The organism is Streptomyces sp. ISL-36 (genome assembly GCF_018614205.1).
In the GTDB taxonomy this organism is placed as follows: domain Bacteria; phylum Actinomycetota; class Actinomycetes; order Streptomycetales; family Streptomycetaceae; genus Streptomyces.
Genome location: NZ_JAGGOS010000014.1, coordinates 56950 through 108615 on the forward strand (window position 1 = coordinate 56950; position 51666 = coordinate 108615).

At 71.2% G+C, this 51666-nt stretch carries 31 protein-coding genes and 1 pseudogene (1 of these 32 only partly in view); 16 read left to right on the plus strand and 16 right to left on the minus strand.

Annotation, left to right across the window (positions count from 1 at the left end; translation table 11 throughout):
• Nucleotides 1-807, minus strand: the start of a protein-coding gene (locus tag J7E93_RS03285) for a DNRLRE domain-containing protein (RefSeq protein WP_251065970.1). Its footprint begins 2616 nt before the window's first position; only the first 807 of its 3423 coding nucleotides appear in the window; its start codon is at nt 805-807; its stop codon lies off the left edge, out of view.
• A gap of 574 nt (nt 808-1381) precedes the next feature.
• Here J7E93_RS03285 and J7E93_RS03290 point away from each other — a divergent pair.
• Entirely contained in the window at nt 1382-8083 is a 6702-nt protein-coding gene (locus J7E93_RS03290; RefSeq protein WP_251065971.1) for an RHS repeat domain-containing protein, read from the plus strand.
• 102 nt (nt 8084-8185) lie between these two features.
• Nucleotides 8186-9124, plus strand: coding sequence for a hypothetical protein (locus tag J7E93_RS03295; RefSeq protein WP_215065699.1), 939 nt, complete (start codon nt 8186-8188; stop codon nt 9122-9124).
• Between the two features lie 154 nt (nt 9125-9278).
• On the opposite strand, the gene J7E93_RS03300 is transcribed toward J7E93_RS03295, so the two are convergent.
• The 3 genes from J7E93_RS03300 to J7E93_RS03310 form a co-directional block, all read right to left on the minus strand.
• Nucleotides 9279-13625: a trypsin-like peptidase domain-containing protein gene (locus J7E93_RS03300; RefSeq protein WP_215065700.1), complete on the minus strand. Its 4347-nt coding sequence runs from the start codon at nt 13623-13625 to the stop codon at nt 9279-9281.
• A gap of 30 nt (nt 13626-13655) precedes the next feature.
• Entirely contained in the window at nt 13656-14030 is a 375-nt protein-coding gene (locus J7E93_RS03305; protein WP_215065701.1) for a CU044_2847 family protein, read from the minus strand.
• Nucleotides 14031-14565: 535 nt separating this feature from the next.
• Complete coding sequence (locus tag J7E93_RS03310) at nt 14566-15774, minus strand: PP2C family protein-serine/threonine phosphatase (protein WP_215065724.1); 1209 nt, start codon at nt 15772-15774, stop codon at nt 14566-14568.
• An 803-nt stretch (nt 15775-16577) separates the two neighbouring features.
• Between J7E93_RS03310 and J7E93_RS36690 the strand changes: the two genes are divergently transcribed.
• Both J7E93_RS36690 and J7E93_RS03320 read left to right on the plus strand, forming a co-directional pair.
• The gene (locus J7E93_RS36690; protein WP_251065972.1) at nt 16578-19331 is read left to right on the plus strand and encodes a S8 family serine peptidase; all 2754 of its coding nucleotides are present in this window, start codon (nt 16578-16580) and stop codon (nt 19329-19331) included.
• Between the two features lie 399 nt (nt 19332-19730).
• Nucleotides 19731-20396: a hypothetical protein gene (locus J7E93_RS03320; protein ID WP_308367669.1), complete on the plus strand. Its 666-nt coding sequence runs from the start codon at nt 19731-19733 to the stop codon at nt 20394-20396.
• A 45-nt stretch (nt 20397-20441) separates the two neighbouring features.
• Here the strand turns inward: J7E93_RS03320 and J7E93_RS03325 are convergent, their stop codons facing one another.
• A complete protein-coding gene (locus J7E93_RS03325; protein ID WP_251065974.1) occupies nt 20442-20864 on the minus strand; it encodes a hypothetical protein in 423 nt (140 codons plus the stop codon).
• Nucleotides 20865-20892: 28 nt separating this feature from the next.
• A complete protein-coding gene (locus tag J7E93_RS03330; protein WP_215065702.1) occupies nt 20893-21504 on the minus strand; it encodes a TetR/AcrR family transcriptional regulator in 612 nt (203 codons plus the stop codon).
• Between the two features lie 87 nt (nt 21505-21591).
• Between J7E93_RS03330 and J7E93_RS03335 the strand changes: the two genes are divergently transcribed.
• Complete coding sequence (locus J7E93_RS03335; protein WP_215065703.1) at nt 21592-22074, plus strand: SRPBCC family protein; 483 nt, start codon at nt 21592-21594, stop codon at nt 22072-22074.
• Nucleotides 22075-22113: 39 nt separating this feature from the next.
• Nucleotides 22114-22842: a hypothetical protein gene (locus J7E93_RS03340; RefSeq protein WP_215065704.1), complete on the plus strand. Its 729-nt coding sequence runs from the start codon at nt 22114-22116 to the stop codon at nt 22840-22842.
• A gap of 83 nt (nt 22843-22925) precedes the next feature.
• On the opposite strand, the gene J7E93_RS03345 is transcribed toward J7E93_RS03340, so the two are convergent.
• From J7E93_RS03345 to J7E93_RS03355, 3 genes are all read right to left on the minus strand, one after another.
• Entirely contained in the window at nt 22926-24359 is a 1434-nt protein-coding gene (locus J7E93_RS03345; protein ID WP_215065705.1) for a glycoside hydrolase family 43 protein, read from the minus strand.
• Between the two features lie 35 nt (nt 24360-24394).
• On the minus strand, nt 24395-25468 hold the full coding sequence (locus J7E93_RS03350) for a family 43 glycosylhydrolase (protein ID WP_215065706.1): 1074 nt from the start codon (nt 25466-25468) through the stop codon (nt 24395-24397).
• Between the two features lie 88 nt (nt 25469-25556).
• On the minus strand, nt 25557-28187 hold the full coding sequence (locus J7E93_RS03355; protein ID WP_215065707.1) for an alpha-L-arabinofuranosidase C-terminal domain-containing protein: 2631 nt from the start codon (nt 28185-28187) through the stop codon (nt 25557-25559).
• A 222-nt stretch (nt 28188-28409) separates the two neighbouring features.
• On the opposite strand from J7E93_RS03355, the gene J7E93_RS03360 reads away from it, so the two are divergent.
• The 3 genes and pseudogenes from J7E93_RS03360 to J7E93_RS37950 all read left to right on the plus strand — a co-directional run bounded on the left by J7E93_RS03360 (nt 28410) and on the right by J7E93_RS37950 (nt 30895).
• A complete protein-coding gene (locus J7E93_RS03360; RefSeq protein WP_215065708.1) occupies nt 28410-29519 on the plus strand; it encodes an aldose epimerase family protein in 1110 nt (369 codons plus the stop codon).
• Between the two features lie 158 nt (nt 29520-29677).
• A pseudogene (locus J7E93_RS37945) lies at nt 29678-30043 on the plus strand (cellulose binding domain-containing protein); the annotation flags it as partial.
• Nucleotides 30038-30895: a hypothetical protein gene (locus J7E93_RS37950; RefSeq protein WP_374105353.1), complete on the plus strand. Its 858-nt coding sequence runs from the start codon at nt 30038-30040 to the stop codon at nt 30893-30895. The pseudogene J7E93_RS37945 and the gene J7E93_RS37950, both read left to right, overlap by 6 nt.
• A gap of 79 nt (nt 30896-30974) precedes the next feature.
• On the opposite strand, the gene J7E93_RS03370 is transcribed toward J7E93_RS37950, so the two are convergent.
• Both J7E93_RS03370 and J7E93_RS03375 read right to left on the minus strand, forming a co-directional pair.
• Nucleotides 30975-32189 carry an aromatic amino acid transaminase gene (locus J7E93_RS03370; protein ID WP_215065709.1) on the minus strand — a complete coding sequence of 405 codons (1215 nt, stop codon included), beginning with the start codon at nt 32187-32189 and terminating at the stop codon, nt 30975-30977.
• On the minus strand, nt 32182-33165 hold the full coding sequence (locus tag J7E93_RS03375; protein WP_308367673.1) for a DMT family transporter: 984 nt from the start codon (nt 33163-33165) through the stop codon (nt 32182-32184). The genes J7E93_RS03370 and J7E93_RS03375 overlap by 8 nt, the downstream gene beginning before the upstream one ends.
• A gap of 147 nt (nt 33166-33312) precedes the next feature.
• Between J7E93_RS03375 and J7E93_RS03380 the strand changes: the two genes are divergently transcribed.
• From J7E93_RS03380 to J7E93_RS03390, 3 genes are all read left to right on the plus strand, one after another.
• Nucleotides 33313-33801, plus strand: a complete 489-nt coding sequence (locus J7E93_RS03380; protein WP_215065710.1) for an Lrp/AsnC family transcriptional regulator — start codon at nt 33313-33315, stop codon at nt 33799-33801.
• A gap of 135 nt (nt 33802-33936) precedes the next feature.
• Nucleotides 33937-34863, plus strand: coding sequence for a MurR/RpiR family transcriptional regulator (locus tag J7E93_RS03385; protein ID WP_215065711.1), 927 nt, complete (start codon nt 33937-33939; stop codon nt 34861-34863).
• 363 nt (nt 34864-35226) lie between these two features.
• Nucleotides 35227-36273, plus strand: coding sequence for a substrate-binding domain-containing protein (locus J7E93_RS03390; RefSeq protein WP_215065712.1), 1047 nt, complete (start codon nt 35227-35229; stop codon nt 36271-36273).
• Here the strand turns inward: J7E93_RS03390 and J7E93_RS03395 are convergent.
• From J7E93_RS03395 to J7E93_RS03405, 3 genes are read right to left on the minus strand one after another with little or no spacing between them, the layout of a single operon-like run.
• Nucleotides 36257-36967, minus strand: a complete 711-nt coding sequence (locus J7E93_RS03395) for a sulfite exporter TauE/SafE family protein (protein ID WP_215065713.1) — start codon at nt 36965-36967, stop codon at nt 36257-36259. The two genes, J7E93_RS03390 and J7E93_RS03395, sit on opposite strands and share 17 nt — an antisense overlap.
• Nucleotides 36964-38373: an amidohydrolase family protein gene (locus J7E93_RS03400; protein WP_215065714.1), complete on the minus strand. Its 1410-nt coding sequence runs from the start codon at nt 38371-38373 to the stop codon at nt 36964-36966. The genes J7E93_RS03395 and J7E93_RS03400 overlap by 4 nt, the downstream gene beginning before the upstream one ends.
• Entirely contained in the window at nt 38370-39698 is a 1329-nt protein-coding gene (locus J7E93_RS03405) for a uracil-xanthine permease family protein (RefSeq protein ID WP_215065728.1), read from the minus strand. The genes J7E93_RS03400 and J7E93_RS03405 overlap by 4 nt, the downstream gene beginning before the upstream one ends.
• 683 nt (nt 39699-40381) lie before the next feature.
• Between J7E93_RS03405 and J7E93_RS03410 the strand changes: the two genes are divergently transcribed.
• The 4 genes from J7E93_RS03410 to J7E93_RS03425 all read left to right on the plus strand — a co-directional run bounded on the left by J7E93_RS03410 (nt 40382) and on the right by J7E93_RS03425 (nt 44500).
• Nucleotides 40382-41806, plus strand: coding sequence for a nucleobase:cation symporter-2 family protein (locus tag J7E93_RS03410; protein ID WP_215065715.1), 1425 nt, complete (start codon nt 40382-40384; stop codon nt 41804-41806).
• Between the two features lie 62 nt (nt 41807-41868).
• Nucleotides 41869-42573, plus strand: coding sequence for a DNA-binding transcriptional regulator (locus J7E93_RS03415; protein ID WP_215065716.1), 705 nt, complete (start codon nt 41869-41871; stop codon nt 42571-42573).
• A 64-nt stretch (nt 42574-42637) separates the two neighbouring features.
• Complete coding sequence (locus tag J7E93_RS03420; protein WP_215065717.1) at nt 42638-43198, plus strand: FABP family protein; 561 nt, start codon at nt 42638-42640, stop codon at nt 43196-43198.
• A 120-nt stretch (nt 43199-43318) separates the two neighbouring features.
• Nucleotides 43319-44500 carry a cytochrome P450 gene (locus J7E93_RS03425; protein ID WP_215065718.1) on the plus strand — a complete coding sequence of 394 codons (1182 nt, stop codon included), beginning with the start codon at nt 43319-43321 and terminating at the stop codon, nt 44498-44500.
• A 64-nt stretch (nt 44501-44564) separates the two neighbouring features.
• Here the strand turns inward: J7E93_RS03425 and J7E93_RS03430 are convergent, their stop codons facing one another.
• On the minus strand, nt 44565-47846 hold the full coding sequence (locus J7E93_RS03430) for a type I polyketide synthase (RefSeq protein ID WP_215065719.1): 3282 nt from the start codon (nt 47844-47846) through the stop codon (nt 44565-44567).
• 37 nt (nt 47847-47883) lie between these two features.
• Nucleotides 47884-51666, minus strand: a 3783-nt coding sequence (locus J7E93_RS03435) for an SDR family NAD(P)-dependent oxidoreductase (RefSeq protein WP_215065720.1), incomplete at its 5' end; no start/stop codon positions are given.

Below are 51666 nucleotides of genomic sequence, written 5' to 3' on the forward strand. Positions count from 1 at the left end.
GACCGCCGGCTGCCCCGTGCTGTCCCACATGAGCGGCGAGGGGGAGAGCGCGACCTCGTCGCCGTTCTTGTTCTCGGCGGACACGATGTCGGAGAGCGGGTCGACGCGGAACAGCAGGGTCGGCGACGTCAGACCGTAGGTGAGCTGGGCGACGCGCGGGTCCGCCGCGGCCTGGCGGTTCTTGACCACCAGCAGCTGGGCGAACCCGCCGTCGTCGGCGGTCAGCACCAGGTCAGCGCCCGGAAGGATCTCCGGGTAGAGGATGCGTGAACCGTCGACGATCGGGGTGGGGATCGGTCCGGGCCAGGTCAGTTGCACGATGCCTTCGCCGACGTCGAGGGAGGCCAGCGGGCTGGATGTCTCCTCCACCCGCGTGGGCGCGCCCCGCACGAGAGAGACGCGCTCGACCACACGGGAGGCCCGGTCGTCGTGGCTCGCGGTGTGGGCGGTTCCCGCAGAGAACACCATGTGGGTGTTGGTGGCGGCTGGTTCCCAGCCCGCGGTGGTCCGGCGCAGGGTGGTGTCGATCGGCTTCCATACGCCGTCGACCTTCGCCCGGATCGGCGAGACGTACTGGTGTCGCTCCAGTAGACGGTCGGGGCGGGCGAACGTACTGGAACTCGGGGTGCGCAGCTCGGTGATCTCGACCGGCTTGCCGGTCCTGGCGGCCCGGCTCATCGCCACGGCCGCCGTGACCTCTTCGACCGCGGGCCGCGGCCGAGGTGCGTGGCCGCTGTCGTCACCACCGCCGAGACCGGCCCAGGTGATGCCGGTCGCTGCGATGGCGGTGGCCGCGGCCGCGGCCATGGTGCGACGCCCAGGTCGACGGCGCCAGATGCCCTTCATTCGGGACTGCTCCCCTTCCCCCCTCGTACCGGGCGCACAGTCGCGCCGGTGCACTGCGGCCCCGGCCATGACACCTCCGGCGAACGACGACGGGGGTGTGGGCAGGGCATGGCGGGGCGAGCAGCGTGCAGATCATGGCCCATCGAGGCGGACCCGTCACCCCGCCCGCCGGGCCCCGCAGTGGGAAGACTCGTGCCGCGCACACGGGCGCTGTGTGCCGCGCGAGCCGACGCAGCGGAACCCGCTGGGGCATCATGGCGTGAATCTGGCATGGCAAAACAGGACAACATCACATGAAAGCACGGCCGTTGCGTTGATGATGTGGTCAATTGGGCGGGAATGCTGCTTTGGTTGGCGGAGATTCCACGCCATCTGAATAGGTTCAAGAGTCGCGTTGAACTCGCTGTGGGGCTATGCGCCACCTATGCGGCGTGATGATCACCACACCCCCACCTCATCTGTGGCGGATCTTCATCGCGAGGCCACAGAATCTGCGCCATCTGCCGTCACGCGTGGTCCAGTCGGGTCCCGCTCAATGTGGTCCGGGGGGACCTTCACCGTGTCTGGTCGTCTTAGGCGTGCGCGCCTTCGTTCCACCCGGAGAGCCGTCGCCGCACTCCTGGGTGCGGCACTGTTCACGGGGCTGCTGCCGGCCCCAGCTCTCGCGCTTCCCCCGGACCCCGCAACGGCGGAAGTCGGCAGGGAGTCCGTGCAGTTGGAGAGCCTCCAGCAGGATCGGCCGCTGGAGGGCAAGACTCTCGAGAAGAACCTGGACCGTCTCAAGGCTGACGTACCGGCCGATCAGGCCGAGGCGCCCGCGGGAACCTCGGTGGCACCCCTCGCCGACAGCGGCCAGGTCACCTTCTCGACCTCCGTCGCCGCCGCCATGGCGTCCGACGGCGACACGGTCACACCGGTCGAGGACCTGCCCGTCGGGCTGGGGCAGGCCGAAGGGCAGGCGGCACCCACCGGTACCTGGGGCGTCTCGATCGACTCCCACGCGGGCGCGCTGGCCCTGGGGGTGAACGGAGTCCTCCTGGAGATCGACACCCCGTCGGGCGGCTCCGTTCCCGTCGACGTGCAGCTCGACTACTCCGCGTTCAAGAACCTCTACGGAGCCGACTGGGCCTCCCGGCTGAAATTCGTGCAGTTCCCGGACTGCTACCTCAGCACCCCGGAGCTCGAGGAGTGCCAGGCCTACACCGAGCTGGCGACCGAGAACGACACCAACTCCGAAACCGCCACCGCGACCATCGACCCTGCGGCGGCGAGTACCGAGGCCCCCGCCGCCGACGGCGTCTCGGCCCAGCTGATGGGCGCCTCGACGCAGGCCGACCCCGCGGGCGACAAGGCCGCCGTCGGCGTGGTCGACTCGGGTGACGGTGCGGGCGGAACGTTCAAGGCGAGCCCGCTGGCCGCCAGCGGCAAGTGGTCCACCACCGGCTCCTCCGGGGCATTCACCTGGTCGTACCCGATCGCCGTACCGGTCGCACCCGCCGGCCCCACGCCGAAGGTCTCGCTCGACTACAACTCCCAGACCGTGGACGGCCGGACGGCTGTCACCTCACCTCAGGCCTCGTGGATCGGCGAGGGCTGGAACTACGAGCCGGGCCACATCGAGCGTCGCTACCGCACGTGTCAGGACGACACGAAGAACATGGCCTCGGGGACGCCCAACAACACGGGGTCGGGCAACAAGACGTCCGACCTGTGCTGGGTCTCGTACAACGCGGTGATGTCCCTGAACGGCTCGACCACCGAACTGGTCCGCGTCGATGCCGACACCTACCGTCCCGCCCTCGACGACGGCACGCGCATCGAGCTCAAGACCGGCGGTACCAACGGCGACGACAACGGTGAGTACTGGGTCGTCACCACGGTCGACGGCACCGCCTACCACTTCGGCCTGAACAAGGTCGGAACAGGTCACGCGGACACCAACTCGGTCTCCACGGTGCCGGTCTTCGGAAACCACCCCGGTGAACCGTGCCACGCCACCGCCTTCGCCGACTCCCGGTGCGGTGCCGGCAAGCAGCAGGCCTGGCGCTGGGGGCTCGACCGGATCGTCGACGTGCACGGCAACGTCATGGTGGTCAACTGGGTTCAGGAATCGAACTACTACGCCGTCCGTAAGAAGTTCAAGACTCCCGAGCGCTACCACCGCTTCGCCTACGCCTCCTCCATCGAGTACGGTCTGCGGCTCTCCGACCTCACCAAGCCCGCGGCCGTGATCGAGTTCGCCACGCAGCAGCGCTGCCTGCAGTCCGTCGAGGTCTGCTCCGCCACGAATTTCGACAAGACCGACGACCCCGGTGCCTACCGTCCCTGGTGGGACACGCCCGGAAACCTCAACTGCAAGTCCACCTCCGACCTCTGCCCGCCGTTCCCCTCCTTCTGGACCCAGCGCCGCCTGGAGTCCATCACCACCAAGTCGGAACGCCCGGGACAGACCGGACTCGGCAAGGTGGACACCTACACGCTCCACCAGTCCTTCCCAGCCGAGTGGTACGACACCTCCCCGGGCCTATGGCTCAACTCCATCACCCGGCGCGGTTTCGGGCCGGGTGACACCACCGGCACCCTCCAGTCGTCCGACGGCGTGAGCTTCGCGCAGTACCAGGTGGGACCCCGCGATCCTCTGCAGGGTCGGCTTCGTGACCGTCAGCTCCCCAACCTCGTGGCGGGCGACCCCCGTCGCCCCGGCTTCACGCGCCCTCGCATCGGCGTGGTCTCCACCGAAGAGGGCGGGGACATCGAGGTCAAGTACACGGGAGGCTGCGCGGCCGAACCCGCGACGGACAAGGAACGCGCCAACGGAACCTGCTTCCCTGTGCGTTGGTCCCCGGACGGTGACGAGAAGAAGCCGGCCAAGGCCTGGTTCAACAAGTACGTCGTCGCGAGCGTGGTGGAGACCGACAAGGTCACCACGCACGGTGTGCCGGTCTACACCCAGTACTCGTACAAGGAACCGGCGTGGAGCCTGAGTGACGACGAGTTCACCAAGCCCTCGCTGAGGACGTACAGCGACTGGCGTGGCTACCGCGAAGTCACCACGGTCAAGGGCAAGAAGAACAACATCAAGGCCGGTGACCCCCAGGCCCAGTCCACCTCCACCACCCGGTACTTCCTCGGCGTCGGCGGCGCCGTCAAGGACTCCGCGGGCAAGTACACCCTCACCGCGGACGACGCCAGACCGTTCGCCGGCAAGACCGCCGAGACCCTCACCTACGACCGCACCGCGGGCCGGGTCATCAAGCGCGTCCTGAACTTCCCCTGGCTGAAGGAGACGGCCTCGCGCGCCCGGGAGGGTGAGGACGGTACGGCGCTCGAACCGCTGAAGGCGTACCGGACCGGAACATCACGCACCGACACCGTCCAGTCGATCGGCGCCTCCTGGCAGAGCGTTCGCACCACGACCGAGGTCGACGCGACCTACGGGCTCCCGACGCGGTCGGAGACGGCGGTCGTCAAGCCCAACGGCACCGGCGAGGCGTTCAGCGAGCAGCGCTGCACCACCTACTCCTACGTGCACAACACCGGCGCGTGGCTCATCGGACTCGCCTCCCAGACGAGCACCACGGCCACGCCGTGCGCCGGGCACGCCACCGCCGACCCCGCGACCGAGCTCATCAGCACCACGCGCAGCAGCTACGACGGTCTGGCTTTCGGAGCCACGCCGGTCAAGGGCCTGGCCACCGCGACCGCGGTCAACGACGGCACGGGCAAATGCTGTTCGCTGGTCACTACGAGCACGTACGACGACCTCGGACGGCTGCGCTCGGTGACCAAGCCCGGAGAGGGGACCACCGAGACCCAGTTCACACCGTCCGCCGGCGGCCCCGTGACCGCCACCACGTCGATCCGGACGGTCGGCGGCCGTCAGCTCGCGACCACGACCACATTCGACCCCGGTCGCGCACTGCCGCTGACCGTGACCGACCCGAACGGCCGCATCACCCGGCGTCAGTACGACGCCCTGGGGCGACTGACCGCGGGATGGCTGCCCTCGCGCTCCTCCGGGAGCCAGACGCCGAGCGTGAAGATCGGTTACCAGCCGGCCGTGGCCACGAGCAGCGCGACCAAGCCCGCGGCGGTCACCACCGAGACGCTCCAGGACGACGGTACCTACCGCAGGCAGGTCGCGCTCTACGACGGACTCGGACGCGAGGTGCAGACTCAGGAGGACGCCTACGGCCCGGGTCGCATCGTCGTGGACACGTACTACAACGACCACAGCCTCGTCGAGGAGGTCACCGGGAAGTACCTGGCCAATGGCGCTCCCACCGCGGCGCTCTTCGAGCGCAGGTCCGACAGCGTCGTGCCGAACAAGACCCGCACGCGCTACGACGGGCTGGAGCGGCCGGTCCAGGTCTCGACGTACTTCGGTTCCACCTTCAAGTACGCGACCTACACGACCTACGGGGACAACTACACCAAGGTCGACAAGCCCGGCTCCACGGTGCCGGTGACGGACACGTACACCGATGCCCTGGGCCGCGTGTCCTCGGTCCGCACCTACACGGATGCCGCCGGCACCGCCAAGCGCGTCACCTCGTACGGCTACGACGCCCGGGGCAACCGCAACAAGGTGACGGACCCCGCGGGCAACATCTGGACCTACGTCCACGACGCGCGCCACCAGTTGATCTCGCAGACGGACCCGGACTCCGGTACCTCCTCCTTCGAGTACGACGACGCCGGCCGGCGCATCAAGAGCACGAACGAGGCGACGGCGAAGTCGATCTTCACCGAGTACGACGTGCTCGGCCGGACCACCTTCGTGCGCGAGGGCAACGCCGCTACAACGCCCGCCCAGGCCGCGACCGAGGCCACCTTGGTGAAGGAGTTCACCTACGACACGGTGGCCGGGGCGCTCGGCAAGCCCGCCTCCTCCACCCAGTACCAGGGAACGGCCGCCTACATCAGCCGTGTCACGGGCTACGACACCGAATACCACCCCACCGGCAAGCAGTTCGTCATCCCGGACACCGCCACCACCAAGGGCCTCTCCGGCACCTACACCTACGGCTACGGTTACACGCCCAGCGGCAAGCAGCTGTCGGTGACACTCCCCGCGGTGGGCGGGCTCGCCGCGGAGAGGGTCGTCACCCGCTACGACGACGAAGGGTTCGCGGAGTCCACCTCCGGCCAGAACTGGTACACCTCGGACGTCTCCTACTCGCCCTTCGGCGAGCCGCTCCGCGCCGTCAGCGGCGCACAGCCGGGGCGCGTCTGGACGACCAACTTCATCGACGAGCACACCGGACGCCTGGAACGGAGCGTCACCGACCGCGAGACCACCGGACCGCACCGCATCGCGGACAGCCGCTATTCGTACGACTCCTCCGGCCTGGTCTCCTCCCACGCCCGGGAACTCACAGACGCGTCGGGGTCCTCCTGGGACACCCAGTGCTTCACCTACGACCGACTCGGCCAGCTGGTCAACGCCTGGACCTCGAACATTCCCGTCACGGGCAAGGGCATCGGCTGCAAGTCCGCTTCCGGTACGGTCTGGGGCCCGCGCACCGACGGTGAGCCCAGCGGGGCGGGCGGCGCGGACGCGGCCGACAGCGCGGCCGACACCGGGGGAAGCCCCGACACCTCGCTGACCTCGACCTTGGCGGCAGCCTCACCGGCGGCGGGCACGGTCGCCTCCGGCAGCCTCTCCTACTGGCAGTCGTTCACCTACGACTGGCTCGGCAACCGAGCCGCCCTGGTCGAGCACGGCACCACCGACACGACCTTCACCTACACGTACGGCAGGACGGTCACCGGCAACGGCACCGGACCGGCTACGGTCGTCCAGCCCCACACCCTCCAGCGGGTCGTGACCACGCCGACGGGACAGGGCAGCACCTACGCCTACGACAGCGCCGGCAACACCACGGACCGGGTTCTCCCCGCCGCTGCGCAGAACCTGACCTGGACTCAGGAGAACCGGCTCACGACGATCACCTCGGGCGGTGTCAAGACCACCTACGTCTACGACCCCGAGGGCAACCGGCTCCTGGAGTCCTCCTCCGCAGGTGCGACCCTGTACCTGGGCGAGACCGAGGTCTCCGCCGACGCCACCGGAAAGGTGATCCGGGCCTCCCGGCTCTACAGCCAGGCCGGTGCCCCGAACGTCGTGCGTACGGCCCTCAACGGCGCTGCCACGGGGCACAAGCTCAGCGTCCTGATCACCGACAACCTCGGGACGGCTCACACGGCCGTCGAGCTCACCGGTGCGCAGACGGTCACCAGGCGGGAGTCGAAGCCCTTCGGTGAATCCCGTGGCGCCAAGCCGGCATCGTGGCCCGACAAGCGCGGTTACCTCGGCGTCGGCATCGACGACGCCGCCACCGGTCTGACCCACCTGGGCGCCCGCGAATACGACCAGAGCACCGGGCGGTTCGTCTCCGTCGACCCGGTCATGGAGATGGGCGATCCGCTCCAGATCAACGGATACGCGTACGCGGGCAACAGCCCCGTCGCACAGTCCGATCCCACAGGGCTGTGCCCGAAGGAGATCTGCGACGGGTACGGACAGCACGACCACGCCAGCCAGCAGGGCAGCGGCGGGAGCACCGGGCAGACGACGTCCACCGGCACCTCGGACCAGCCCACCAAGGGGCGGTCGGGCGCCGAGATGGCCGCGGACAAGCTGCGCCACGACGCGGCCGTACAGGCCATGGCAGCTTTCCTGAGAGCCCTTTGGGCCAAGAATCCCGAGGTGCGGGTCCAGACCGAATATCACATTCCGGGAGCGGGCCCGAACAAGGGCGACGGTTGGGCAGACATCGTGATGTTCTGGAACGAGGACATCTACATCTGGGAAGTGAAGTCGGCCAAGACGGCGGAGAAGGACGGCCCCGCTCAGCTGGACCGCTACGTCAACACCCTGAACAAGATCGAGCAGAAGAAGGTGTTCGGGCGGACGGTTCACAAGGGCTGGGAACTTCCGCAGGTCGCCACCGTCGATCCGATCGACCCGCGGCTGATGGTCGTCGCCCAGTCCACCCGGACGCGGCCCAAGACCAACCGCGCCGGAGCGGAATACCAGGGCGTGGTGGGCTGGTGGACACGGAACCAGAGCAGACAGGCTCCCCCGGGGATGGAACCCGTCCCCGTCTGGGCCCCCGTGACCATCCAGGCATGGCAGCCGACACCGGAGCAGACGAAGACCATCGGCTGGGGCGCGGTCGCTCTCACATTCGTCTACTTCGCAGGCAGGATCATCGCTGATCCCATTCCCTGACGACGCAATGCGGTCGCCGAGGCGGGCCGCCCCGATCGGGGTGGCCCGCCTCGGCGTGCGACCTATACTGCCGAGCGTACGGAAAGCATGGAGGAAGCCCCGATGGACGCTTTCGCGTCGATGAACGAAGGCCTGAGCTACAACCTGTGCGTGGAATTGACAGTCCACGAGCCGAATGATTCCCGAAGGGCCGACATCGCCTTTCAGTGGCTCACCGAAGGTGTCTCGGCCGCCGACGCGGAGGGTTTGATTCCAGCGCTGCCGGAGAACCCGCGGCTCTCCGAAGCGGGGTACAAGAACGTGCCGGCGTCGGCCGTCGCCCGGCGCACCGGAGTCTTCGGCTTTCTCGAGGTCTCGCCGGCGGACACCTTCGGCGTCCTCTACAACCCCTATGCCACCGGCGCCTTGCCCTGGCTGAGGAAGCAGCTCGACAGGTTTCCGGAATCCGCCGGGGCGCGGATCGGAACCATCGACCCCGGCGACGGGCAGGAGACCCGCCGGATCAGTCTGTCGGTGACGTTCGACGAGGATCTGCCGGAGTACGTGAAGCTCGTCTACGTGGTGGACGAAGCCGAGCTCGCAGCGCAGGAGACCTCGGCTGCCGCGCACGCCCGCCTGCTGGCCACGATCGGCTGGGCTGCCCACCGGTTCGATGTCGTCTTCGGCCACGCGTCGTACGAACACGCGGGGGGCGCGACGGAACAGGAGCACTACACCCGGGGCCCCGGACGAGTTCCCAGCATCAACACTCCTCTGTGGCGTTCGCGAGTCAGGGGTTACTCGTGGCTGACCATCGTCTCCGGTGACATCGCCCTCGCGCTCGGGGGCCGGCCGGCCCTCGAGGCGACCGGCGCCTTCCAGGAGATCGAGCACCTTCCGAACGGCTCGCTCCTGCTGCTCGCCACCCGGCGTTTCCAGGACTACCGGGGGGAGGCGGTCGCGGCGGTGAAGCGGGCGCTGCGCGACGTGCTGATCGACGCGGAACTGCGTCAGCCCCCGCCCGTTCCCGGCCCTCCTACCTTCATGGTCGTCTTCGAGTGACAACCGCACACGGCGCGGCGGGGGCGGGTTCCTAGGCGGCCGCAGCGTGCCAGAACGGCGGGATGCCGCGGCGACGGCGTCGTGCCGCCGGCGCGGCCATGGCCGGCTGCTGTGCGCCTCGCCCGCTCACCCCCCCCCGGAACCCCGCCGCGTATCAGCCCGGGCAGACCTCGCGCGGCAGCCAGGTGGGAAGCCCCTGCCGCTCGTCCTCGGAGACATCGCGGCCGAGGATGTGGCACAGCCGGTCCTTCCAGAGCCCGGGGTCGAGGCGGAGGAGGTCCACGCGGGAGTCGTCGGTGAGCCTGAGCAGCGTTCTGCCGTCTCTGGAGGCCGCCAGGAACTCCTGAGCCTGCTCGAACTCGTAGGAGTCTGCCTCACCGGACCCGTCCGGCTTCTGGATGCGTATGGAGTTCTCGTTGGCCAGGAAGAACTCCGAGCTGTCGCGCAGGAATCCCATCCGATACCGGCCGTACGCCTGGAGGGGGCCCAGCGGACCGAGCACTCGTTCTCCGGGGCGACCGGCCCGTACCGACCAGACCTCCACCATGTTGCCCGAGTTCTTCACGACCGCGTACCGTCCGCTGCCATCGAGCACGGCATGGTCGACCACCGGATCGAAGCGGAGCCGAAGCGCCGTGTCCTCCTTGCCGGTTCGCAGGTCCAGGGCATGCACCACCGGGCTTCCCTTGATCATGATCTGGACGTGTCCCGGCTTCGGATACGGGTCCAACGTGAACTGCGGCGGGTCCGTCCCGGTGAGCCCGAGATCGCGTACGTCGATCGGCTCGGACAGCCGCTCGCCGGTGCGGGCGTTCCAGTGCTCGATCCGGGTACCGGAGAGGGTGAGCAGCTCGTCGTCGGCGAGGAAGGTGAGCTCCACGTCCTCCGTCGGCTTCCCGGCCTTGTCCACCGGGGACCGGACCGTCGTGATGTCCCTGACCGTGCGCAGGGACGGGAGCTCCCAGACCCGGATGGTGTGCGGGCCGACGAGATCGGCCGCGAGAGTCTGGGCCGGGTTGACCTTGATTTCCGGTGGTTCTCGGAGACGGTCCTTCGACTGGTCCCGCGCGGGGCGCTTCACCTTCTTGAGCGTCGTGGTCTCGCCGTCCTCTTCCATGCGGGCGAGTGCCAGGGCGTCGCCGTGCGCGCCTTCGCGCGCCAGCGTGGTGCTCCCGTTGCCGAGCAGCACCGGGGGACTGTCGGCCTCGAAGGTGTCCCCGGTGGTCAGCGTCCGCCCGGTCACGGCGGTCTCGTCCCAGGTGACCAGGACCGGGCCCTCGGGTCCCTGGACGAGCGGCAGGTCGAGGGTGTTCGAGATCTCGCTCGGCCCGAATGCCTTCTTCGCTCCCTTGCCCGGCCGCGTGTCGACGACCGCCCACTCGGCTGCGGTCACCCGCACCGCGAAGTAGTGCCCCCTCCGGTCCATGGCGAGGCCCCGGTCGCAGTCCCTGTGGAGCGCGTCGAGATAGGTGGTGAGCACGCGCCCGTCCACGACGCGTACGGCCCGGTACGTGGCGCCCTCCTCCCCTCGCCGCACCCGGCAGAAGGCGAGCACCGCGCCGTCGCCCGACAGCGCGAGTCGCGGTCTCACCGACGTGCTGACACCGCTCGCCAGCTCGCGCGTCCTCCCGGTGTCCGTGTCGACGGCGATCACCGAGGAGTCCGCGTCCATGTCGGGTCCGGAGGGCGCCTGGGCCACGAGCGTGCGCCCGTCCGGGCCGAACCAGACCCGCCCCAGCGTCGGCACCCGCGCGGGCAGCCCCCGTCCCGTCCGCGTCGCCAGATCCCAGATCCGGGCCCGCCCGTCCACCAGCATGACGACGTCGCCGCCGTCCGGTGAGAAGTCCGCGAGACCGATCTCCTGACCGAAGTCCGTCATCGGGATGTCACCGAAGTCGCCGTGCCGGATGGTGTGCGGCGGACCCAGCACGTTCTCGGCGTCGCGGTTCACGTCGTGCCAGACGAGGGTGCCGCCGTTCTGCGCCGACAGGTAGGCGATCCTCCGGCCGTCCCTGCTGACCAGCGGGTGGAGGACCTGCTGGGCCAGACGCAGAGGTTCGCGGTGGATCCTGCCGCCGGCCCGGCGGACGAACAGCACCGCGCCGCTCTTCCCGCTCAGCGAACTGCCGATCGCGGTCGTCACGAGGGCCACCGCGCCGTCCGTGCTCAGCGCCATGTCCTCGATCGGCGACTCGGTGCCGGTCATGACCCAGGAGTTGGCGTGGAACTGGTCGTACCGGCGCAGCAGCGCATTGCGGGCCTCCTGCGTGGGCTCGATGTCGTACGCCGCGATGGCGACCAGGGCGGAAAGCCCTGGATCGCGCTTCGTCAGGTCGTCCGAGAGGGAGGCCAGCGATCGGGACCGCGCTTCCGCCTGCCGCTGGGCGCTGACCCGCGACTGTTGGACGAGGAACGTGCCGAGCGCGGCGATCAGCGCGAGCACGAGCGCGGCCGCGGTCCACGCGGCCCGTGACCGGTGCCGGCGGGCGCGGTGCCGCCGCCGTGCGAGGTCGAGGAACGCCCGTTCCTCCGAGGAGAGTTCGGCCTCCCTGCCGTGCAGACGACCGCTCAGGGCGAGCAGGTGGGGAGCGCCGGGCAGCAGGTCCGGGGGTCTGTCCGCCTTCTGCCAGCGGTCGAGGTCGTGGGCGAGCTCCGCCCGGCCGGCCAGGAACTCCGCGTCGGCCTTCACCTGCCGTGCGAGCGTCGGCCAGGCGCTGATCAGCGCCTCGTGGGCGAGTTCGACGCTCTGCGGTCCCCCCTCCTCGCCGTGCAGGACGAGCAGCCGCCGCGAGGCGAGCGAGGTCGCGATCCGCCACCGCGTCTCCCCGGCCTCCTCCCGGGTGAGCATGCGGCGCAGCGGGGCCTCGCTGCCGGGCAGCACCCGGACCAGGCCGGTCAGCAGCCGCAGCGCCTCGCCCGCCGTCTCGCCCGCTTCCTCATTCGGGACGCACTCGCTCCATGCCCGCTCGGCGTGGCGCCTCAGGGCGCCGGACACGCCGCCGTTCTCCTCGTACGTCGAGGTCCGCAGCCGTCCCCCGGCCTGCTGGTCCCACAGCTGTGCCAGGACGAATCCCAGCAGGGGCAGGATGCCCGGTTCGCCGCCCGCGTCGTCGAGGATGCGCCGCTCCAGGCCCGGCTCGTACTCCACGGCCGGGACGCGCCTGACCGGCTCGCCGATCACCTTTTCGAGCTGGTCCCGGGACATCGGGGTGAGCGGGACCGTCACGCCGCTCTTCAGCGCGGAGCCGAGGCGTGGGTGGTTCAGGGCCGCGTCCATGAAGTCGGCCCGCAGGGTGACCAGCACCCGTACGCCGTCCTGCCGTCGCTCCGGGAAGAGCAGATCGGCGACCTCCTCGGCCACGTCCTCGGAGCGGTCCAGGAGCGCTTCGGCCTGGTCCAGTACGACGAGGAGCTTGCCGGCCGCCGGGCCGAGTGCCCGCTGGACGGTGTCCGTCAGCCCCAACTCGGTGAGCCAGGACTCCACTTGGTCGGCGCTCCCCGCGCGCGGCGGTCCGTCCTGCCCCGACCGTACGACCTCGAAGAGCTCGGTCGCGAGCGCGGTCCGCAGGGAGGCGAACCGTACGGCGTTCACCGTCAGGACACGGTAGCCGTCCCGCCGCATCCGCGGTGCCACGCCGGCCAGCGCGAGCGAGGACTTGCCGCAGCCGGACGGCCCGTACACCGTGACGACGGGGTGGTCGCCCCGCAGGGCGGCGACCACCCGCTCGATGTCGTCGTCCCGCCCGAAGAAGACGTCCGCGTCGTCCTCCTGGAAGGTGGCCAGACCGCGGAAGGGCGTGGACGGGCTGACGTACGGGGCGAGTTCGGGCACTTCCTTCAGCAGCGTCCTCACCCGCAGGACGAAAGCCTGCTGGGCCTCGCGCACCGGCTGCGCCGCCACCATCATTCCGACGGCGACGCCCAGTCGCTCGTCCCAGACCGGGCTGCCGCTGAAGCCGCCCTTGACGTACACGGCCTCGCCGTCGGCCCGCGAGAGCTGGATCCAGCCCTGGCGGGTGGGGCCACGGAACCGGCCGCTCTGCCAGATCCCGTCCGGGGCGTCGTCGGTGAAGCCCACCGTGCGCGCCTCGTGGTCCCATACGCCGTGGCGCGGGTCGGCCATGGGCAGCGGACGGGCTCCGGGGATCGGGTTCCGCAGCCGCAGGACCGCGATGTCCCCGGTCTGATCGGGTCGGATCGGTATCCAGTGCTGGATGGCGGCGCTTCCGTCCCGGCCGTCGCTCCCGTCACCCCCGTCGTCACCGCCGTCGGGGGTTTCGGCGAGCGGCAGGTCGACCGTGACCTCGGTCCCGACGTCGACCAGGGCGTCCCGGGGCCGCCCCAGCGCGTCCGACACCACATGGGCGCACGTCAGGACCTGGTCAGGAGCGACGAGGAAGCCGGCGCCGCCGATCGCGCCGTCCGGCCCTTTGATCCGGACGACCGCCGAGACCAGCGTCGACTCCGCCTCCTCCGCGTCCTGCTCCTGAACCGACGTCACCGCAACCCCGTGTTCCCCCGCGCCCCCGAATCAACTTCCCGGCACAGTATCCCCGTTGGCGTCACTCCCGGCACTCCTGTTCCAGGTCAGACTCACGGAGAAATTGGCCGCGGTCGCCGTGCTGGCGATCACCACGTCCGCCTCGGCCGACAGCGACACCCCGAACTCCAGCGTGATCTCGTCCGGTGCGTTCGCCAGCCCCCTGAACCGCCCCACGAAGCTCTCAGCCACCGGGCGTACGGTGTCCAGCATCTGCCCGAACGACCGTTCCGCCCGCACGACGGAGCGGGCTCCGCGGCCGACGCGGACGAGCGACTCGTCCACCTCCCGGATCTGGACCCGCAGGGACTCGTCACTGCCGTCACCCAGCGGGACTTCCACCGTGTGGACCGGGCCGTCGCTCATGACTCTCCTTCATGGACTGGGAGTTGGAGATCATAGGCCACGGCTTCGCCGATCTTCACCGACTTCGGCCACTGATCGGTGCCTCTCTCTGGGACGTGGGGCGTTGGGTGAACGCACCGTAGCCAACCGTCACGTGCCGACCGTGGAAGAGGACGACGAGGGCGGTGGGGTCGTTGCTGCTGCTCGGCGAGCACGGCCGGTGAGGCAAGAACGTCCAGCCCTGGTACGAGGAGGCCATCCACACGTTTCTGTTCGTCCGGTACCCGCGCAGCCGCGTCCAGGACGAGCGCCGCGCGTCCCTCGTCCAGCGACCTCGGCCAGACCCTCTGACGACGGCCCGGCGTTCCTCCGGGGGCAGGGGCCGCACGCCCCGCGCGACGCCCTCCCAGGACTCGGCCGGCCAGGGATGGCGTCGCTCGGGCCGGCGGTGTCAAGCGGCGTATCGCGTCGATCGGGTCAGCCGTACCCGTTGCCCCTCAGCCCGCTGCGCCGTGTCAGCGTCCTGACCATGCGGCAGGGGCCGGGGCGGTGCGGTTCATCGGTGAGCCGGGTTCGGTACGGCTTCACGGTCATCGCGCCGGGCGGTTCCGTGCCAGTCCAGGATGAGGACGGTTGCGTCGTCCTTGAGGTTGCCGCGGCAGGCGTCCAGTACCGCTGTCGTCAGAGTGCGAACGGCCTCCCTGGGATGCGAGGCGCGGGTGTCGCGCACGAGAGAGGCCAGATCGACAGCTGCGGCACCCCGTTCCTGCATGCCGTCAGTGAGCAGGATCAGGCGGTCGCCGGGGTGCAACTGAAGCTTCTGGAGCTGGTAGGAGGTGGGCGCCGCCACGCCGAACGGCAGGTTGACGGCGAGCTTGACCTCCTCGACCGCGGCAGCACCGTCCCGTAGGCGCAGAGGCCAGGGATGTCCTGCGTTGACCAGTTCGCAGGTGCCCGTGTCGAGACGGACGCAGAGCAGTTGCCCGGTGGCCAGCCCACGACTGTGGGTCAGCAGGGCCTCGTGGGCGCGGCGGGCCTGATGGAGGGCGTCGCAACCAGTGCGGCGGGCGCCGCGCAACGCACCCATGACCAGCGTGGCCAGCAGGGCGGAGTCGGTGTCGTGGCCCATGGCGTCGGTGATGGACAGGTGCAGCGTGTCCTGATCGAGCGTGTAGTCGTAGGTGTCACCACCGATGTCGTCGGCAGGGATCAGTCCGGCGGCGAGGGTGAACTGGGGGGCCTCGCAGCAGGACGCCGAAGGGAGCAGCTGGTGCTGGATCTCGGCGGCCAGGCTGGTCCGGGTGGTGCGCCGGCCCGCGTGGTACAGGTCGGTGAAGCGGCGGTCCGTGACGATGATGTAAGCAAGCGCGTGGGCCGCGTCGCCGATCTGTCCGAGCACGGTGTCGTCGGCGTACTGAAGCGTGACCTCCAGCACGCCGATGCAGTCGCCGCGATTGGTCACCGGCGAGATCACGCGCCGTCCGCCCTGACCGTCCGGTTCCACATGCTGGCGCTGGCTGCGCAGAACTGTGTCGTAGACGCTGCCTTGCAAATCGATCCGCTCCGCAGCGTCAGCCCTCCCTCCCCCGGCGGGCGCGCTCAGGCGCAGCAGCCGCTGCCCCACGAGATCGACGAACAGGAACGACACACGCTCCGCCCCGAAGCGCTTGCGCAGGTCGTGCGCGATGACGCCGACGGACTCGCCAGGCGGCGCGGACTCCGCGGCGGCCAGAAGCTCGCCCAGTTCCAGATCTTTACCATTCATGGCAACCTCCCATCGTCTGTCGCCACTTATTCCCCAGGTCGCCGACCTCATCCGGTACGTCCCTCCCGCCCGGTCACAGCGTTATTCCTTCCGGCCGGGTCCCTCGGCGTGGCGCGAGGGGCGCGTCCGCAGCCACCGATGCGCGCTCTCGCTGCCCCCTGGCATCAACCCGGGGTCCTGTGGGGCCGCGAAGCGCTTGCGCAGGACGTGCCATCCGTCGCACACGATTCAGGACACCGGGAAGTGCCTCACACCCGCTGGCGGCGCCCGGCGGAGCCACTGGTCTCGAAGCGGCAACTGCGGGGGCGAGATCCGGCCCGGCCGACAACCACGGGTGCGAGCCGTGTCGACGGTCCCGGCGTCCCTGCGCCGCCGGCCGCAAGTGCGAGGAGCCGCACCGCCGCACCCCGGTCGGCGAGTGGCTGGAGCTCGCCGACTTCGTCGACGAGCAGCTGACCGGGCCGTACACCCGCCTCGTCGAGCTGGAGGAGGCGTTGCGTCGCGTCGCGTCCACCGATGCGCCGTCAGCACGCGTGCGGGCCGCGGTTGAGGAGCCGGATCGGATGACGAGCTGTCGGCCGTAAGCCGAGGTCGTCGGGCTCAGAGGCCGATCACCCGGCGACGCGACCCCAAGAGGGGCGCGGACAGCACCTGCCCCCGCGCCCCTCGGGGGACCCCCCCGAGCGTGAGGGACAGACCCGGGGGCGACCGCTGGGGTTCGTCCAGCCGTTCGATACCGTGGCGCCTTTCTTCACGCACGTTCGTGCGGGCATCCCCCTGTGCCTGCTTCCTGATGGAGTGAGATGAAACGGCCTGTATGGTCCGCGGTCATCACGGCGATGGTGGCCGTGACGCTCGGCGCGATCCCCGCCAACGCCGCGCCGGCGAGCGCCGGAACAGCAACCCCGACGACAGCTGAACCCGTCAATCCGGCCCTTCACGACCGGGTCGCCGACGGCGACACGGTCAGAGTCAACGTCGTCACCAGGAACCGCGCGGACCTGCCCGCCGCGGCCCGCGCCGGCAAGGCCCTGAAGACGCTGTCCACGCTGCCCGTGACCACCCTGCGCGTGGACAAGGCCGGTCTGGACAGGCTGGCCGGCCAGCCGGGAGTGGTCAGCGTCACCGAGGACGTGGCCGTACCCCCCACACTGGATTCGAGCGTTCCCCTGATCGGCGCCGACAGGACCGCCGCCGCGGGATACACGGGCGCCGGCAGCGCGGTGGCCGTCCTCGACACCGGCGTCGCCGTCAAGCATCCGTTCCTGGGCAACCGGGTGATCGCCGAGGCGTGCTTCTCGACCAACGACTCCACCTCCTCGGTCACCAGCCTGTGCCCCGACGGCACCGAGCAGCAGGAAGGCCCGGGCGCGGCCGACGCGGACAGCGGCCCCTGCGCGACCAGCCGCCTCTGTGACCACGGAACCCACGTGGCCGGTATCGCCGCGGGCAACGGGCGAGGTGTGACCGGAGCCCCCGAGGCCGGTGTCGCCCCCGGCGCCGGCATCATCGCCATTCAGGTGTTCAGCACGTTCCACACCGAGGCGTCCTGCGGGGTCGGCGCTGCGCCGTGCGTGCGCAGCTACACCAGCGATCAGCTCGCCGCCCTGGAGAAGGTGCTGGAGCTCCGGCAGTCCGGGACGCAGGTCGTCGCGGCCAACATGAGCCTGGGAGGCGGCCAGTACACGACGGCCTGCGACCAGGACGCCCGCAAGGTGGTCATCGACGAGCTGCGCACCGCCGGTGTCGCCACCGTGATCTCCGCCGGCAACGACGCGTACACCAACGCGGTGGGCGCCCCCGGCTGCATATCCTCGGCCATCACGGTGGGCAGCACCACCGACACCGACCAGCTGTCCTCCTTCACCAACCGGGGCCCGCTCCTTGACGTGTTCGCCCCCGGCAGCAGCATCGTCTCCTCGGTGCCCCGCGGCGGCTACGCCTCGAAGAACGGCACGTCCATGGCCGCTCCCCACGTGGCGGGCACCTTCGCGGTGCTCCACCAGGCGTACCCCCGGGCGAGCGTCGCGGAACTCGAGCGGATCCTGGAGACCGGCGGGAAGACCATCACCTACACGGGCGCCAGCACTCCCCGTGTCCAGCTCGACCTGTCGCCGCGCACCACGGACTTCAACTGCGACGGCGTGGAGGACACCGCCGTCGGCGACCCGAAGACGACCGTGGGCGGTGACGCCGGCGCCGGTGTCGTACGCGTGGTCTACGGCGGCGGCAAGGGCACCGTCGAGATCAGCCAGGACCTCGCCGCCGTCTCGGGCGGCGCCGAGCCCAACGACTGGTTCGGCGAGAACCTGGCCACCTTCGACCACGACAAGGACGGCTGCACGGACCTCGTCGTGGGCGTCCCGGCCGAGGACGTCGACGCCGCGACGGACGCCGGTTCCGTTCAGGTCATCTACGGCGCAGCGGCCGGTCTGTCCACCGGCAAGGCGGCTCTCGACCTCGTCCAGGGCACCGGGGCGGGCTCGATCCTGGGCTCGGCCGCCGAGGCGGGCGACCGCTTCGGCCACGCCGTCGCCGCCGGTCACACCACCGGAGGTGAGCCGTACCTGGTGATCGGCGTCCCCGGCGAGGACCTGGGCACCGTCGCCGACGCCGGCAGCGCCCACTACCTGCGCGGCAGCATCAACGTCACCATCCACCAGGACAAGCCGGGCATGGGAGGTACCGCCGAGGCCGGTGACAAGTTCGGCTCCTCGATCGCGGCCTCGGCGAACCACGTCGTCGTCGGATCGCCGGGTGAGGCGATCGGCACCCTGGCCAACGCGGGTGGTGTTCAGATCCTCAAGCACGACCTGAGCGCCGACGGCATCCCGGCCCCGATCCAGGGCATCAGCCAGGACGACGACTTCGTGTCCGGCGCGTCCGAGGCGGGCGACCAGTTCGGCGCGTCCGTGGCGGCCGCCGCGTACCGTCCTTCCGCCACGGCTGCCGCGACCGACACCGTCTTCGCGGTGGGTTCCCCCGGCGAGGCCCTGGCGGTCGGCACCAGCAACGTCACGCAGGCCGGCGCGGTCCAGAGCTTCCGCGTCACCGGGGCCGGTACGGTCACCCAGGCCGCCAACTTCAATGCCGAGGTCGAGAACGTGCAGGGCGGGGCCGAGGCCGGCGACAAGTTCGGCCAGAAGGTCGCCCTCGCCAACCTGGCCCCGCGCGCTCCGGGGGCGGCCACCACCCTCGTCCTCGCGGTAGGCATTCCGGGCGAAGACGTCGGCACCACCGCGGACGCGGGCGCGGTGCAGACCTTCTACCCGTTCGGGGCTCCCGGCGACACCGACTTCTGGCTGGAGGCCGGCAACGCCTCCGGTCTGGGCGGCACACCGACGGCCGGTCACGTCGTCGGCAACCACCTCGGCGCCACGGCCACCAGGCTCTACGTCGGCGTCCCCAACACCGCTCCGTACGGCGCCGCGTACTCCCTGCCGTGGAGCAACGCCACCGGCGGCCGCACCGGCTCGACCGGCGCCGTCACCACTCACCAGCCCGGCCAGAACGGCCTTCCGGCCGCGGGCGGCGGTTTCGGCTGGGCCGCCGGCTGATCGCACCAGCGATCCGGCCCCTGACCGGACACGCCTGAAAGGTGAGGCCCTGGAGGTTCTTCCTCCAGGGCCTCACGCCTTGCTCGGCCGCAGCACTGCCGGGCGCAGACGTACGGGTGTGAAGCCCCTTTGCGTGCCCGACATTGCGATTCGGTGGAAATGCCTCCGGTTCCACCCATCACGACGATATGTTCACGCCGAGCATGCACGATCACCACAGAATGCCGAGGCGATGCCTTGAATTCGCAACAGCCCGAACCGCCACAACAGTCCAGCCGGCCGCCGGCCTGGGGGCGCCGGCCCCAGCAACCGGGTCCTTGGGGTCCACCGCCCCCGAAGAAGGGGTTGTCCACCGGCGCGATCGTCGGCATCAGCTTCGGTGGAGTGTTCGCCGTCCTCGTGATCCTCGGCGCCGTGGTCTCAGGTGGTGAGAACGCCGCGGATGACAAGGCCGCGGGAAGGAAGCCGACGCCCACCAACCCTGCCGCCACGAGCACGCCGGCCGCCGTCACCGGCGCCCCCGCCGCCACAAGTACGCCGGCCGCCGTCACCAGCGCCGCCGCCCCGCCCAGCGAGAAGCCGGAGATGGGGAAGCTTCCCGACTTCGTCGGCAAGGGGCTGCAATACGCGCAGGACGAGGCCCAGTCGCTGGGGTTCTACAGCCTCCTTTCCCATGACGCCCTCGGTCGAGGCCGTAACCAGGCCTTTGACCGGAACTGGAAGATCTGCTTCCAGAGCCCCGCTCCCGGAACGCACAGGACCGACGTCAGTATCGACTTCGGCGCGGTGAAGCTTGAGGAGACCTGCCCCAGCAACGACATGGGTGCTCGGCCCGAAGCCGAAGCAGGCGTCACCATGCCCGACTTCGTGGGCAAGTCGGTGAAGGTCGCCCGCGGTGCCTTGCCCTCCAACACGAGCATCACGGTGACCGACGCCGCCGGGGACCGCATGGTCCTCATGGAGTCCAACTGGAAGGTGTGTACGCAGGATCCCCAGCCCAATGCCAAGTTGGACGGCCGGCCGATCACCTTCACGGCGGTGAAATTCGAGGAGAGCTGTCCCTAGAGCTCTCCGGCGCGCTCGTATGCCTACACCGCGGGGGCATGCGGCTTACGCGAGGGGAGCGAGGACGAGGTAGCCGTCCAGGCGGGAGACCTGGGCGGTGTCCGGGTCCGGAGGGACGGCGTGGCCGAGGTCGTTCGCGCGGACCTCACCGATCCACTGGTCGTGCTGGTACTCGTGGTTGATCACGGCGACCAGGAGATGGGTGGCGACGACGGTGAGCTGGGCCTGGGCGGCGACGCGGCCGGCGGCGATGTCGTTGATCCGGGCGTGTACGCGTTCGGCGACCGTGTCCCGGAAGTCGGCGAGCCGCTCGACGGTGGGCAGCGCGCCGCGGAACCTCTCGGGCTGTGGCTGGGCGTGCCGCAGGCGCGAGAAACATGAGCAGGAGTGCCGGCCCACCACAGCCCAGGGCTGCGCGCAGCCGCCGATGGCACACCACGTGCCGTAGCGCCCGGGCGAGGGTCTCATGTCGCGGGTGGCGGCGCCGGGGTCCCGGTCATCGGGAGTCGGAGGGGGAAGTGGTGACGGGGGCCAACAGGGCGGCCGTGCACTCCTCGGCGAGGGTCTCCGCGTGCGGCGGCAGGGGATCGCCGGCGTTCAGGTGGCGCCGGACCACGGCGATCGGCAGGTCCACGAGGGCCAGGGTGACTCGGTCCCGCCCGGCGGCGCCTGTCGCGCCGAGGGCTTCGGCGAGTGTGCCGATCGATCGGAGTACCCGCTGGTTGCCCAGGTCGGCGCGGTGCCGGTGCTCCTCGGACCAGCCGTCACGCCCGAACTCCGCGGCGCCGTGAAGGAGCAGAGCGGCCTCGTCGGTGTGGGCGCGACTCCAGGAGATGACGTACCGGGCTGCCACGGCGGCGGCCCGGTGCGGGTCGGGGTCGCTGTGCAGCGCGGAGAAGTATCCGTCCTGGAAGCGCTCCGTCGTCCGCAGCCACACCTCGGCGAGAAGCGCCGAACGGCCGGGGAAGCGGTGGTAGACCGATCCGCTCGGGGCGCCGACGGCCTGCGCGACCGCCGACATGGTGACGGCGGCCGGTCCGCCGGCCGCGGCGAGGCCGACGGCGGCGTCGAGGAGCTGGTCGGTGTCGAAGCGGGGCGGTCTCGCCATGTTTCAGAGAGTACTCTCTGAATGAATCAGAGAGATGTCTCCAATTGATGGGGCGCCTCTCCCCTCAGGCAGTCCGGGAGGCCACTCATGGCTGTCCACAACGTCCACGAACGTCTGCTGCCCAGGCCCGCGAGTGAAGTGGGCGCGCTGGTCGACACCCTGTCGAGCGGCCCCGCCGACCGGCTGTGGCCCGGCTCGCGCTGGCCGCCCATGGAGTTCGACGGTCCGCTGGCGGCCGGGGCGAGCGGCGGGCACGGCCCGGTGCGCTACACCGTCGCCGCCTACGTGCCCTCGACCTGGGTCCGTTTCACTTTCCGCGGACCGCGCGGCTTCCACGGCTTCCACGAGTACGCCGTCCTCCCCGTCGACGCCGAACGCACCGTGCTGCGGCACACCTTGGCCATGCGGGTCACCGGCCTCGCCCGCCTGACGTGGCCGCTGCTCTGGCGTCCCCTCCACGACGCCCTCATCGAGGACAGCCTGCGCCGCGCCGAACCGCCCGGCACCGGAACCCCGCCCCGCCACACCCCGTACGTGCGCCTGCTCCGCGCCCTGGTCCGCCGGAGGTGACACGAGCTGCGAGGTCGGGCGTCCGGGCAGACTGGGCGGATGGACACATGGACCCGGTCGGACCGGGAGCCCCGCCCAGAGCTGTACGGACTCCTGCGCGTCGAGGACGCGGACCTCTCGCCGGCGCAGTGGCTGACCCGACGCCGACCCGGGCACGGTGATTTCGGCACCGTGGCCGGTGTCGCCGCGCCCGGTTTCCCGGCGTACGCGCGGGTGCTGCACCCCGCGGGGCTCGACGAGAGGCCGGTCCGCTGGGACACCGTCGCCGCCGTCCACGGACGGCGGGTCGATGCGCTGATGGACTGGCACGAGGTGATCGGAGCGGAGCGGTTCTACCAGAACCTGGAGACCTACGGTCTGCCCGGGGTGTGGGACGAGCACCCTGCCGAAGGCCCGACGCCCGGCGGTGTCGCGCGAGCCATGATCCCGGTGCTGGAGCGGCACACCGGCACACCGGAGCGATGCTGGTACGGGCTGTGGGACGGGTACGGCCGCTGGGAGTGGGACGGGGTTCCCACCTTCCCGATCCCCGGCCGGGACGAAGTCCTGCTCTCAGGGCCGCTGGCCGATGTCGTGTCCCCCGAGCTCCTGGACGAGTTCGCCGAACTCCCCGACCTGTGGTGGCCGCAGGACCGCGCCTGGTGCGTGGGCGGCGACGTCGACCTGGTGAGCACGTACGTCTGTGGCTCCGAGGCACTGATCGCCGACCTGCTCGCCGCACCCGGCCTGGAGGCCCACCGGGTGGCGGCGGGCGACCGGGTCGGCTGATCGGGCGGCCAGGGGAGGTCATCAGGAACGGCGCCGGGCGGCGCCCCCGGTGTGGTGCGGGGGCGCCGCAGTGGTGGGGCCGGTCAGTCGCTCGCCTTGTCCTGTGCGCGCAAGGCGTCCATCTCGGTTCGGGTGATCGGGAGAACGGTGCCGTGGCGGGGGCTGGGCACCAGGGCGTAGTCGGGGGAGATCGTCCAGGTGCCGGAGGCCAGGTCCGTGGTCTCGAAGGGGACGTAGCCGCGCCCGCCGAACTCGTCGATGAAGAGGTACCACTTCTCCTCGGTGTTCGACTTGAAGACGGTGGGACCCTCGCCCCGGGAGATACCGGGGGTGGTGGCGTTGCCCTTGCCGATGCAGTCGGCGACGAAGTCCCAGTTCTCGTCGAGCAGTTGGGTGGACCTCTCCGCGAGGATGAACTTGCTGCAGGGCGTGGAGGAGGTGTTGTTCCGCTCGTCCTTGGTGAAGCGGTAGTAGGTGTCTTCGTGCTTGATCACTGTGGAGTCGATGACCGAGTAGCCCGGGTCCTTCCAGACCTTCGGCTCGGTGAAGGTGCGGAAGTCGCGTGTGGTGGCGTACATCATGCGGTTGTAGGTGTCGCCGGTGTGGCCGGGGTCGGCCTCGTCGTAGAGTTTCGACGCCCAGAAGACGACGTACGAGCCCAGGGCATCGTCGTAGTAGGCCTCTGGTGCCCAGGTGTTGCCGGCGGTGTCGGGGGCGATGCGGACGTGTCGCTGGTCGGACCAGTGCACGAGGTCGGTCGACTCCCACACCTCGATGTGTTTGCTGCCGGTCCGCTGGGCGGCGTCCCAGTCTCCGTTGCCGCGGATGCGCAGGTCGGTGGCGATGAGGTAGAACGTGTCGCCCTCGGGCGAGCGGATGATGAAGGGGTCCCGAACGCCCTTGTCGCCGTGGGTCGACGTGAGGGCCGGGCGGCCGCCGTTCAGTTCGTCCCAGTGCAGGGGGTCGTTGCCCTTGCTGGCGGCGAAGTGGATCTGCTCGCCGTCGGGGGTGCCCTCGCCGGTGAAGTAGCCGAAGAGGTAACCCTCGTACGGCTGGACCTTCGGCAGCGGGCGTACCGTCAGGTCGAAACGTTGCTTGGTCTGGACGTGGCCGAGGCGGACGGTGGCGGTGAGTCCGACCGTGGCCGGGGCGGAGCCGTGCGCGGGGCGGCTGACCTCTCCCGTCTCGGTGACGACCGTTCTGTCCGTTGCTTTCCACGAGATCCGTGTCCCGTGCAGGCCGTTGGTCGGCAGGGTGATGTTGCCGCGGATGTCGTCGGTGTTCCGGAGTTCCAGGGCGTCGGCGGCCTGCGTCACCTTTTCCCGCGCGGTGAGTCCGGCCGGTACGACGACGGTGAACTCCTTCTGGTCGTGGGCGGCCGATGCCTGGACGGTCTCGGCGGGCAGGGCCGCCAGCAGTGAGGCGAGCAGGCAGATCAGGAGGGTGGGGACCGCTCGGTCGGCCAGGACGGCTCGGCCGGCTCGGGCAGCTCGGGCGGTCGGGGGGCTGTGAGACATGGAAGTCGCCCTCTCGGTGCGCTCTCGGTGCGCTCTCAGTGCGCGGAACGGTCGGCCGCCCCGGCGACCCTGTCCGCGACCGGGACGCCGAAGTCGGGGGTCCCGTCGGCGTTCCAGCGCAGGGTCTGGATCCGGGTGTGCCGGTTCGGGTCGTACAGCGGGTCGCCGGTGATCTCCTTGTACTGGCGCGCGTGGTAGACGAGGACGTCGGTGCGGCCGTCCTCGGCGACGGTGAAGGAGTTGTGACCCGGCCCGTACTGGCCGGTCGCCTCGTTGCTGGTGAAGACCGGGGTCGGTGACTTCGTCCAGGACGCCGGGTCCAGCAGGTCGCTGCCCTCGTCGGCGGTGAGCAGCCCCATGCAGTAGTTGCTGTCGGTGGCGCTGGCCGAGTACGTCATGAAGACGCGGCCGTTGCGGGCGATGACCGACGGGCCCTCGTTGACCTTGAAGCCACGGGTCTCCCAGTCGTACGTCGGGGACGACAGCCGGACGGGTCGGCCACTGATCGTCCACGGGTTCGCCAGCGGGGCGATGTAGACGTTGGTGTTGTTGTCGATCCCCGGCTCGTGCTGGGCCCACGTCAGGTAGCGGGTGCCGCGGTGCGTGAAGGTGGAGGCGTCCAGTGAGAAGGAGTCCCAGGCGGTCGTGATCTGGCCCTTCTCGGTCCACGACCCCTGGAACGGGTCGCGGTGGGTGTTCTCCAGGACGTACATGCGGATCTTCCAGATGTCGTCGGCCCGGCCGGCGGCGAAGTAGAGGTACCAGCGGCCGTCGATGTGGTGGAGCTCCGGTGCCCAGATGTGGGCGCCCATCTCGCCGGTGGTGTGCTTGCGCCACAGCACGGATTCCTCGGCCCCGGTCAGGCCGCGCAGGGTCCTGGACCGGCGCAGGACGATGCGGTCGTACTCCGGGACGGTGGCGGTGAAGTAGTAGTGGCCGTCGCTGTGGCGATGGATGTGCGGGTCGGCGCGCCGTACCACGAGGGGGTTGGGGTACCGGGGGGTCGAGGCGGCGGGGCGGGCATGGGCCGTGGTGGGCAGGCCGGCCGTCGCTCCCAGGGCGATCGCTCCGGCCAGGACGCCTCGGCGGCTGACGTGCGGGTTGCTCATGGTTCTCTCCTCACGGGCTCAGGGTCAGAGGGCTCAGGATCAGAGGGCTCAGGGCTCAGGGCTCAGGGCTCGGGTCAGCGTCAGGGGATCAGTGCCGGGGTGGGCCGGCCGTCTTGATCCGCATGAAGGTGACGGAGTGGGCCGGGAAGGTGTAGGTGAAGGCGCGCTCCACACCGTCGAACGTCGACCGTTCCGGCCGGATCGGCTGCGCCGTGGAGGTGTTCTCGGCGTTCGGGTCGCCCTGGAGGGTGGTCAGGCGGGCGCGGGGTGAGCTGATGCGGGTCGCCGCGCCGAGGTCGATCCGGGTGCGGGCCGGTGCCTCCTGCGCGTTGACGACCTTGACGATCAGCTCGCCGGTGGTCTCGTCCCGGGTGACCACCTGGCGGAAGGGTTCGGCGACCTTGTCGTCGGTGAAGCCGCCCCACTCCTTGCCGTCCAGGAACAGCGTGACCTGCCGTCCGCGGACCTGGATCCGGACGTCATAGGCGCGGCCGTTCTCGATGGTCGTGGCGTGCTCGACCATCGTCTCCTTGGCTCCGCCGACGGACTTCTCCACGGCCGAGCGGGTGTTGCCCCAGCCTCCGAGGTTCCACCAGTAGTGGTTGCCGGTGTCCTTCACCCCGAAGGCGATGAGGAAGCCCTCACGACCGGACCGCTTGGTGGCCTTCACCTGCAGGTCGTAGTCCTGCCAGGCCGGGTCGCCGGCCGTGACGAGCGTGTTCTCGGCCGTCGCGTCGGACTGGACGTAGGCGCCGTTCTCGACGGCCCACGAGCCGCGTCCCGCGGCCTTCGTCCACTGGCCGTCCGTGCCCGAGAAGTCGTCGCCGAACAGGGTGCGGCCGTCCTTCGCGGTGACGGTGACGTCGTCGTAGGCGGCACTGGTGGCCCAGGTCGACAGTCCCACCGCGCCGCCGATGGGGGCGACGGTGGCGGGCGTGGGCGAGGCTTCACTGGGCACGACGTGGTCGCCGACGTTGGTCATGAACAGCTTCTGGGTCTCGTAGCTGGTGGAGCCCCACGACTTCTGGTTGTCGAACCAGATCATGTCGGGGCGCCACTGCGAGGAGTGGGTGCTCGCCAGCAGCGGGGCGTACGACGCGAGCTTGACGACGTCGGCGTTCCGCTCGAGCCCTGTCATGTAGGCGGCTTCGGCCAGCGCGTTGGAGAAGCGGTTGTCGAGGGAGGCGTACTCGCCCAGGAACACCTTCGGGCCGTTGCGGTCGTAGGAGTCGTAGCGTGCGTTGTTCTGCAGGAACCACTGAGGGCTGTTGTAGTAGTGCTCGTCGACCAGTTCCACACCGGCGGCGCGGTTCAGCTGCCAGAGGCGGTCGAAGGTCCGGCCGGTGTCGTCGGGGCCGGAGTTGCCGACCACCGTGATCTCCGGGTGCTTGGCCTCGATGGCCTTGCGGAACTCGGTGAAGCGCGCGAAGTACTCGTCGGGGAGGTTCTCCTCGTTGCCGACCGCGACGTGGGTCAGGCCGAAGGGCTTGGCGTGCCCCATCGCCGCCCGCTTCGCGCCCCAGGGGGAGGTGGCGGGGCCGTTGGCGAACTCGATCAGGTCGAGGGTGTCCTGGATGTGCCGGCGCAGGAGCGCGGGGTCGTCGGTCGCCCGGTTCTGACCGCACCCGGTGACGAGAGCGGGCACGACCGGGAGGGGCATGGCGCCGATGTCCTTCGCGAACTGGAAGTACTCGAAGTAGCCCAGGCCGTACGACTGGTTGTAGCCCCAGAAGTTGGCGTTGGTCGCCCGCTGTTCGACGGGTCCGATGGTGTCCTTCCACTGGTAGGACCGCCGCCGCTCCCAGTTCGGCGCCTCGTACGCCTGATGGCTTCCGGTGTTGACCAGACAGCCGCCCGGGAACCGCAGGAAGCCCGGCTTCAGCGCGGCGATCTTCTCCGCGAGGTCCTTGCGCAGCCCGTTCGGGCGGCCCCGGTACGTCTCCCGGGGGAAGAGGGAGACCATGTCGAGCCGGACCGTGCCCGCTCCGCCCGCCGTCACCACGAGCCGGCCGGCCGCGCTCGTGGCGCCGGCGGTGAGCGTGCCGGTGTACCGGGTCCAGCGGTCCGAGCGCACCGTCATCCGCAGAGGGGCGGCCAGTGCCGTCTGGCCGGAGCCCTCGCGCAGGCCGATCGTCAGCGGTGTGCCCTGGGGCCGGTCGGTTCGCGCCCACACCGAGAAGTCGTACGTCTCGCCCTGCCGCACGCTGATGCCGGAGGCGTAGCCGGAGTTGGAGACGCCGAACCCGGCGGCCGGGTCGGTGGCATCGAGGTTCAGGCGCAGGTAGCGCCGGTTGCGCTCGTTCAGGCGGCCGTCGTCGTCGACGACCTCCGCGGTGCCCGAGGCGCCCCCGGTCGCGGTCGGCGTCCACGCGGTCATCGGCGAGTACGCGGCGTTGTCCGCGCGGTCGTACTCGAAGGACCGGTTCTGCACGAGCTCGGCGTACAGGCCACCGTCGGCCGCATGGTTGATGTCCTCGAAGAAGACCCCGTACATGCTGTTCTCGATGGCGGGGCCGGTGCGGGCCGGGTCGAGGCTGAGCGAGTAGTCGACCGGCGCCGCCGCTGCTTCCGGTGCCTCGGCCGACGCAGGTGACGCGGGTGACGTGTGGGACGCCGTGGCGGAGGCGGGGTCGGGGAGCAGGGTCGCGGCGAGCAGGATGCTCAGCGTGCTCAGGGCGGGGGCGAGCCGTCGTCGTCTGCGCGGTGGGCGGGGTGCCATGGAGTGCGCCTCCCTCAAGTCGTTCGAGATTTCGGACTACGTACGGGATTTCGCTCGCCGAAGGATGTCGGGCTCGGTGACGTCACGTCAACACCCCGATACGTGCCGGAAATGAACCGCGCGGGAACCGTTGACAGGTCCGGCGCCGCATCACTACGGTCGCGCCACGATTTCGAACGCATGACGAAATATCGAACGTCCGATGCGAGGAGCCGTAACGAGATGACCGTCAGGAGACGTGCGGTGATGGCGGCGGGCGGCTCCGGCGGCGTCGGCGGACCGGTGAAGGAGCGCTTCGGCACCCTGGCCGACGGGACCCCCGTCGACCGCTGGACCGTGTCCGCCGGGGGGACCCGGCTGGGCGTGCTCTCCTACGGCGGCATCGTCCAGTCCCTCGAAGTCCCCGACCGGCACGGCCGGTACGCGAACGTGTCACTGGGCTTCGAACGGCTCGAGGACTACGTCTCCCGCAGCCCGTACTTCGGCGCGATCATCGGTCGCTACGGCAATCGCATCGCGGGCGGCACCTTCACCCTCGACGGCAGGCAGTACCACCTTCCCGTCAACGACGGCCCCAACAGCCTGCACGGCGGGACCAAGGGCTTCGACAAGCGGATGTGGGACGTCGAGCCGTACGCGCAAGGGCCCGGCACCGGCCTCACCCTGCGCCACGTCAGCCCGGACGGCGACATGGGATATCCCGGCACGCTGCGGGTCCGGGTCGACTACGTCCTCACGCCGCGCGGTGACTTCCGTATCCAGTACGAGGCCACGACGGACAGGCCCACGGTCGTGAACCTCACCCACCACACGTACTTCAACCTGGCGGGAGAGGGCAGCGGCACCATCCTCGACCACACCCTGCGCATCGCCGCGTCCCGCTACACCCCCGTCGACTCCACCCTCATCCCGACCGGCGAACTCGCCCGGGTCGCACACACCCCGTTCGACTTCCGCACCGCCAAACCCATCGGCCGGGACATCCGCGACGCCCACCCCCAGGTCCTCGCCGGCAGCGGCTACGACCACAACTTCGTACTCGACAAGGGTCTGACCGGCACTCCGCAGCATGCGGTCACCGTGGCGGAACCCGTCACCGGCCGCGTCATGAAGATCGCGACCACGGAGCCGGGCGTCCAGTTCTACAGCGGCAACTTCCTCGACGGCAGCCTGGCGGGCACCTCCGGCAAGGTCTACCGCCAGAGCGACGGCTTCTGCCTGGAGGCGCAGCACTTCCCCGACTCACCCCACCACCCCTCCTTCCCCTCGACGGTGCTACGCCCGGGAGAGACCTACCGGTCGACGACCGTGCACTCCTTCACCGCCCGCTGACACCCCGGGGAAGCCGGCTCCGACCGGCTTCGCCGAAGGCGGCAACCTGTGGGTGTTGGACGGCGACTACCGGGTGAGGCTCAACTACCCGGGAGTTGCCGATGAGTTCGAGATTCCATGGAAGCCACCGGCTCCGCCGGCCGCGGCGACCGGTATCGATGGTGGTCGCCGGTGTTCTGCTGACGGCTGGTGTCGTCGCGGTTCCGGTGGTGGCCAGCGGGGCGGTCGCCGCGTGCAGTGTGTCGTACGCGGTGACCGGGCAGTGGAACGCCGGTTTCCAGGGCGCCGTGTCCTTCACCAACAACAAGGACGCGGCACTGGAGAGTTGGACGCTCACGTTCGACTTCGGCGGTGGTCAGAGGGTCACGCAGGGCTGGGGCGGAACGTGGAAGCAGTCCGGCTCGACGGTGACCGTCACGAACACCGGCTGGAACGGCGCGGTGGCTCCCGGCGCGGCCGTGAGCACGGGCTTCCTGGCGTCCTGGTCCGGCGCGAACCCGGCCCCCACGGCGTTCAAGGTGAACGGGGAGACCTGCGCGACGGCCCCCGGGACCCCCACCCCCACCCCGACCTCGACACCCACCCCGGCCCCGACGCCGACGGCCACCGTGCCGCCCTCCGACTCATGGAACCCTCCCGCCGAGCTCGTGCGGCCGCTGAACGAGGTCTGGAACCACGTCGAGTCGACCTATCCCGATCTCTACGGCTTCAAGAACTACGGCTGGGACCAGATCATCGCCAACAAGGGCCGCGTCAACTACTGCGTACGGTGGGACTCCGACACCCCGGTGACCGCCGCCACGCGTGACAGGATCCACGCCGCCGTGAAGAAGCAGTACGCCAAGTGGACGGGCTCCCTCGTGGAGAACGGTGCGGGCTACAACCGCTGGCCGTACACCGATGTCCGGGTCGACATCGTCGGCTGGGCGGTCAAGGACCGCTCCACCCTCCAGTGGAGCGACGACTCCGTGGACGTCTACACCGGCATCCTCGACAGCGGCGGCGCCCCGCAGTGCGCACCGCCCTGCGGGCGCTTCTTCCACCAGGACGGCGACTACTCCCGCTGCCCCGGCGGGGAGCCGGCCCACTACGACCAGTCGCTCTGGCTCACCAAGGGCTTCCAGGGAGGCGCCGGCGGCGACTGGGGCCAGCGCGTGGGGCAGGAGTACTTCGTCAACGCCCTCGACCAGGAGAACATCCACATCTATCTGCACGAGGTGGGCCACACGTTCGGCCTCGACGACTTCTACGACTGGACCCCGACGGGCGTCTCCCGCTTCATCATGAACGCCGGGAGCGCCACCGAGATCACCCCCTTCGACCAGTGGATGCTGCGCGACTTCTGGCGGCACCTGAAGAGCCGTTACGGCTATTAGGGGAGCGCCTTCGGGCGGCGGCGTGCCTCCGCGGCGGGGACCGCACCCCGCGGCCGGCCGCACCCCGCGCCCGGCCCCGTCAGAGGGACGGGACGGGGCGTGCCGTGTCCACCGTGTCGAGGACCGCGGCGATGCCCTGCGCCAGGGTCGGGATGCGGTGGGCCGATACCCCCGCGATGTTGATGCGTCCCGAGGCCGTGCCGTAGATCGCGAAACGCCTGCGCAGTCGGCGCATGTCGTCCGGCGTGAGCGGCAGCATCGAGAACATGCCCTTCTGGCGGGCGAGCGAGTGCGCCTCGGTGGCGCGGCCCAGCGCGGCGAGGTGGGCGACCAGGTCCGACCGGTTGGACGTGATCCGGTGACGCATCACGTCGAGTTCGGCACGCCACGCGGCGCGCAGATCCTCGTCCTGGAGGATGGTCGTGACCACGGCGGCACCGTGCTCCGGAGGCATCGAGTACAGCGTGCGCGCGGCGTTCTGCAGTGCGGTCTCCACGTGCCGCAGCGCCTGTCGTGACGAACCGAGGACGACCGCGCAGCCGGTGCGGTCGCTGTAGAGCCCGAAGTTCTTGGAGCAGCTGACGGAGATCAGCATCTCCGGCAGCCGGTCGGCAAGCATCCGGGTGGCGCGCAGGTCGGCATCGAGGCCGTCGCCGAGCCCGTGGTACGCCAGGTCGACGAAGGGGATCCAGCCGTTCGTCGCGGCGAGCTCCGCCAGCTCCTCCCACGTCTCGAAGGAGGGGTCGACTCCGGTCGGGTTGTGGCAACAGCCCTGCAGCAGAACCACGTCGTCGCGCCCCGCGGCACGCAGGTCGTCGAGCATGTGCGTGGTGTCGGGAAGCCCGGCGGCGTCGAGCCGGCCGTACGTACGGACCGTCAGGCCGGCGGCCTCCAGGATGGGCCGGTGGTTCACGTACGCGGGGTCGCTGATCCACACCGTCGTGCCCGGGCGGGTCTGGCGCACCAGGTCCGCCAGCAGACGCAGCGCTCCGGTGCCGGCCACGGTCTGCACCGCCGTGGCCCGCGCGGTACGGGCGTCGGTGCCCAGGACCATGGACAGCATGGCGTGGTTGAACGCCGTGTTGCCCGAAAGGCCGCGGTACTCCTTGGAGGCGGAACGCTCCGCCAGGCGTATCTCCGCCTCCCGGACCGCCGCCATCACGGGGGTGTTCCCCGTGTGGTCGCGGTAGACGCCGAGGACGAGGTTCAGACGCTCCGGGCGCGGATCGGCGGCGTATTCGGCGGCGAGGTCCCACAGCGGGTCGGCGGGCGGCGGGGGAAGAAGCTCAAGCATCGGGGGAAACCTTGTGTCGGGGGCGGCGGTTGGCGAGCACGACGCCGGAGGTGATGAGGGGGACGCCGACCAGGACGGACAGGGTCGGCGACTCGTTCAAGAGGGGGACGGCGAGCAGGACGACGACGACCGGGCTGAGGCTTCCGACGGTCGCGCTGCGCTCCGGCCCCAGGCGGCGGATCGCGAACGCGTACAGCAGGCCGGCGCACAGCCCGACGCCCAGGCCCTGCACCACGAGGAAGAGCAGGATGTCGCCGCCGGCCGCCCGGGCGAGACCGGTGGGAAGGACACCGGCCAGCGCGAGGAGGGCGATGACGGCGAAGGACGGCAGGCACAGCAGCCCGATGGACCCGATGGGGTCGAGATCCACCTCTCGCAGCCCCACCGTGTAGAGGGCCCACAGTCCGCTGGCGACCAGCAGCACACCCGAACCGAGCAGGGCGTCCTGGTCCAGCGCGGCGGTGTGGCGCCAGACCAGCGCGACGACTCCGGCCACGATCAGCACCAGCCCGGCCGTCTGCGTTCCGCGCGGAGCGCCTCGCCCGCTCGCGACCAGGAGGGCCGAGACGAACAACGGGACCATGCCGGGGACGATCGCACCGACGAACGCGGCCGACGTCAGCGAGCCGCCGTACATCGCGGCGAGGAAGAACGGGACACCCGCGCCGCAGACGATCTTGGCTGCGGTGCCCGGCCGCACGGCGATCAGCCGACGTCGGCGGCGCCAGAGGGCGGGTGCCAGGACCAGGAGGGGTACGCCGAACCGCAGCAGCGCGGCATCGGCGGGCAGCAGGGTGGAGCTGCCGAGCGCCCGCGCGCTCAGGGCGAACGCGGCCCAGATGATCACGGTGAGCACCAGGGCCGCCATGCCCGCCGTCCGCGGCGACGGGCCACCCCGCAGGGGCGTGCGCCATGCCGGGACGGCGCTGCCCGTCCCGGCGGGCGGTGCCGCGTCCGCCGCTTTCGTCGCGACCACTGAATTTCCTCCGCTCAGCCATGGGTCGGCGGAATCGACAGCAGTCGATGCCTCCGCTTGGCAACGATAGGAGTTTCGGCGGGGCAGCCGATTGCTAGTTCTGCCCCCCACACCTAGCTTGGGGGCAGAATCTGCCAAGGAGTGACGATGGACGCTGTGGATCTCCAGATCATCCACGAGTTGCAGGCGGACGGGCGGCTGTCCAACCAGGACCTCGCCGACCGTGTCAGGCTCTCCCCCTCGCCCTGTCTGCGCCGGGTACGGCGCCTGGAGGAGTCGGGCCTGATCAGCGGGTACACGGCGATGGTGGACCAGGTCGCGTTCGGGCTCCCGATCACCGTCTTCGTACGGATCGGTCTGGAACGCCACACCGCCGACGCCGTCAATGTCTTCGAGCGGCACGTCGGCCTCATCGATCACATCCAGGACTGCTACCTGATGGCGGGCAGCAGCGACTACCTGCTCAGGGTCGTCATCGAAAGCCTGGAGGCGTACGAGAAGCTGGTGCGCACGCAGATCCACGCCATCCCCGGCATCGCGTCGATCGAATCCAGTTTCGCCTTCGGGAGCGTCAAGCAGTCCAAGGTCTACCCGCGCCCCGGAGGCTTGTCGCGGTCGACCGCTCGCACCCCCTAGTACGGCGACCGGACAAGACAAGGTGGCCAGGGGCCGCACTTCTTCGGCCGCGCCGTCGAGCTGGGGCCGGGGGCGGGAGAAGCGCAGCCGGTGTGAACTATCTTGGGCGGCAGTGGGACGAGAAGGAGGCACCCCGTGCCATCTGGGCAGCAGGCGCGCGCACAGGCAGCCGCGATCACACCGGGCAGGCGCTCGGCTGAGGCGGAGGCGGCCTCTCCCGCCGAGCGGGTGCGGTCGCTCTTCGGGGGCCACCGGCTGTCCCCCGCGCAGCGGCGCATCGCCCAGTTCCTGATCGACCACCTCACCGAGGCCGCGTTCCTGTCGATCACCGAGCTCGCGGAGCGCGTCGGTGTCAGCCAGCCGTCCGTGACCCGATTCGCCTCGTCGCTGGGGTTCAGTGGATACCCCGCGCTCAGGGAGGCCCTTCAGCCCATCGCGCTCAGCGCGGTCGCCGGCGCACCGGACGAGGGCGAGGACAGGCTCCGTAACGAACTCCAGTCGGCGGTCGACGCCGAGATCGAGAACCTGACGTCGCTGCGGCGCGTGCTCGCAGACCCCGACCGGATCCTCGACATCGGCCGTGAGCTGGCCCGGTCCGTCCCTCTGACCGTCCTCGGCCTGCGGATCTCGGTCTCCCTGGCCGAGTACTTCGCGTACGCCGCGCGGCGCATCCACCCCGATGTGCGGGTGGTGACGCGTGGGGGCAGCGTCGCCTACGACGGACTGCTCCAGGCGCGCGAGGCGGGCGGGACATGGGTGCTGGCCTTCGCGATGCCCCGGCACGCCAACGAGACCCTCGCCGTCGTCCGAGCCGCCCGCGGCGTCGGACTGCGCGTCGCGCTCATCACCGACCTGGCGCTCGGGCCGCTCGTCGACGAGGCCGATGTCGTGTTCGCCGCCGGCACGGGGTCACGGCTCGTCTTCGACTCGTACGCGGCGCCGGGGGTGCTGTCGGCGGCCGTCCTCCAGGCCATGGCGGACGCGGATCCCGAGCGCACACAGCTCAGGCTGGAGAAGTACGAGCAGGCGGCGGAACAGCACGATTTCTTCCTGGACGACTGAAATTTTCACGGCCCCGGGTGCATGAAATTTTTCATGCCCTTGCTTACTCGACGGTATATATATTTACTAAAGGTGCCCCCACGGGCCCGAACAGAACACCGCAGGGTCGCCGGCCCCCTCCTCCTCAGGCGACCCTTCGTGTTTGAACGGCGCGCGCCGCGCTACGCGCGGGCGCTTTGTGGCGGCTCCGGTCAACCCCTGGGCCGGAGCCGCCGCACAGAATCCCCCTCCGAGAAGTGACCGAGGCAGCGCTCTCTCGCGCCCCGTTCCGCGCGCTCGCATACGGGCCCGGCCGACGCCGCTGCCGATCGGTCGGCGAAGATAGGGGCATCACCTGTCCTGAGCGCGCGAGGAGCGACGGAGATGCCCCCTTCCGGGTCCGGAGCACGGCCACCGACGATCGCCGATGTCGCCAGTGCCGCCGGAGTGTCACGCACCACCGTCTCCCACGCACTCAACGGACTCGGAAAGGTCGACCCCCGAACCCGGGAGCGCATCAAGCAGGTTGCCGCCGACCTGGGGTACCGGCCCAACCTGCGCGCCCAGCGGCTCCGGCGCGGGCAGGCCAAGGCCATCGCACTCGCCTCCTCCATGCCGTTCGCCGTGGCCGCGGGACCTTCCCGGCTCGGCTTCTACATGGAGATCGCCGCGGCCGCCGCCGAGAGCGCACTGCTGCACGGCTACGCGCTCGTGCTCGTACCGCCCGTGCGGTCCGGTTCGGGCCTGCACTCCGTCGACATCGACGGGGCCATCGTGGTCGAGCCGGACGTGGACGACGCGGCGGCCGCCCACTTGAAGGAGCGTGGGCTGCCGTACGTGACGCTCGGCAGGCCGGTCTCGCCGGACGAGGGAGCGCCCTACATCGACCTGCGAGGCGAGTTCGTCGCCGAGATGCTCCTCGCCCATCTGCGCGAACAGGGCGCCGTACGACCGGCGTTGATCATCGGCTCGGGGGAGCGGCATTCGTCGGTCGATGCCCGCGCCGCGTACGAGCGCCTCGCCGAGGAGCACGGCTGGACGCCGATCGTGGCGACCGCCCCCGAGACGGGCGGTGAAGAGGCCGGTTACCGGTGCTGCGCCCAACTCCTCGCCCAGCACCCCGGGATCGACGCCGTGTGCGCGCTGGTGGACGCCTTCGCCGTGGGTGCGGTCCGGGCGATCAAGGACAGTGGGCGCGCCGTACCGGACGACGTCATGGTCGTCACCCGGTACGACGGACTGCGCGCCCGCACGTGCGAGCCGCCGCTCACGGCCGTCGACCTTCATCTGGACCGGGCGGCGTCCGACGCGGTGGAGTTGCTCCTCGGTCGGCTGCGCGGTGACGTGACGACCGCCGCGGCGGTCGTCACGTCACCCGAGCCCCGGCTGGTCCCGCGGGCCTCGTCCCTGCGGGTCACAGCCCCAGAATGAGGACCAGCCCGGAGACCAGCGCGAACACGAGCACGAACAGCCGCATCCGGTGCCCGTCCAGCCGATGGTGCACCAGGCGACTCGACCACGCACCGGCGGCGATCGCCGGCAGCAGCATCACCGCCAGGCCCAGGTCCTCCGGATGTCCCTTCCCCGTGGCGAACAGCAGCCCCAGGGAGGCGATTTCGCCGATGAGGAAGCAGGTGGCGACGGTGGAGCGCAGCTCGGCCGGCGGTCGGTGCTGGTAGACCAGCGCGAGCGGCGGCCCGCCGACGCCGGTGGCCGTCTCCGTCAGCCCGGTCACCGCGCCCGCGCCGAGATAGGCGGCCCGGCCGGGGGTGAACGCGGGCGCGGCGAGACTCACGACCGCCGCCAGGACGGTGGCGATGCCGACGAAGAGGCCGAGGCTGCGGTCCGGGATCAGCCAGAGCAGCGCCAGTCCTCCGGGTGTGGCGGCCAGCCGCGCGGCGGTGATCCAGCCGGCCCCCCGCAGGTCGAGCGAGGCCCGCTCGCGCCAGGCGACGTACACGTTGAGCGGGATCATCGACGCCAGGACGAACACCGGGAGCAGGCCGGGATCCAGGATGCCGGCCACGGGCGCGACGATCAGTGCGAAGCCGAGCCCACTGCTGCCCTGCACGAAGGCGGCCACGGCGACGGTGATGGCCAGGACGATCAGTGTTGCTGTGCTCACGGTGCGGTGCTCCGCATCCGTGCCGCCGTGGACGTGGGGTGTACGCGGGTGATGGGCGCCCGTTCCACGGCGGCACGCGCCAGTTCGGCCGCCTTCCGTACGAGCGCGGGGCCGTCCCACGTGGTGGGCCGGCCGTGCCACAGCCGCATCCGGCCGCCGACGAACACCGCGGTGATCTGGTCGCGGTTGCCGCGTCGTACCAGCTCCCACGGCACGTCCCAGGAGAGCGCGAGTTCGGGGTTGGTGACGTCGACGAGGAGGAAGTCGGCGGCCAGGCCCTCGGCTATCGCGCCGGTGCGGGACCGGAGGCCGACGGCGTCGGCGCCGCCGCGAGTGGCGTGCTCCAGCCAGGTCCAGCCGGCGCCGCACGACGAGTCGCCGGTGGCGAGACCGTACGTGATCCGCTGGGCGAACTCGGCCGCCTCGGCGAGCCGGAACCCGTCGCCACGGGTCCCATCGGTGCCGAGGCCGAAGCGGATGCCGCGCTCGGCCATCGCCAGGGCGGGAGCGACGGCGTTGCCCTTCCAGGCGCTGGCGACCGGGTTGTAGCTGACGGCGGCCCCGGTGTCGGCGAGCAGGGTCAGCTCGTGGGGTGTGAGCAGGGTGGCGTGCGCGGCGAGCAGCTGTGGGCCGAGCGCGCCGATGCGGTGCAGGTGTTCGAGCGGGCGCAGGCCGTGTCGGAGCAGGGAGCGTTCGACAGCGGCCAGATGCTCGTTGACGTGGATCTGTACGGTGGCTCCCGCCTCCGCGGCGAGGCGGGCGACGCGCCGCAGGGTGGTGGAGGTCGCCGCCTCGGGGATGGAGACGGCGAGGGAGGGGTGGACGAGCGGGTCGCCGTCGTACCGGGCGAGGTGCTTCTCCGCGTCGGCGAGGACGCTTCCGTCGACGACGGAGGGGTCGTCCTCGCCCTTGTCGGCGTCGTCGCAGACGAGACCGAGGACGCAGCGGATCCCGGCGTCGCGGGCGGCGGAGGCGACGACGTCCACGTCCACGTCGGCGCGGGTGCCGGCGTCGGTGACGGTGGTGAATCCGCCGCGCAGGGCCTCGAAAGCGGCCAACTTGGCGGCGGTATAGGCGGATTCCTCGTCCAGCGCGCCCTCCAGCGGTACCCACACCCGCCGGAAGATCTCCGAAGGCTCCCCGAAGGCGAGTGCGGAGCCGAAGCTCTGCGTGAGGTGGTGGTGGGCGTCGATGAAGCCGGGCATCAGGAGATGGCCGGGCATTCGTACGCCGTCGAGGTGCGGATGCGTGCGCCGGAACTCCTCGGCGGGGCCCACGGCCTGGAAGGAGCCGTCGTCGACGACGACCGCGAAACCGTCGGCGGGCCCGTCGGGCAACAGGACGGCGTCCGGTACGAGGAGGAGCGGGCCGGGCCTGTCGAGGAGCTCGCGGATGAGCTGGTTCATCGGTCACTTTCCGTACGGCTGGTGGTCAGGCGGGCGGCGATGCCCGGCCTGATGTGGTGGAAGAGGACGTTGAGGACGGCGGCGACGAACGCGCCGACGGCGACGCCGCTTTCGAGGAGGATGCGGAGGTTCGGAGAGAAGCCCGCGTACACCCCCGGGATGAGGATCGGCAGCAGGCCGAGCGCGAGGGCGACGGCGCAGATGAACGTGTTGGTGTGCCGGTCGAGGTCGGAGCGGCCGAGCATCTGCACCCCGAGCACGGTGATGACCGCGAAGACGACCATGGCCGTGCCTCCGATCACCGCCGACGGGATGACGCTGATGGCGCGGGTCACGGGGGCGAGGAAACCGATGGCGATGAGGACCACGCCGGCCGCGGCGGTGACGAAGCGGCTGCGTACACCGGTGACGCTGACGATCCCGATGTTCTCGCCGCTCGTCACCATCAACGGCAGCCCGAAAGCGCCGCCGAAGAGGGAGGTGAGCGCGTCGCCGCGGACGGTCCGGGGGACGGCGGTGCGCCGGTCGATCTCCTTGCCGACGGCCTCGGCGTTGATGACGGTCTGACCGGTGGCCTCCGCCATGGAGGCGAGGCTGTAGAGCATCAGCGGCAGCGCGGCGAGCAGGTTGAACTGGGGCGAGCCGAACGGCATCAGATGCGGCAGGCTCACCAGACCGCCTTCGACGGCGCGGCCGGTGTCGATGTGGCCGAGGCCTGCGGCAAGCGCGGTGCCGGCGAGGAGGCCCAGCATGACGGCGAGTTGGCGCAGGATGCCGGTGAACAGCAGGTAGAAGACGACGGTGAATCCGATGGTCGCCATACCGAGCATGAGATTGGTGGTGTCGGCGAAGCCCGGCTGCCCGGGACGGCCGGTGACCAGGACGGCCCCGACCTTCACCAGATTGACGCCGACGATGACGATCATCGTGCCGATGACGAGGGCCGGGAAGAAGGCGAGCAGCCGCGAGAAGACGGGCAGCACGACGAAGCAGAAGAGCGCGGTGAGGATGACCGCGCCGGAGGCCGTGCGCAGGCCGTGCTGCTCGGCGATGGCGAGGAAGAGAATGAGCGGCGCGCCGCCCGGCAGCATCACGAACGGCAGCCGGGGCCCGAACTTCCACGGCCCCAGCGACTGGATCAGGGATCCGACGCCGGAGAGCACGAAGGCCGCGGAGAGCAGGTCGACGGTGAGACCGGCGTCGAGGTGGAGGGTGGCGCTCATCAGGAAGATCGCCGAAATGGGCGTGGCGGCCATGACGAGGACGTGCTGGATTCCGAAGAGGAGGATCCGGCCCAGGGGGCGGGACTCGTCGACGGGGTGGATGCCCGAGGCGCCCGAGGCTCCCGGCGTTCCTGAGCCTGAGGTGCTGGAGGCGCCTGACGTGCTTGAGGTGCCTGAGGTGCTGGAGGCACCCGGGGGGTCGGTGGGCTCCGGCGCGGGTGGCTGATCCGTACCGGGAAGGGTCTGGCGAGGACTGGACACGTTCGAGCTCCGATCGGCGTTCGACACGTTCTGGTTCAGCCGCGATCCGGCCCTGGACGGGAGCCAAATCGATTTGGCCAAATCGATTTGGCCGTCAGTATGTGAGGACCCTCGACGGCCGTCAAGGCCTCCGGCGGCAGGCGCCTCACCTCTGTCGAGGTCCCGGCGGCCGTCGGGACCGGGCCGGCCCTCGACCGCGAGAGTGTAAAAAGACGACGAAATCCGTATCTCAAGGGTGGCGGGGCCATCGAATCGCAAGTTACCGGGCGGTTCTGCTTAAAAAAACATGGCCCCTGCCTTGCGTGGTGCCGTACTCGTCCGCAAGGATCTGTCTCCGGCCCGGGCCGTTCGCCCGGCCTCCCTCACGCCTCCATGTCTGGATGCCTGGCCGCGCACCGGTAACCCCGTGCCGCCAGCCGGTGAACCGCCTGATCCGCGCGGCCGCCCGGACGCCCCCTTCGAGGCTCTTCCCGCGACCCGGCGTCGCCCTTCCTCTCGTTCACCTACCTCAAGGCAAGGCAGAGATGGCACCACTGGCCTCGCGCCGACGACCGCCCACCACCCCGCACCCGGTGGACGAGGTCCTCCCGCTCCCCACCCTCGCGCTCTACGGATTCCAGCACGTCCTGGCGTTCTACGCGGGTGCGGTGCTCGTACCGGTGATCCTGGGCAACAGCCTCGGGCTCTCGCGGCAGGAGCTCGTCTACCTCATCAACGCCGACCTGGTCACCGCCGGCATCGCGACCATCATCCAGGCGTGGGGCTTCTGGCGGGTCGGAGCCCGGCTGCCGCTGGTCCAGGGCGCGACCTTCACGGCCGTCTCCCCGATGATCGCCATCGGCCAGGGCGCGGGTGGCGGCACGGCCGGTCTCCTCGTGGTGTACGGCGCCGTCATCACCGGAGGCGTCGCGGTCTTCCTCTTCGCCCCGTTCGCCGGTCGGCTGACCGCGTACTTCCCCCCGATCGTCACCGGCACCCTCCTCACCGTCATCGGCATCGTCCTCATCCCAGTAGCGCTGCAGGACGTGGGAGGCGGCTCGGCGCTGCTCGGCGGCCCCCGCTACGGAGACCCCGCCAACCTCGCCTACGCGGGCGGGACCCTCCTGTTCATCCTGCTGGTGGTGCGGTTCGGCGGGCCGTTCCTGCGCAGCATCGCGGTCCTGCTCGGACTGGTGGGCGGAACCACCGTCGCCTGGCTGCTCGGCGACGCCGACCTCGGGACGGTCGACCAGGCCGACTGGCTGGGGGTCAGCACCCCCTTCCATTACGGCCTGCCGCACTTCTCGGTCTTCCCCATGGTGGCGATGGTCGTCGTCATGTTCATCACCATGGTGGAGACCACGGGAGACGTGTACGCCATGGGGGAGATCACCGGCCGGAAGGTCGACGGCGACACGGTCAGCCGTGCGCTGCGCGCCGACGGTGTCGCCACCGTGCTCGGCGGCGTGTTCAACTCCTTCCCGTACGTGGCGTTCGCGGAGAACATCGGCCTCGTCCGGATCTCCCGCGTCACCAGCCGGTTCGTCGTGGTCGCCGCAGGCGCCTTCATGATCCTTCTCGGCCTGGTGCCGAAGGCGGGCGCCGTGGTGGCCTCCGTACCGCACCCCGTGCTCGGGGCCGCGGCCGTCGCGATGTTCGGCATGGTCGCCACGGTCGGCATCCAGATCCTCGCCAAGGTCGACCTGCGGGAGGAACGCAACGCCATCATCCTGGCCGTCAGTCTCGGCGCCGCGATGCTCCCGACCGCCGTCGCCCCCTTCTTCGAGCGCATGCCCACCGAGGTACGGGCCGTCCTGGGCAGCGGAATCACCCTCGGCACCCTGACGGCGGTCCTGCTGAACCTGTTCTTCCACGTGTTCGAGAGCCGCCGCAAACGGGAGGACATCGACTGGGACGGCCTCGCCGCGTACGACGACGGGACGGGTCCGCAGACCGTCACGGCCCGCTGACCCCGCTCCCGCTCGGCGGAGCCCCACCGCTCCGCCGAGCCGCCCACCGAGGTGATCCGCACGTGTCCCACCCTCCGTTCTCGCCCGACCAGGCGCGGGCCGCCCGCCTCCGCATCGGCCTGACCCCGGACCAGGTCGCCGCGGCCATGTCGCAGTTGGGGCTGCACCGCCCGGTGGAGGCCGTCCTGGCCTGGGAGTCGGGAGCGGTGGCACCTTCGGAGGCCGAACTCTTCGCACTGGCCGACGCGCTGTGGTGCCCCATACCGACGCTCATGGCCCTGCGGCCGAGATCCCTGCGCGAACACCGCCTGGCCCGGCGGTTCAGCGCCGAGCGCCTGGCCCTGCGGATCGGCATGGACCCCCACGACTACGCCCGCGCCGAGAACGACCACCGCTGGAGCGGAACCGACCGGCAGACCCTGCTGCTCGCGGACGCCCTGGACCTCGAGCCGGAGGAACTGCTCCGCGTCATCGGCCGGGCCGGCGAACTCGACGGCCTGCTCCGCCAGGCCGTCGAAGGCCGGTGGAAGCAGCACACCGTGCCCCTCGCCCGGCTCGTCGACGCACCCGAGCGCAGGGTGGCCCAGGCGCTGCGCACCCTGCACCAGGAGTACGCCCACTTCAACGAGCGCTACATGGGCCACCTCGTCGCCCGCAGCGACCACGCACGGCTGAGGGAGATCGCCACGGAACGCGCCGGCTGGCTGCACGCCCTGTCGGACCGCTTCCTCCACCTCGTCGGCGACGACGCCCGGCCCTCGCGATGAGCCGCCCGGCGCCCCGTCCCCGTAGGGTGCCCTCTGCACCGGCCTCGACCCAGGAGCGCACATCATGCTCGACCCCGCCCAGCAGCCCCCGTATCCCGACGCCCTCCGACCGGACGCGGCTCCTGCGCCGCACGCGCTGCTCACGCCGCTGATCGGGCTGCTGGGCACCTGGTCCGGCCGAGGCCGGGGCGGCTATCCGACGCTCTCCGAGGAGTTCACGTACGCGCAGGAGGTCACCTTCCGGCACGACGGGCGCCCCTTTCTCCACTACGAGGCACGCGCCTGGCTGCTCGACGCGGACGGTGCCCCGCTGCGGCCGGCGGCCCGGGAGACCGGCTGGTGGCGACCGCAGCCCGACGGGCATGTGGAGGCATTGATCACCCAGCCCACCGGCATCGCGGAGATCCTGCTCGGCCGGGCCGACGGCGGCACGGTCGAGCTGGCCACCCAGCAGGTCGCCCTCACCCCCACCGCCAAGGAGGTCAGCGCCACGCGCCGCCGCTACACCCTGACGGACGAGGACACGCTCGACTTCGTCCACGACCTGGCGGCGGTCGGCCGGCCCCTGCAGCACCACCTTTCGGCACGGCTCCGCCGCCGGGGCCCTGGCCACGTCGTGCCGTAGCCCCACCGCGTGGACCGGCCGGACGGCCGGGCTCGGCCTTTAGGAGGGCTTTACCGGTGATGCGCACAATTCCGCGTCACCGCGGGCGAACGCCCGCCCTCCTCACCACCAGGGGGCCGAATGCTGCCCAAGTTCCCCATGTCCCGCCAGTGCCCTTACCACCCGCCCGCCGGCTATGCCGCGTTGAAGAAGGAAGGGCCGCTGGCGCGGGTACGCCTCTACGACGGGCGCACGGCGTGGGCCGTCACCGGGTACGCCGAGACGCGGCAACTGCTGGTCGATCCCCGGCTCTCCTCCGACCGGTCCCGGCCGGACTTTCCGGTGCTGGTGCCGCGGATGGCCGCGGCGAAGCTCGTCGCGCTCGTCGGGATGGACCCGCCCGAGCACGATGTGCAACGACGCATGCTGATCCCCAGCTTCACCGTGAAGCGGGTCAACTCCCTGCGGCCGGCGATCCGCCGGATCGTGGTCGAGCGCATCGAGGCGCTGCTGGACGGCGGACGGCGCGAGGCCGATCTCGTACCGGAGTTCGCGCTTCCCGTCCCCTCCACCGTCATCTGCGAACTGCTCGGAGTGCCCTACGGCGACCACGAGTTCTTCGAGGAACAGACCCGGCGGATGCTGATGGCCACCAGCACCGCCGACGAGGCCGCCGCCGCCGGCGGCGCGCTGAACCGCTACTTCGACGAGCTGATCGAGACCAAACTGGCCGAACCCGGGGAAGGTCTGCTCGACGAGCTGATCGTGGACCGGCTCGGGCCGGGCGAGCTGACCCGGCTGGAACTCGCCTCGATCGCCATGTTCCTGCTGGTCGCCGGACACGAGACCACGGCGAACATGATCGGACTGAGCGTCCTCACGCTCCTCGAGCATCCCGAGCAGCTCGCCCGGCTGCGCGCCGACGAGCGGGTCGCGGCCGGGGCGGTCGAGGAGCTGCTGCGCTTCCTGTCGGTCGCGGACGAACTGCAGCGGGTGGCGGCCGCCGACATCGAGATCGGCGGACAGGTGATCCGGGCCGGTGACGCCGTCTACCTGCCGAACGCCGCAGCCAACCGGGCGCCGGAGGTCTTCCCCGAGCCGGACACCCTCGACGTCGGCCGCGGCACGCGGCACCACCTGGCCTTCGGCTACGGCATCCATCAGTGCATCGGCCAGAACCTCGCCCGCGCCGAGCTGGAGATCGCGCTGTACGAACTGGCCGTGCGGCTGCCGGGGTTGCGGCTCGCCGAACCGGTCGAGCAGCTCGGGACGAAGCCGGGAGGGTCGGTCCAGGGCATCCTGCGCCTGCCCGTCGTCTGGTAGACCGCCGCAGAAAACGGTACGGGCGGGCGGGCGCCGGGGACCTCCCCGGCGCCCGTGCCGTACGTCACGCCGCCGGTGCCTGTTCCTCCAGGAACCGGGCCACCGCCGCCGGCGTCGGGTAGTCGTACAGCAGGACGGGCGGCAGCGGGAGGCCCGTCGCCTCGCAGAGCCGGTTGCGTACCTCCAGCGCGGTGAAGGAGGAGAAGCCGATGTCGAGGAAGTTGTCCTCGGCGTCGATCAGCTCGGGCGAGGCGTGGCCGAGTACGTCGGCCGCGTGGACCCTGACCAGATCCAGGTACGAGGCCTCGGTCACGTCCGTGGAGTCGCCGGTGGAGACGTCCGGAGTGACATCGGTGGCCTCGGCCGGCGCCGCCTCCTCGGCCGCCGCCCGCGCTTCTGTCCCCGCCGCCTCCGTCCTCGCCGTCGGCTTCCCCGCACGGCCCGGCCACCAGTAGTGGCCGTGCTCGAACGGATAGGTCGGCAGCTCGACCGCCGCCCCCGCCGCCGTGGGCTCGCCGTACCACTCCCGCCAGTCCACCGCCTGTCCCGCCACGTGCAGCCGGGCCAGCGCCCCGGCCAGCGAGGCCTCCTCCGGCCGGTCCCGCACCAGTGACGGCACGACCACCGGCACGGCGGCCCCGGACGGCAGAGCGGCGCCGACCATCGGGGCCAGCACCGCATCCGGGCCCACTTCCACGAAGGCCCTGACCCCCGCCTCGTACAGCGACGTGACGACCTCCCCGAAGCGCACCGGCGAACGCAGCTGCCGCGCCCAGTACTCGGGACGGCGCAGCTCCTCCCACTCCACCGGCCGACCCGTGAGATCGGAGACGACGCGCAGTCGGGCGGGCCGGAAACCGAGCCCGGCCACGACCTTGCCCAGCGGTTCCAGGGCGCCGTCCATGTGCGGGGAGTGGAAGGCGTGGCTCACACGCAGCCGGCTGGTCCGCCGGCGCCACACCGTGAGCGCCGCCGCGATCTCCGCCACGGCGTCCGCGTCACCCGAAACCACCACCGAGGACGGCCCGTTGACCGCGGCGAGTTCCACCCGCCCCGCGTACTCGCCGAGCAGCGCGAGCACCTCCTGCTCGGAGGCCTCGCAGGCCAGCATCGCGCCCCCGGCCGGCTGCTCCTGCATCAGCCGACCCCGCGCCGCCACCAGGGTGCTCGCGTCCTCGAGCGACAGAACCCCGGCCGCCGCGGCCGCCGTCAGACCGCCGATCGAGTGCCCGGCCACCCACTCCGGCTCCGGCAGCAGTGTGCCGAGGTGACGGAACAGCGCCAGTTCCAGCGCGAACAGGGCGGGCTGCGCGAACTCCGTACGCTCCAGGAGAGCCGCCTCCGCGCCGTCCCGGTCCGCGAGCAGCACCGGCAGCAGGGGTCGTCCCAGCGGGGTGTCGAACGCCGCGCACACCTCGTCGAGCGCCGCGCGGAACGTGGGCCGGGAATCGTACAACTCCCTCCCCATTCCGCGCCGTTGACTGCCCTGGCCGGTGAACAGGAACGCCGTCGTCGGGCGCTCACCGGCGGTTCCGCGTACGGTGCGCGCCGCGGCCGGCCGGCCTGCGGCCAGATCGGCCAGAGCCGTCAGCGCGCCCTCCCGCCCGCCCGGCAGCACCGCCGCCCGGTGCCGCAGCGGACTGCGCCCGAGCGCGAGCGTCCGGCCGACCTCCGCGTCCGGCCACTCGGCCCCCGCGCCCTGGAGCCGGGCCAGCAGCCGTCCGGCCTGCGCCCTCAGCGCGTCCTCCGTACGGGCGGACAGCAGCCAGGGAGCGGAGGGCCCGGCCTCCGACGCGTGAGGCTTTGGAGCCCGGACCTCCGAAATCCCGGCCTCCGAAACGCGGGTCCCCGACGCCTGAGTCTCCGACGCCTGCGTCTGCGAAGTCCGGGTCGGCGAAGTCCGGGTCTGCGCGGTCCGGGTCTCCGAGGGACGGGTCCGCAGTGTCCGAGGTGCCGGATCCTGCGGCGCCTGCTCCAGGATCACGTGGGCGTTCGTGCCGCTGATCCCGAACGAGGACACCCCCGCCCGGCGCGCCCGCCCGCGGTCCGGCCAGGGCACCGACTCCGTCAGCAGCTCGACCGCGCCCGCGGTCCAGTCGACGTGCGGGGTCGGCTCGTCCACATGCAGGGTGCGGGGCAGCACCCCGTGCCGCATCGCCCCCACCATCTTGATGACGCCCGCCACCCCGGCCGCCGCCTGCGTGTGCCCGATGTTCGACTTCAGCGAGCCCAACAGCAGCGGCTCACCCGCCGGCCGCCCCTGACCGTACGCGGCGAGCAGCGCCCGCGCCTCGATCGGGTCGCCCAGCCGGGTGCCCGTGCCGTGCGCCTCCACCACGTCGACCTGTTGCGGCGCCAGCCGGGCCGAGGCCAGCGCCTGTGCGATGACCCGCTCCTGCGTGGGCCCGTTGGGCGCGGTGAGGCCGTTGCTCGCCCCGTCCTGGTTGACTGCGGACCCCCGCAGCAGCGCCAGGACGCGGTGCCCGTGGCGCCGGGCGTCCGACAGCCGCTCCAGGAGCACCAGACCGACCCCTTCCGCGAACCCGGTACCGTCGGCCGCCGCCGCGAACGCCTTGCACCGGGCGTCCGGCGACAGACCGCGCTGCCGGCTGAACTCCACGAGCAGCAGTGGCGTCGCCATCACCGTCACCCCGCCCGCGAGCGCCAGGTCGCACTCGCCGTTCCGCAGTGCCCCGGCCGCCAGATGCATCGCCACCAGCGAGGACGAGCAGGCGGTGTCCAGGGTGACGGCCGGCCCCTCGAGACCCAGGTGGTACGCGACCCGCCCGGACGCGACACTGGTCGCGTTGCCGGTCATCAGGTGCCCCTCGTACCCCTCGGGGACCTCTCCGGGCGGGGGAACGTACGCCTGGGACACGACCCCCGCGAAGACCCCCGTCCGGCTGCCCCGCAACGAGGAGGGAGCGATCCCGGCGCGCTCGAACGTCTCCCACGCCACTTCGAGGAGCAGCCGCTGCTGCGGGTCCGTGGCGATGGCCTCGCGGGGTCCCATGCCGAAGAAGGCCGCGTCGAACTGTCCCGCCTCGTGCAGGAAGCCGCCCTCCTGGGTGTACGTCGTGCCCGGCCGGTCCGGGTCGGGGTCGTACAGCCCGTCCAGGTCCCAGCCCCGGTCCACCGGCAGACCCGAGACCGCGTCGCGCTCCTCGGCCACCAGCTGCCACAGGGCCTCGGGGGAGTCGGCCCCGCCCGGGAACCGGCAGCCCATCGCCACGATGGCGACCGGCTCGTGGCTCTTGTCCTCCAGCTCCCGGATCCGCCGCTTGGCCTGCTTGAGATCGGCGGTCGCCCGCTTAAGATAGTCGCGGAGCTTCTCCTCGTTGCTCATGGCTGTCGCACTCTCTCCAGGGGATACGGGTACGGGCTCAGGAGGCATCGAACTCACCGTCCAGTTCGCGGAACAGCTCCTCGTCGGTGGCCTCCGCCAGATCTGTCGTGCCGGCGTCGGATCCGTCGCCGACGGTGCCGCCCGCCGGGCCGGACTCCTCCTCCCACCGCCACAGGGCGGCCCTCAGCCGCTCCCGCAGCGCGGGGAAGTCCGGGCTGTCGACGGTCACCGACGCCAGCAGCCGGTCCAGGTCGGCGGCCGCGTCGTCCGGTGCCAGCAGACCGAGGAGCTGCTTGGCCAGCGCCTGCGGCGTCGGGAAGTCGAACACCAGCGTCGTCGGCAGCCGAAGCCCGGTCGCAGCCCCGACGCGGTTGCGCAGCTCCACCGAGGTCAGGGAGTCGAAGCCGATCTCCTTGAACGCCCGGTCCGCCGCGATGCCGTCGGCCACCGTATGGCCGAGCACGGCCGCCACCTGATCCCGTACGAGGTCGAGCACCATCCGCTCGCGCTCCGGACCGTGCAGCGCCGCCAGCCGGTCCGCGAGGCTCTGCGCCGACACCCGTACCGCCTGCGCGGCCCGGCGCACGACCGGCCCGCGCACCAGGGCGCGCAGCACCGCCGGCAAGCCCTCCGGGCCCGCCTCGGCGGCCCGGGCCCGTAGTCCCGTCAGGTCCAGCGTCGCCGGTGCCATCAGCGGCCGCCCCGCCGACAGCGCCGCGTCGAACAGCGCCATGCCCTCGGGTACGGACAGAGGGACGAGCCCGCCCCTGCCGATCCTGGCCAGGTCCGCGTCCGCCAGATGCCCGGTCATGCCGCTGGCGTCCTCCCACATGCCCCAGGCCAGCGAGACGGCCGGCAGGCCGAGCGCACGCCGGTGCACGGCCAGCGCGTCCAGGAAGACGTTCGCGGCGGCGTAGTTCGCCTGCCCGGCCCCGCCGAGCTGACCGGACGCGGACGAGAACAGGACGAACGACGACAGGTCCAGCCCGCGGGTCAGCTCGTGCAGATGCCAGGCCGCGTCCACCTTCGGACGCAGGACGGCCTCGGTCTTCTCCGCGGTCAGCGAGGCGAGCACACCGTCGTCCAGGACCCCGGCCGCATGCACGACGTCCGTGAGCGGCTGCTCCGGGTCGACCGATGCGAGCAGCGCCGCCAGCGCCTCCCGGTCCGCGGTGTCACAGGCCGCGATCCGCACCCGGGCTCCCAGCGCCGTCAGTTCGTCGGCCAGCTCGGCCGCGCCCGGTGCCTGCGGTCCCCGGCGGCCGGTCAGCAGCAGATGCCGGACCCCGTGCTCGGTCACCAGATGGCGCGCGAGGGCCGAACCGAGCGTGCCCGTACCGCCGGTGATCAGCACCGTTCCCGGCCGGGAAGGCGCCTCCAGGGTCAGCACCACCTTTCCCACCTGCTGCGCCTGCGAGAACCAGCGGAACGCCTCCGGCGCCCGACCGACGTCCCAGGTGGTGACCGGCAGCGGCTCCAGCGCACCCTCCTCGAAGAGGGCCAGCACGGAGGTGAGGACGCGACCCACCGTGTCGGGATCCATGTCGAGGAGTTCGAACGGCCGGTACGCGACGCCCGGCCGGACGGACGCGACCGCCTCCGGGTCCCGCAGGTCGGCGATGCCCATCTCCACGAACCGTCCGCCCGGACCCAGCAGGCGCAGCGACGCGTCGATGAACTCGCCGGTCAGGGAGTTCAGTACGACATCGACCCCGGAGCCGCCGGTGGCCGCGAGGACGTCCTCCTCGAAACCGGTCGTACGGGACGACGACAGGTGCGCAGTGTCCACGCCGCGTGCCCGCAGCGCGGGCCACTTGGCGGGGCTCGCCGTGGTGAACACCTCCGCTCCCAGATGGCGGGCCAGTTGCAGCGCCGCCAGGCCCACACCGCCGGCGCCGGAATGGATCAGGACCCGTTCTCCGGCCTTCACCCCCGCCAGCTCGACCAGGCCGTAGTACGCGGTGGTGAACACGGCCGGCACGCCCGCCGCGCGGGCGAACGACCAGCCCTCCGGGATACGGGCGATCAGCCGCCGGTCGGCGAGGGCCACCGGCCCCACCGCCCCCGGAACGAGACCGAACACCCGGTCACCGACCCGCAGCCCTTCGACACCGGGGCCGGTCTCCAGCACCGTCCCGGCCACCTCCGTCCCGAGCGGCGCACCGGCCTCCACCATGCCCAGCGCGGTCAGCACGTCCCGGAAGTTCAGCCCGGCCGCGCGCACCGCGATCCGTACCTGCCCCTCGGCCGGGGCCGCACCGGCCTGCGGATACGGCGCCGCGCGCAGGTCGTCCGGCGAGCCGCCCGGGGTCTCCAGCCGCCAGGGACCGCCCTCGGTGGGCAGCGGGAGGGGCGCGGCCTCCGACGCGGCCGTCAGACGCGGTACGAGGATCCTGCCCTCCCGGAGGGCGAACTGCGGCTCCCCGGTGGCGAGCGCGGCGTCGAGGACCAGGCGAGAGGCCGAGGCCCCGTCCGGGTCGTCGAGGTCCACCAGGACGATCCGGCCCGGGTTCTCCGTGGCCGCGGACCTGACAAGACCCCACAGCGGGGCGGCCGCCAGATCCGGCGCGTCACCGGGGCCTGCGGCCACCGCCCGCCGGGTGAGCACCACCAGGCGGTCCTCGGCGTCCCGTTCGATCCACTCCCGCAGCCTGGCGAGCACGTCCGCCACGGCCGCGCGGACCGCCTCGGGGGCGGGACCCGGGTACGTACCGGTCGCGTCCAGGATTTCGTACGGTACGGGCCCGGCCGGATCCGAGGGCCATGGCTCGGCCATCGGGGTCCAGACAGGCTCGTACAGCGACCGCGGCGCCGACGTCCTCGGCGCGGAGGGCAGTTGACCGGGCGCGACGGGGCGCAGCGTCAGCGTCTCGACGGTCAGGACGGGCGCCCCAGCCGGATCGGCGACCGAGACGGTCACCGAATCCTGTCCACCGGAGCCCGGTGCGACGCTCACCCGCAGTGCGGTCGCCGCTGTCGCACGCAGGGACACGCCGCTCCAGGAGAACGGCAGCCGGACGCCCTCACCCAGGAACTCGCCCAGACCCATGGTGTGCAGCGCCGAGTCCAGCAGCGCCGGATGCAGGGTGAACCTGGCCGCGTCGTCGTGGTGCTCCGGCGCCAGCGACACCTCCCCGTGGACGGTGTCACCGGCACGCCAGGCGGCGGTGAGGTTCTGGAACGCCGGCCCGTACTCGTACCCGAGGCGTGCCAGCTCTTCGTACAGGTCCGTCACGTCGAGGGGCTCGGCTCCCGCGGGCGGCCAGACCCCGTCGGGCGCGTGATCGGCCGCGGGCACGGGCGGTTCGTACGTCGTCGGCGCCAGCACGCCGGAGGCGTGGCGGGTCCAGGAGGCGGACTCGTCGTCGGGTCGGGAGTGGACGGAGATCGTTCGCCGTCCGGTGTCGTCCGGCGCGTGGACCGAGAGCTGGACGCGGACGCTGCCCCGCGCCGGGACGAACAGGGGGGATTCCAGGGTGAGTTCGTCGATCGCGGGGGACTCCACCTGCTGGGCCGCCCACAGGGCGAGCTCCAGGAGCGCGGTGGCGGGCAGCAGGGGCGTGCCGTTCACGGCGTGGTCGGCGAGCCAGGCGTGCGAGGAGGCCGGGATGCGTCCGGTGAGAAGGAGCGCGTCGCCGTCGGCGAGCGTGGTGACCGCCGTGAGGAACGGGTGATCGGTGGAGTCGAGGCCGAGACTGCCCGCGTCGCTGTGCGCGGCAGGGCCTTCCAGCCAGTAGCGGTGGTGTTGGAAGGGGTAGGTGGGGAGGTTGGTGGGTGGTGTGGTGGGGGGTGTGGTGTGCCAGGTGGTGGGGGTGCCGTG

Excerpts from the sequence above, each read along its gene's own strand:
- J7E93_RS03410 (WP_215065715.1), top strand. The coding sequence starts at position 40,382 with ATGGCACCACTGGCCTCGCGCCGACGACCGCCCACCACCCCGCACCCG.
- J7E93_RS03305 (WP_215065701.1), bottom strand. The coding sequence starts at position 14,030 with ATGAGCGACGGCCCGGTCCACACGGTGGAAGTCCCGCTGGGTGACGGC.
- J7E93_RS03370 (WP_215065709.1), bottom strand. The coding sequence starts at position 32,189 with ATGCTTGAGCTTCTTCCCCCGCCGCCCGCCGACCCGCTGTGGGACCTC.
- J7E93_RS03335 (WP_215065703.1), top strand. The coding sequence starts at position 21,592 with ATGGCTGTCCACAACGTCCACGAACGTCTGCTGCCCAGGCCCGCGAGT.
- J7E93_RS03420 (WP_215065717.1), top strand. The coding sequence starts at position 42,638 with ATGCTCGACCCCGCCCAGCAGCCCCCGTATCCCGACGCCCTCCGACCG.
- J7E93_RS03290 (WP_251065971.1), top strand. The coding sequence starts at position 1,382 with ATGTGGTCCGGGGGGACCTTCACCGTGTCTGGTCGTCTTAGGCGTGCG.
- J7E93_RS03310 (WP_215065724.1), bottom strand. The coding sequence starts at position 15,774 with ATGAATGGTAAAGATCTGGAACTGGGCGAGCTTCTGGCCGCCGCGGAG.
- J7E93_RS03380 (WP_215065710.1), top strand. The coding sequence starts at position 33,313 with ATGGACGCTGTGGATCTCCAGATCATCCACGAGTTGCAGGCGGACGGG.
- J7E93_RS03295 (WP_215065699.1), top strand. The coding sequence starts at position 8,186 with ATGGACGCTTTCGCGTCGATGAACGAAGGCCTGAGCTACAACCTGTGC.
- J7E93_RS03425 (WP_215065718.1), top strand. The coding sequence starts at position 43,319 with ATGCTGCCCAAGTTCCCCATGTCCCGCCAGTGCCCTTACCACCCGCCC.
- J7E93_RS03430 (WP_215065719.1), bottom strand. The coding sequence starts at position 47,846 with ATGAGCAACGAGGAGAAGCTCCGCGACTATCTTAAGCGGGCGACCGCC.
- J7E93_RS03325 (WP_251065974.1), bottom strand. The coding sequence starts at position 20,864 with ATGAGACCCTCGCCCGGGCGCTACGGCACGTGGTGTGCCATCGGCGGC.
- J7E93_RS03330 (WP_215065702.1), bottom strand. The coding sequence starts at position 21,504 with ATGGCGAGACCGCCCCGCTTCGACACCGACCAGCTCCTCGACGCCGCC.
- J7E93_RS03345 (WP_215065705.1), bottom strand. The coding sequence starts at position 24,359 with ATGTCTCACAGCCCCCCGACCGCCCGAGCTGCCCGAGCCGGCCGAGCC.
- J7E93_RS03355 (WP_215065707.1), bottom strand. The coding sequence starts at position 28,187 with ATGGCACCCCGCCCACCGCGCAGACGACGACGGCTCGCCCCCGCCCTG.
- J7E93_RS03340 (WP_215065704.1), top strand. The coding sequence starts at position 22,114 with ATGGACACATGGACCCGGTCGGACCGGGAGCCCCGCCCAGAGCTGTAC.
- J7E93_RS03360 (WP_215065708.1), top strand. The coding sequence starts at position 28,410 with ATGACCGTCAGGAGACGTGCGGTGATGGCGGCGGGCGGCTCCGGCGGC.
- J7E93_RS03350 (WP_215065706.1), bottom strand. The coding sequence starts at position 25,468 with ATGAGCAACCCGCACGTCAGCCGCCGAGGCGTCCTGGCCGGAGCGATC.
- J7E93_RS03390 (WP_215065712.1), top strand. The coding sequence starts at position 35,227 with ATGCCCCCTTCCGGGTCCGGAGCACGGCCACCGACGATCGCCGATGTC.
- J7E93_RS03400 (WP_215065714.1), bottom strand. The coding sequence starts at position 38,373 with ATGAACCAGCTCATCCGCGAGCTCCTCGACAGGCCCGGCCCGCTCCTC.
- J7E93_RS36690 (WP_251065972.1), top strand. The coding sequence starts at position 16,578 with ATGAAACGGCCTGTATGGTCCGCGGTCATCACGGCGATGGTGGCCGTG.